Here is a 40,657-nt window from a genome sequence, read left to right on the forward strand (position 1 = left end):
GACGTGCCGATCGGTACGCCGGTGGCGGGTCGGTCCGACGATGCGCTCGACGAGTTGGTGGGGTTCTTCGTCAACACGGTGGTGTTGCGGACGGACACGGGTGGGGATCCGTCGTTCCGGGAGTTGCTGGGCCGGGTGCGGGAGGCCGACCTGGCGGCGTACGGGTATCAGGATCTGCCGTTCGAGCGTCTGGTGGAGGTGCTCAACCCGGTGCGGTCCCTGGCGCGGCATCCCCTCTTCCAGGTCATGCTGATCCTGCACAGCGCCACACCCGTCAGCTTCGACCTCGACGGTTTCGAGATCGAACCAATCCACGTCGAGGCCGCCACCGCCAAGTTCGACCTGTCCTTCAGCCTCACCGAGCAGCGTGACGCCGAGCTGAACCCGGCCGGCGTCCACGGCCTCGTGGAGTACGCCACCGACCTGTTCGACCGCGCGACCGTCGAGACCGTCGCGGCCCGGCTGGCCCGGCTGCTCGACGCCGTCGTCGCCCAGCCCGAGACCCGCATCAGCGCCATCGACCTGCTGGGCGCCGAGGGGCGGGACGAGCTGCTGGTCAGCGGCAGCGGCGCCACCCGGCCGGTACCCGACGGCACCCTGCCCTCGCTGTTCCGCGCCCAGGTCGCCCGTGAGCCCGACCGGATCGCCCTCGTGCACGGCGACACGACGCTCACCTACGCCGAACTCGACCGCCGCTCCGACCGGCTGGCCGCCGCGCTCGTCGCCCGCGGAATGGCCCCCGAGGCCCGGGTGGCGGTGCTGATGAGCCGTTCGTGGCAGTACCCCGTGGCCGTACTGGGCGTGTTGAAGGCCGGCGGAAGCTACCTGCCGCTGGACCCCCGGAACCCGTCCGCGCGGCTGCGCCGCATGATCGCCGAGACCGGTGCGGTGGCGCTCATCACCGACCGTGAACACCTGATCGACGAGCCGCCGCTGCACCCGCAGACGCTCCTGGCCGACGAGTCCGGTCCGGACGCCCACGACGGACCGCCGGTCGAGGTCCGGCCCGGGCAGCTCGCCTACGTGCTCTACACCTCAGGTTCCACCGGCACCCCGAAGGGCGTCGCGGTCACCCACCGCAGCGTTGTCGACCTGGTCGCCGACAGGTGGTGGCAGCACGGACCCGACGACCGGGTCCTCATGCACTCGCCGTACGTCTTCGACGCCTCGACCTACGAGCTGTGGGGACCGCTGCTGACCGGCGGCCGGGTCGTCGTGGCCGACGGCGACGGCATGGACCTGGCCGCGCTGGCGGACACGATCGTGCGGCACGGTGTCACCCGGCTGCTCATGGCCGAAGGCCTGTTCCGCCTGCTCGCCACCGAGCACACCAATGCGCTGGCCGGCGTGTGCGATGTCTACGTCGGCGGCGACACGATGTCGCCGGCCATCGCCTCGCGCGTGCTCGCCGCCCACCCCGGTCTGCGGCTGACCAACAGTTACGGTCCGACCGAGACCACGCTCGCCGTCGTGCACCACGAGCTGACCCGGCCGCTGCCCGCCGAGCGTCCGGTGCCGATCGGCCGCGCGATGGACAACACCCGGCTGTACGTGCTGGACGACCGGCTCGCGCCCGCGCTGCCCGGTACGCCGGGTGAGCTCTACGTGGCCGGTGAGGGGCTCGCCCGCGGCTACCTGGGCCGCGCCGGGCTGACCGCTGAACGCTTCGTCGCCGACCCCTTCGCCATCGAAGGTGCCGTCGGCGCCAGGATGTACCGCACCGGCGACACCGTGCGGCAACGGTCCGACGGCGAGCTGGAGTTCCTCGGCCGCACCGACGACCAGGTGAAGGTGCGCGGGTTCCGGATCGAGCTGGGCGAGGTGGAGGCGGCCCTCGCCGCCTGCCCGGGCGTCGGGCAGTCCGCCGTGCTGGTCCGCGAGGACCGGCCGGGTGAGCGGGCGCTGGTGGGCTACGTGGCGCCGGCCCGCGGAGCCGGGGCCACGACGATGCCCGACGTCGCCGTCATCCGCGACCGGATCGCCGAGGCGCTGCCGGACTACATGGTTCCGGCGGTACTGATCGCGGTACCCCGGATCCCGCTCAACACCAACGGCAAGGCCGACCGGGCGGCGCTGCCGGCCCCCACGGTGATGCCGACCGCCGAGGGCCGCAAGCCACAGACTCAGACCGAAGAGGTGCTGACGGCCATCGTCGCAACGCTGCTGCAACAGCCAACGGTGTGGCCGAACGATAATTTCTTCGCCATCGGCGGCGACAGCATCGTCGCCATCCAACTGGTGAGCCGGGCCCGCGCCGCCGGCATCGTGATCACCCCACGGGACGTGTTCCGACACCAGACCGTCGCCGACCTCGCCCGGGTCGCGCGTGTCGACGAGAACCCCGCGGGGACCGGTCCGGCCGCGGCCGACGGTGTCGGCGAGGTGCCCGAGACACCGGTGATGGGTTGGCTGCGCGAACTCGGTGGACCGATCGCCGGGTTCAACCAGTCCGTCCTCCTGGCGGTGCCCCCTGGGCTCGGGCTGCAGAGACTGACGGTGGCGGTGCAGGCTCTGGCGGATCACCACGACCTGCTCCGCGCCCGGCTGCTGCGCGACGGTCCGGCCTGGCGCCTGGCTGTGCCGCCGGTCGGCGCGGTGCGGGTGGACGACTGGGTGCGCCGCGTCACCGTCCAAGCTGTCGAAGGCTCGGTCTTCCGCAACCTGGTGGCCGCCGAGGGCGAGCGCGCCCGGTGCCGCCTCGATCCCGACGCGGGGGTGATGGCGCAGTTCGTCTGGTTCGACCCGGGCCCGGATCGGCCCGGTCGGCTGTTGCTCGTCATGCACCACCTGGTGGTCGACGGGGTCTCCTGGCGCATTCTCGTGCCGGACCTGGCGGCGGCCTGGGAGGCCGTCGCCGCCGACCGACCGGTGCGGCTGGAACCGGTCGCCACCTCCTTCCGCCGCTGGGCGCAGACCCTCACCGAGCACGCCCACCGCCCCGAGCGGCTCGCCGAGCTGGAGTTGTGGAGCGGGGTGACGCAACGACCCGACCCCCTCGCTGTGGCCTACCCGCTCGACCCGGCCCGCCATCGGGCGGGCGGCGTGCGGTCGGTGACGGTGCCGGTGCCCGGTGACCTCACCGCGGACCTGCTGACCGGTGTGCCCGCGGCCTATCACGCCCGGATCGACGACGTCCTGCTCACCGCGCTGGGGATCGCGGTCGCCCGGTGGCGGAACGGCATGGTTCCCGACGCCGACGACGAGACCTCGGTGGTCGTCGCGGTCGAGGGACACGGCCGCGAGGCGGTGGACCCGGAGCTCGACGTGAGCCGCACGGTCGGCTGGTTCACCTCGCTGCACCCCGTGCGGATCGATCCTGGAGCACTGGCGCCGAACGCGGTCGAGACGGCCGGTCCCGACCTTGGCGAAGCCCTCAAGCGGGTCAAGGAGCAACTGCGCGCGTTCCCCGACAAGGGCATCGGCTACGGGCTCCTGCGGTACCTCAACCCGGAGACCTCGGCCCGGCTCGCGGCCGCATCGCCGCCGGTCGCGTTCAACTACCTCGGCCGGTTGCGCACCGGCGGCGACGGCGGACCGGAGGCGACCGGCTGGACCGGCGTGGCCGGCGGGCCCTACGTCGCGGCGACCGACCCGGACCAGCCGGTGGCGTACCCGCTCGCAGTCAGCGCGGCGACCTACGACGGCGCGGACGGCCCGAGGCTGAGCACCACCTGGGCGTGGCCGGACGGGCTCTTCGACGAGGAGCGGGTGCGGGCGCTGGCCGAGCTCTGGGTCACCGTGCTCGACGCGATCGCCACGCACGCACTCCGCCCCGGCAGCGGCGGCTCGACGCCGTCGGACCACCCCCTCGTCCAGCTCAGCCAGGAGGAGCTGGACGAGCTCGAAGCCGAATGGGGCGCCTGACGCCACCACCGTCCGCACGGACGCTACGAAGAGGAGTGCCGCCATGACCGACAGCGAGCCGTGGAAGCCGCTGGAGATCAGCCCGTCCGACATCGGAGCCCAGCCGGGTGCCGACGGCCTGCTCGCCTGGCTGTCCGCCCAGGACATCGGGGGTCTGCTGGTCGAGCACAAGGCGCTGGTGTTCCGCGGATTCGGGGTCGCCCCGGCGACGCTGAACCCGGTGATCGACATGCTGCTGCCCAACCGGTTGGCCTACGTGCACGGCAACTCGCCGCGCACCAAGGTCGGTGACAACCTGTACACCTCGACGGACTATCCGCCGGAGTTCACCATCTCCATGCACAACGAGATGTCGTACGCCGCGCGCTGGCCCGCCCGGCTCATCTTCTTCTGCCAGCAGGCGCCCACCAGCGGCGGCGCCACCCCGGTCGTCGACGGCCGGCTCTGGCTGGACGCCATCCGCCCCGAGGTGCGCGAGGCGTTCGCCGGCGGGGTCCGCTACGTCCAGAACCTGCACGGCGGCCTCGGGCTCGGCAAGAGCTGGCAGGCCACCTTCGAGACCGACGACCGGGACGAAGTCGAGGCGTTCCTCAAGGACACCGACGCCGAGTGGGAGTGGCGGGCCGACGACACGCTCTGGATCAGCCAGGTCCGTCCGGCCACCATCCGCCACCCCGTCAGCGGCCTCGAGGTCTGGTTCAACCAGGCCGACCAGTGGCACGTCGCGGGTCTCGGTGAGGAGGCCGCCGACCTGATGGAGCTGCTGAGCGAGGACGAGGCGCCCCAGTCGGCCCAGTTCGCCGACGGCAGTCCGATCCCCGCCGAGTGGATCGTCCACATCCAGCAGGCCGGTCTGAAGCACGCGGTCGACGTCGACTGGCGCGAGGGCGACCTCATGGTCATCGACAACGTGCTCGTCGGGCACGGTCGCCGGCCGTACGCGGGCCAGCGCCGCGTGCTCGTCGCTATGTCGGACTGAGCCGCCCTCCCACCGCCGCCACCCATCGACCGGAAGGCACACCACCGCGATGCAGTCAGGGATCTCGGAGATTCTGCCGTTGTCGCCGTTGCAGGAAGGCCTGCTGTTCCACAGCGTGTACGACGACGGGACCGACGTCTACACGGTGCAGATGGCCCTCGACCTGGCCGGCGAGCTCGACGCCGAGCGCCTGCGGACGGCGGCGGAGGCGCTGCTGGACCGGCATCCCCACCTGCGCGCCGCGTTCCGTTACCAGCGGGCGGACCGCATGCTCGCGGTGGTACCCAGGAAGGCGGCGCTGCCGTGGGTCGTACGCGACCTCGGTGGACTGACGGAGGTCGAGGCCGACGAGGAGTTGCGGCGGCTGGCCGACGACGAGCGGGCGCACCGGTTCGACCTCGGTGCACCGCCGCTCATGCGATTCGTGCTCGCCGCCCGCGGCGTCGGGCGGCACCGGCTGGTCGTCACGATCCACCACATTCTGCTCGACGGCTGGTCGATGCCCTTGCTGCTGCGGGAGCTGTTCGCGCTCTACGGTTCGCGCGGCGACCTGGCTGTGCTGCCGCCCGCCACGCCGTACCGGGAGTATCTGAGCTGGCTCGCGGGTCGCGACCGGGACGCCGCGGCGCAGGCATGGCGGACGGCGTTCGCCGGGGTCGACGAACCGACCCGCCTGGCGCCGACGGACCCGGGCCGGCGCAGCGCGATGCCGGAGCGGCTGGTGCGGCCGCTGCCGGCCGACCTGAGCAGCGCCCTGCGGGAGCGGGCCGCGGCGGCCGGGCTGACGGTGGGGACCGTGCTCCAGACCGCGTGGGCCACGGTGCTCGGGGGGCTCACGGGGCGCACCGACGTGGTCTTCGGCGCCATCGTGGCGAGCCGGCCCGCGGAGCTGCCGGGCAGCGAGACGATGATCGGCCTGCTGCTGGACACCGTCCCGGTCCGGGTCCGGCTGGACCCGGCGCGGGCCTGGACGCAGATCGCCGCGCGGCTGCAGGACGAGCAGGCGGGCCTGCGCGAGCACCAGCACCTCGGGCTGGCGCGCATCCAACAGGTCGTCGGCGGGGAACTGTTCGACACCGCGTTCGTCTACGAGAACTACCCGGTCTCCGACCGCGGCGCGGAGGTCGCTCCCGGCCTCCGGGTGGTCGGGCTGCACGGGCGCGACGCCACGCACTACCCGCTCACCCTGGTCGCCGCCAACGCCGGCGACGACCTCGTTCTGCGGGTGGACCACCGGGCGGACCTGATCGGCGTGGACGTCGCGGAGAAAGTCCTCGACCGGCTGACGCGCGCACTGACGGCGATGGCCGCCGACCCGGACCTGATCCTCGCCCGCATCGACACCCTCGAACCGGCCGAACGGGAGCGGATCCTGACCGGCTGGAACGACACCGCGCACCCGCTGCCGCCGGCCACCCTGCCGGCGCTGTTCGAGGCCCAGGTCTCGCGCAGCCCGGAGCACCCGGCGCTGGTGTTCGAGGGCGAGACCCTCACGTACGCGCAGTTCAACGAGCGGGCGAACCGCCTGGCGCACCTGCTCGTCGCGCGCGGCGTCGGGCCGGAGCGCACCGTCGCGGTCGCCGTGCCGCGCAGCGCCGACCTGCTCGTCGCGCTGTACGCCGTGCACAAGGCCGGTGGCGCCTACGTGCCGCTGGACACCGGCTATCCGGCCGAGCGGCTGGCGTTCATGCTCGCCGACGCCGCACCGGTGTGCGTGCTCACCGTCGGGTCCGTCGCCGGTGAGCTGCCGGGCGGCACGCCTACGGTCGTGCTGGACGACCCGGCGCTGCACGAGCACCTCGCCGCCCAGCCCGCCACCGACCCGGTCACGGCGCTGCTGCCCGGTCACGCGGCGTACGTCATCTACACCTCCGGCTCGACCGGGCGGCCCAAGGGCGTCGTGGTCGCGCACGAGGCCGTCGCGAACCGCCTGCGGTGGGGTCAGGACCGCTATCCCCTCACCGCCGAGGACCGGGTGATGCAGAAGACCCCGGTCAGCTTCGACGTGTCGGTCTGGGAGTTGTTCTGGCCGCTCCAGGCCGGCGCCACCCTGGTGATCGCGCGACCGGACGGTCACCGCGACGCGGCCTACCTGGCCGAGCTCATCGACCGGGAACGGGTCACCACCGTCCACTTCGTGCCGGTCCTGCTCGACGTCTTCCTCCGCGAACCGGCCGCCGCCCGGCTCGGCACGCTGCGCCGGGTGCTGTGCAGCGGCGAGGCCCTGTCCGCCGAGGTCGCCGAGCGGTTCCACCGCACCGTCGATGCCGAGCTGCACAATCTCTACGGGCCCACCGAGGCCGCTGTGGAGATCATCGCCTGCGAGGTCCCGGCGGAGGCGACCGGCCAGGCCGTGCCGATCGGCCGCCCGGTGTGGAACAGCCGGATCTACGTGCTCGACGCCGCGCTGCGGCCGGTGCCGCCGGGGGTGACCGGCGAGCTGTACCTGGCCGGCGCGCAGCTGGGCCGCGGATACCTGCGCCGGCACGGTCTCACCGCCGACCGGTTCGTCGCCGATCCGTTCGCCGGTGGCGGCGCACGGATGTACCGCACCGGCGACCTCGTGTCCTGGCGTGCCGACGGCATCCTGGACTATCTCGGTCGCGCCGACGGCCAGGTGAAGGTGCGCGGCCAGCGGGTCGAACTCGGCGAGATCGAGGCGGCGCTCGCCGCGTGCCCGGGAGTGGCCCGCGCGGTGGTGCTGTTCCGCGTCGACCGCTCCGGCGGCCAACGGCTGGTCGCCTACGTGGTTCCCGACGGCCCGGCCCCGGCCCTCGCGGGCCTCCAGGACCGCCTGCGGCGGCGGCTACCGGAGTACATGGTGCCGACGGCGCTGGTGACGCTGGACGAGTTCCCGCTCAACCCGAGCGGCAAGCTGGACCGGCGGGCCCTGCCCGCGCCGGCGTCCGGTCCCGCCACGACCGGCGCGCCGCGTACGCCCGAGGAGGCGGTGATCTGCGAGGCAGTCGCGGCCGTCGTCGGCGTCCCGCAGGCCGGCCCGGACGACAACTTCTTCGACCTCGGCGGCGACAGCATCCTCGCCATCGCGCTCGTGGCCCGGCTGCGTAAGGCCGGCGTGCGGCTGACTCCGCGCGACATCTTCCAGAACCCCACCGCGGCCGCGCTGGCGACGGTTGCCGCCGAGCAGACGCAACCGGCTGCGGAGCCCGCCGACGACGGTACGGGCGACGCGCCGCTGACCCCGATCATGCACGCGTTCCGCGAGCGTGGCGGGCCGTTCGAGCGGCTGGCCCAGTCGATGCTGCTGCGCGTGCCGGCCGGCCTGGACGCCGACCGGCTCACCGCCGTCCTGCGCGCGGTGCTCGACCACCATCCCGTGCTGCGCGCCCGGCTCGCCGACGGTCAAGACGGCAGGCCGGTGCTGCGGATCGGGCCGCCCGGCAGCGTCGACGCCGCCGGGCTGCTGCGCCGGGTCGACGTCGCGGCCCTCGGCGACGCGGACGCCGTCGCGCTCCTGGCCGGACAGGCCGCGACCGCCAAGGGTGAGCTGGACCCGGCGCACGGGCGGATGGTCCGGGCGGTCTGGTTCGACGCCGGCCCCGACCGGCCCGGCCGGCTGCTGCTGGTGCTGCACCACCTCGTCGTCGACGGGGTCTCCTGGCGGGTGCTGCTGCCCGACCTGGCACAGGCGTGGACCGCGGTCGCGGCGGGGGAGCCGGTCGTCCTGCCGCCCGGCGGCACCTCGTTCCGGCGCTGGGCCACCGCGCTGCGGGCCGCCTCGGCCGATCCGGCGCGGGCGGCCGAGGCCGAGTGGTGGGCGGCGATGCTCCGCGAACCGGAGCCGCTGATCGGCGGCCGGCCGCTGGATGTCACGCGCGACACCGCGCAGACGTTGCGCACCCTCAACCTGGAGCTGCCACCGGCGGTGGCCGGGCCGCTGCTCAGCTCGGTGCCGGCCGCCCTTCACGCCCGGGTCAACGACGTGCTGCTGGCGGCCCTCGCCCTCGCGGTCACGCAGTGGCGCCGCTCCCGCGGCCAGGACAGCCACGCCGGCGTGCTGGTCGACCTGGAGGGGCACGGACGCGGTGAGCTGTTGCCCGGGGCCGACCTGTCCCGGACGGTCGGCTGGTTCACCTCGCTGTACCCCGTCCGCCTCACCGGCGCCCCGGCCGACGCGACCGGCCGGTGGGCACCGCAGGCGCTGGACCGTACGGTGGCCGCGGTCAAGGACCTGCTGGCCGGGCTGCCCGACGACGGCCTCGGCTACGGCATTCTGCGTTACGGCGGCGCGGCCGCCGGCGCGCGGCTCGCCGGTTCGCCGCGCCCGCAGATCGGCTTCAACTACCTCGGCCGTATCGGCTCCGGCTCCACGGACGGCGGCGGGGAATGGCAGCCCGACCCGGCGCTCGCCGCGCTCGGCACCGACCGGGGCGGCGAGCTGCCCCCTGCCCACGCGATCGAGCTGAACCTCTTCGCCCAGGACGGGTCGGACGGCCCGCGGCTGATCACCTCGTTGACCTGGCCGCAGACGCTGCTCGGCGAGGCGGACGTCCGTGAGCTGGGCGAACTCTGGCAGCGTGCGGCCCGCGCGTTGGTGGACCGGGCGGCCGCGCCGGGCGTCGGCGTCGCCGCCCGCGCCGCGTCGGACTTCCCGCTCGTCACGCTGGGTGCCGACGAGATCGCCCTGCTGCTCGGCCAGCACCCGGGCGCCGCCGACCTGCTGCCGCTGGCGCCGCTGCAGAAGGGGTTGCTGTTCCACACGCTCTTCGACGAGAACGCGCCTGACGTCTACATGGTGCAGACGGTCCTGGACATCACCGGGCCGCTGGACAGCGCCGCCCTGCGCGCCGCCGCCGGCGTGGTGCTGCGCCGCCATGACAACCTGCGGGCGGCTTTCTGCCATGAGGGTCTGCGCGAGCCCGTGCAGGTGATCCTCGCCGAGGTGGACACACCCTGGCGCGAGGTCGACCTGACGGGCCTGCCCGAAGCGGAGATCGCGGCCGAGGCCGACCGGCTCACCCGGGAGGACCGGCGGACCCGCTTCGACCTGGGGCGGGCGCCACTGCTGCGGTTCACCCTGCTGCGCACCGGCCCGCAGCAGCACCGGTTCATCGTCAGCACCCACCACATCCTGGTCGACGGCTGGTCCCGCCCCATCCTGATGGAGGAACTCTTCCTGCTGTACCGGCATGGCGACGGGCGGCGGTTGGCGCCGGCCGGCCGCTACCGGGACTTCCTCGCCTGGCTCGCCCGTCACGAGCGCACCGAGGCCGAAGCCCGCTGGCGGGAGGCCCTCGACGGCCTCGACGGGCCGACCCTGCTCGCCCCCGCCGACCGGGCCCGTCGGCCACTGCGCCCGGAGTCGACCTCGATCGAGATGCCCGAGGCGGAGACCGAGGCGCTGGCGTCGGTCGCCCGCGGGCTCGGCGTCACCGTCAACACCGTCGTGCAGAGCGCCTGGGCGCTGCTGCTGCGCTCGGCCACCGGCCGCGACGACGTCTGCTTCGGCGCCACCGTGGCCGGACGCCCGCCGGAGGTCCCCGGCGTCGAGCGGATGGTGGGCCTGTTCATCAACACCGTGCCGGTCCGGATCCGGCCGCACGCCGCGGACACCCTCGGCGATCTGGCGCGGCGGGTGCAGGCGGAGCAGTCGGCGCTGATGGCGCACCAGCACCTCAGCCTCGCCGACATCCAGCAGATGGTCGGAGCCGAGGAGCTCTTCGACACCGCGGTGGCGTTCGAGAGCTATCCGGCCCTGCCGACGGCACCCGACATCGCGGACACCGGACTGCGGATCGAGGCGGTGCCCGGCCGTACCGTCTCGCACTATCCGCTCAGCCTCACCGCCGTACCGGGCACCCGGCTGCACCTGCGGATGAACTACCGGCCCGACCTCTTCACGCCGGAGGCCGTCGACGGGCTGCTGGACCGGCTGGTGCGGGTGCTGTCCCGCTTCGCCGGCGATCCCGCCGCCCGGGTCGCCGCCATCGAGCCGCTGCTCGCCGTCGAACGCCGCCGCATGCTCGACGCCGGCGCCGGGCCGTCGCGCGTGGACAGCCCGGGCCGTACCCTGCCCGGCCTGCTGCTCGCCCAGGCCCACCGCACCCCGAACGCCATCGCGCTCGTCGACGCGACCGAGGCCGTGACCTACGACGCGCTACGCCGCCGGGCGAACCGGCTGGCACGGGTACTCGTCGCCCGTGGCGCCGAACCGGAGCGGATCGTCGCGCTCGCCGTACCCCGTGGCACCGACCTCGTGGTGGCGCTGCACGCGATCACCCAGAGCGGCGCCGCGTACCTGCCCCTGGACACGGACTACCCGGCGGAGCGGGTCGCGTTCATGGCCGCCGACGCCGTGCCGGTCGTGCTCCTCACGACGCGGGAGGTCGCCGCCCGCTGGCGGCTGGCCGACGTGCCCGTCGTCGCCGTCGACGATCCCGCCGTCGCGGCCGAGGTGGACGCCGCGGACGACGACGACCTGACCGACGCCGACCGCAGCGCCACGCTGCTCGACCGGCACCCCGCATACGTGATCTACACGTCCGGCTCGACGGGTCGGCCCAAGGGCGTCGTCGTGGAACACCGGATGCTGGCCGACTACCTCGGGCACGCGACCGCCGCCTACCCGTCGGCCGCCGGGGTGGCGCTGATGCACTCGTCGGTGTCGTTCGACATGTCGGTGACCGCACTGCACACCCCGCTGGTGACGGGCGGTTGCGTCCGCCTGGCCGCCATCGAGGACGCGGTCCCGGATCGCGCGCACCCCACTCGGCCCTCCGGCTGGACGCTGTTCAAGGGCACCCCGAGCCACCTGACGCTGATGCGGTCCGCAGCGGTCGACCTGGCGCCGACGCAGGAGCTGCTGCTGGCCGGCGAACCGCTGACCGGCGCTCAGCTCGACGACTGGCGGCAGCAGCACCCGGACGTCGCGGTCCTCAACGTCTACGGCCCGACCGAGACCACCGTCAGCGCCACCGAGCACCGCATCCCGGCCGGTGCGCCGGTCCCGGCGGGCGCCGTGCCGATCGGTCGCCCGCTGCCGAACACCCGCTGCTACGTCCTCGACAGCGGCCTTCGGCTGCTGCCCGCCGGCGCCGCCGGTGAGCTCTATCTCGCCGGAGACCGGGTCGCACGCGGATACCTGCGCCGCGCCGCCCTGTCGTCGGCACGGTTCGTCGCCGACCCGTTCGGACCGGCCGGCTCCCGGATGTACCGCACCGGCGACCTGGTCCGGTGGAACGCCGACGGCACGCTCGACTTCGTCGGCCGCGTCGACGACCAGGTGAAGGTGCGCGGCTTCCGGATCGAGCCGGGCGAGATCGAGGCCACGCTGAGCCGCCATCCCCGCATCGCCCGCGCCGCCGTGATCGTGCGCGAGGACCTGCCGGGCGACCGGCGCCTGGTGGCGTACGTGGTGGGGCGCGACGGGCACCGGCCGGTGGCCGCCGAGGTCCGCCGGTTCGTCGGTGAGAGCCTTCCCGAGTACATGGTGCCGCAGACCGTGGTCGCCCTGGACGAGCTGCCGCTGACCCCCAACGGCAAGGTGGACCGGCGGGCCCTGCCGGTGCCGGTCGTGGGCGGGCTGGCCGAGGCGCGCCCGCCGCGCAACCCGCAGGAGGAGATCCTCTGCGGTCTGTTCGCCGAGGTGCTCGGCGTCGGCCGGGTCGGCGTGGACGAGAACTTCTTCGAGCTGGGCGGGCACTCGCTGTCGGCGACCCGGCTGGTCGGCCGGGTCCGGGCCACGTTCGGCGCGGAGCTGCCGATCCGGGCGCTGTTCGAGACGCCGACGGCCGCGGGCGTGGCCCGCCGGCTCGCCGAGTCGGCGGGGCGAGGCCGGGCGCCGGTCGTGGCCGTGCCGCGCACGGGCACCGTGCCGTTGTCCTTCGCGCAGCGCCGGCTGTGGTTCCTCAACGAGCTGGAGAGCGCGAGCCCGCTGTACAGCATCCCGATGGTGCTGCGGCTACGCGGCGAGCTCGACCGCGACGCCCTGCTCGCCGCGCTGCGCGACGTGGTCGTGCGGCACGAGAGTCTCCGCACCCTCTTCCCGGAGGCCGACGGCGAGCCGCGGCAGCTCATCCTCGACCCGGCACGGGCGGCGGGGATGGTGGCGCTTCCGCTGGCCGAGCCGGGGCCCGGCGGCGTGGCGGCCGAGGTGCAGGCCCTGATCCGGCGCGGGTTCCGGCTCGCCGAGGAGCTGCCCCTGCGGGCGGTGCTGTTGGCCACGGGCCCGGGCGAGCACGTGCTCGTCGCGGTGCTGCACCACATCGCCGGCGACGGCTGGTCGATGCGGCCGCTGGCCCGCGACCTCGCCCTCGCCTACACCGCGCGGCGCGACGACCGGGTCGCCGACCTGCCGGCGCTCCCTGTCCAGTACGCCGACTACGCGGCCTGGCAGCGGGAGTGGCTCGGCGACGAGGACGATCCGGACAGCCCGATCGCCCGGCAGCGCGACTACTGGACCACCGTCCTCGCCGGGCTCCCCGAGGAACTGGACCTGCCGGTCGACCGGCGCCGTCCGGCCGTGTCGTCGTACCAGGGCGGCAAGATCCGATTCACCCTCGACGCGGAGCTGCACAAGCAGCTCGGCGTCCTGGCCCGGCGGAACAAGGCCAGCCTCTTCATGGTGTTGCAGGCGGGCCTCGCCGCGCTGCTGACCCGGCTCGGCGCGGGCACCGACATCCCGGTCGGCAGCCCGATCGCCGGGCGGACCGACAGCACCCTGGACGACCTCGTCGGCTTCTTCATCAACACCCTGGTGCTGCGCACGAGCACGGCCGGCAACCCGAGCGCGCAGGAACTGATCGCCCGCGTCCGGGAGACCGACCTGGCCGCGTACGAGCACCAGGACCTGCCCTTCGAACGGCTCGTCGAGGTGCTCAACCCGGCACGCTCCCTCTCCCGGCACCCGTTGTTCCAGGTCATGCTGTCGTTGCAGAACACCCCGGAGGCGAGCATCCAGTTGCCCGGGCTGAGCGTCAGCGCGGTGGCCGGAGCTGCCGACGTGGCGAAGTTCGACCTGTCGTTCGCGATGGGGGAGCGGCGGGGCGCCGGCGGGCAGGCCGAGGGGATCGAGGGCGTCGTGGAGTACAGCGCCGACCTCTTCGACGCCTCCACCGTGGACACCATGCTCCAGCGGTACGTCCGGGTGCTGCGCGCGTTCGTCACCGACCCGGCCGCCCGGATCGGCGCGCTGGACGTGCTCACCGCACCGGAGCGGGACCTGCTCACCGCCGCGGCCGAAGCGGTGCGTGAGCGGACGTCGACCCTCGACGGCCTCGTCACCGCGCAGGCCAGCCGCACGCCCGACGCGGTCGCCGTGGTGTACGGCGACACCGAGGTGACCTACGCCGAGCTGGTGCGGCGGGCGAACCGGCTGGCGCACGCGCTTGCCGACCGCGGCGCCGGGCCGGAGAAGACCGTCGCCGTCGCCGTGCCCCGCTCGGTCGACCTGGTGGTCGCCATCCTCGCCACGCTGAAGACCGGCGCCGCGTACCTGCCGCTGGACACCGAGCACCCGCCGGAGCGGATCGCCTACCTGCTCTCCGACGCGGATCCCGTTCTGCTGGTCACCGCCGCCGACGTCGCCGACCGGTGGCCCCGGATCGCGGACCGTGCGGTCCTGGTCCTCGACCGTGCGGATCTGACCCGGCTGCCCACCGGCGAACCCCCGGTGGAGCGGCACCCCGCCAACCCGGCGTACGTGATCTACACGTCCGGTTCGACCGGCCGCCCCAAGGGCGTCGTCGTCGAGCACCGCACTGTCGTGCCGATCATCGAGGCGTCCGTGCGGGCGTTCGGCGCGGGTCCCGGCCGGACCGTGCTCCAGCACGCCTCGGCCGGATTCGACAACTCCGTCTGGGAGACGTTCATCGCCCTCGGGTCCGGTGCCACCCTGTGCCTCGGCCCGGCCCAGGCGATGGTCTCCGGCGAGGACCTGGCGGAGCTCATCCAGCGTCACGGCGTCGACCTGGCCGTCCTGGTGCCGTCGGTGCTGGCGTTGGTCGACCGGGACCGGGTGCCGGGCCTGCACACGCTGCTCGTCGGCGGCGAGGCCATCCCGCCCGCGCTCGCGCAGCGGTGGGCCGGCGGCCGGAGGATGTTCAACACCTACGGGCCGACCGAGGCGTCGATCCACTGCACGCTGGGCCGGCTGACGCCGGCGAACGCGGGCGGCACGCCGATCGGCAGGCCCAACGACGGCGTCACCGTGCGCCTGCTCGATGCCTGCCTCCAGCCGGTGCCCGCGGGGGTCGTCGGTGAGATGTACGTCAGCGGCGTCGGGGTCGCCCGTGGCTACCACCGGCGGCCCGGTCTGACCGCGGGTCGGTTCGTCGCCGACCCCTACGGTCCGCCCGGCGCCCGCATGTACCGCACCGGGGACCTGGCGCGACGCGACGCCGAGGGTGACCTCTTCTTCGCCGGCCGCGCCGACGACCAGGTCAAGGTCCGCGGTGTGCGGATCGAGCTGGGCGAGATCGAGACCGTGCTGGCCGCGCACCCGGCGGTGGACCGGGCCGCCGTCGCCGTGCACGCCGATCGTCTCGTCGGCTACGCGGTCCCGGCAGCCGGCGCCACGCTGCCGTCGCCGGCCGAGCTTCGCCGGCACCTGCGGCGCACGCTGCCGGAGCAGCTCGTCCCCGCGGCGTTCCTGGGGCTGGACGCGTTGCCGCTCAACGCGAACGGCAAGCTCGACCGCAAGGCCCTGCCCGTACCCGAGCTGCCGTCCGCACCGGCCGGGCGGGGCCCGTCCGATCCGCGTGAGGACCTGCTCTGCACGCTGTTCGCCGAGGTGCTGGGTGTGGCCCGGGTCGGCGTCGACGACAACTTCTTCGAGTTGGGCGGTCACTCCCTGGCGGCGACCCGGCTGGTGAGCCGGATCCGCTCGGCCTTCGGCGAGGAGATGCCGGTCCGCCAGGTCTTCGAGACCCCCACGGTGGCGGCGCTGGCCCGCAGGCTGACCGGTGGGGCGCCTGCCCGCCCGCCCCTGGAGGTGGTGGCGCGGCCGGAGCGGATCCCGCTGTCCTACGCCCAGCGTCGGCTCTGGCTGATCAACCAGTTGGAGGGGCCGAGCGCCACCTACAACGTGCCGATGGTGCTGCGGCTGCGCGGCGACCTCGACGCCGACGCGCTGCGGCAGGCGTTCGCCGACGTGGCGGGCCGGCACGAGAGCCTGCGAACGGTCTTCCGTGCGATCGATCAGGAGCCGTTCCAGGTGGTCCTGCCCGTCACGGCGGCCGTCCCCGCCCTTCCGGTGCTGCATCCCGCGCCGGGCGACGCCGACCGTTGCGTCCGCGAACAGCTCGACCGCGCCTTCGACCTGGCGGCGGAGCCGCCGGTGCGCGCCGCTCTGGTGGCCCTCGGCCCGCTCGAGCACCTGCTCGTCGTGACCTGTCACCACATCGCCACCGACGGCTGGTCGGCCGGGCCGCTCGCGCGTGACCTGGCCGAGGCCTACGCCGCCCGGCGCACCGGGAATGCCCCCGGATGGCAGCCGTTGCCGGTGCAGTACGCCGACTACACGCTCTGGCAGCACCGGTGGCTGGGCAGCGAGAGCGACCCGGACAGCCCGATCGCCCAGCAGCTGGCGTACTGGACCAAGACCCTGGCCGCGCTGCCCGAGGAGCTGACGCTGCCCTTCGACCACCCGCGGCCCGCGGCGCTGTCCCACCGCGGCGGCACCGTCCCGCTCGTCCTCGACGCCGGGCTGCACGCCCGGGTGACCGCCGTGGCGCGGTCGACGGGGACGAGTGTGTTCATGGTGGTGCAGGCGGCGCTGGCGGCGTTGCTGACCCGGTTGGGTGCGGGGTCGGACGTGCCGATCGGTACGCCGGTGGCGGGTCGGTCCGACGATGCGCTCGACGAGTTGGTGGGGTTCTTCGTCAACACGGTGGTGTTGCGGACGGACACGGGTGGGGATCCGTCGTTCCGGGAGTTGCTGGGCCGGGTGCGGGAGGCCGACCTGGCGGCGTACGGGTATCAGGATCTGCCGTTCGAGCGTCTGGTGGAGGTGCTCAATCCGGTGCGGTCCCTGGCGCGGCATCCCCTCTTCCAGGTCATGCTGTCGCTGCAACCGGCGACCGCACCCGCCGCCGTCACGCCCAACCTCGACTCCGCCGGCCTCAAAGCCGACAGCGATCAGCTCGACACCGCGACCGGCCCCACGTCGGCGAAGTTCGACCTGTCGGTGCGGCTGACCGAGAGCTCCGGCGCCGACGGCCAGCCCGCCGGGATGACCGGCACCCTCGCCTACGCCGAGGACCTGTTCGAACGCGGCACCGCACAGACGATCGCTGCGCGGTTCGTACGCCTGCTCGACGCCGTCCTGCGGGAACCCGATCAGCGGATCGGCGCGGTGGACCTGCTCGACGCCGACGAGCGCCGAGCGCTGCTCGCCGAGTGGCAGCACCCCGCCAGCCCGGCACCGGACGTCCTCGTGCCCGACCTGGTCCAGGCGCAGGCCGCCCGCACGCCCGACGCGCCGGCGGTCGAGTTCGGCACCGAGGTGGTCGCCTACGCCGAACTCAACGCCCGCGCCAACCGCCTCGCCCGCCTGCTGCGCGACCACGGGGCCGGACCGGAGCAGCTCGTCGCGCTCGCCGTGCCGCGCTCGGTCGACATGGTCGTCGCCGTGCTGGCGGTGCTCAAGAGCGGTGCGGCCTACCTGCCGATCGATCCGGACTATCCGGCCGAGCGCGTCGCACTGATGCTCACCGACGCCACGCCGGCCGTGCTGGTCACCACGTCAGCGGTCGCGGGGCAGCTGCCCGCCGCCGCCCGCCGGATCGTGCTCGACGAGACGGGCGTGCGTGCCGACCTCGCCGCCCGGGCGGACAGCGACCTGACCGACGCCGACCGCACGACGCCGCTGACCGCCGACCATCCCGCCTACGTCATCTACACCTCCGGGTCGACCGGCCGCCCCAAGGGCGTGGTGCTGACCCACCGAGGCATTCCCAATCTGGTCCTGACCCGCAAGGTCGCGTACGACCTCGGTCCCGGCGCGCGGTTGCTCCAGTTCGCATCCCTGAGCTTCGACTCCGCGCTGTCGGAGCTGTGCGCGCCGCTGGTCTCCGGCGCGTGCATCGTGCTGGGGCTCGCCGACCGGCTCGTGCAGTTGGCCAACCTTCCGAAGCTGATCGCCGAGCGGCAGGTCAGCCACGTGACGCTGCCGCCCGCGGTGCTCAGCAGGCTCCCCGTCGGCAGCCTGCCGTCGGTGCGCACGCTGGCTGTCGTGGGTGAGGCACCGCCGGCCGATCTGGCGGCCGGCTGGGCGACCGGACGGCGGATGTTCAACGCGTACGGACCCACCGAGGCGACGGTCTGCGCGACGATGACCGCACCCCTCGAGGCGCGCGTGGGCGTGCCGCCGATCGGGCGGCCGTTGCCCAACACCCGGGCGTACGTCCTCGACGCCCATCTGAACCCGGTTCCGGCCGGGGTCCCGGGGGAGCTGTACCTCTCCGGCGTCAACCTTGCCCGGGGCTACCTCGGACAGAGCGGGCTCACCGCGGACCGGTTCGTCGCCGATCCCTTCGGTGGGCCGGGCGAGCGGATGTACCGCACCGGCGACCTGGTCCGCCGGCGCGCCGACGGCCAGCTCGACTTCCTCGGCCGGGCCGACCACCAGGTGAAGCTGCGCGGCTTCCGGATCGAGCTGGGCGAGATCGAGGCGGCACTGGCCGCCGCGCCGGGCGTGGCGCAGGCGCTCGTGCTGGTGCGGGCGGGTGCTTCCGGCGACCGGCGCCTGGTCGCCTACGTCGTCGCCCGCCCGGGCACCGACCCGGGTGAGCCGGAGCTGCGTGCCCACCTGGCCGGAATGCTGCCCGACTACATGGTCCCGTCGGCCTTCGTGCGCATGCCCGAACTACCGCTGACCGTCAACGGCAAGGTCGACCGGGCCGCCCTGCCCGCGCCCCGCGACCCCTCCGGCGCCCGGCGCGAGCCCGCCGACGGTCGCGAGGCGCAGCTCTGCGCGCTCGTCGCCGGCGTGCTGGGGCTGGACCGGGTCGGCGTGGATGACAACTTCTTCGCGATCGGCGGCGACAGCATCGTCGCCATCCAGCTGGTCAGCCGGGCGCGCGCCACCGGACTGCTGTTCACCCCGCGCGACATCTTCCGGCACCAGACCGTCGCCGCCCTCGCCGCTGTCGTCACCGAGGCCGACGCGCCGGACGCGGCAGCCGAGGACGGCACCGGCACGGTGCCGCCGACGCCGATCGTGTCGTGGCTGCGCGGGCTCACCGGCCCCATCGAGGGCCTGAACCAGTCGAGGCTGCTGCGGGTCCCGGGCGGTATCGGGCTGGACCGCCTCACCCGCGCGGTGCAGGCCGTCGTGGACAACCACGACGCGCTGCGGATGCGCCTGCACCGGCGCCCGAACGCCTGGGAACTGTCGGTCGGGCCGCGCGGCAGCGTGGCCGCCGCCGACCGGGTGCGCCGGGTCGACGTGGCGGGCCTGGACGCGGCGGCCCTGCGCGAGGCGCTCGGCACCCACGGCGAGGCGGCCCGCCGCCGGCTCGACCCGGACGCCGGCGCGGTCGCCGAGGTCGTCTGGTTCGACGCCGGGCCGCAGACGCCGGGCCGGCTGCTGATCGTTGCGCACCACCTCGTCGTCGACCGGGTCTCCTGGAGCGTCCTGCTGCCGGACCTGGCTGCGGCGTGGGAGTCGGCGACCGGTGCCGAGCCCGTCGTGCTCCCGCCGGTGCCCACCTCGCTGCGCCGCTGGGCGTTGGCGCTGCGCGAGGCGGCGCACGATCCGCGGCGGGTGGCCGAATTGCCGCTGTGGTCGCGGATGCTGGCCCGTCCGGAGCCGCCGCTCGGTGCCCGGGCGCTCGATCCCGGCCGCGACGTGCGCGGCACGGCGCAGGCCGTCACCGCCGAGCTGCCGGCCGAGGTCACCGCTGCGTTGCTGACGTCCGTCCCGGCCGCGTTCCACGCGCAGCCGAACGAGGTCCTGCTGACCGGGCTCGCCCTGGCCGTGGCCCGGTGGCGGCAACGGCGCGGCACCGTCGCATCGGCGGTGCTCGTCGACGTCGAGGGCCACGGCCGCGAGGACGCGGGTGCGGGTCTGGACGTGACCCGCACCGTGGGCTGGTTCACCACCATGTACCCGGTCGCGGTGGACCTTGGCGGCATCGACCCGGATGGTGCGTCCGACGCCGGCACGCTCCTCAAGCGCGTCAAGGAGACCCTGCGTGCGCTGCCGGACAACGGCCTGGGCTACGGGTTGCTGCGCCACCTCAACCCGGACACCACCGCGGTGCTCGCCCCGCTCGCCGGGCCGCAGATCGGCTTCAACTACCTCGGCCGTTCCGGCGGTGCCGCGTCCGTCGGCACCGGCACCGGCTGGTCGCCGGCCCCCGCCGACGAACTCCGGCTGCCCGGCAGCGATCCCGGCCTGGCCGTCTCGCACGTACTGGACATCAGCGCCATCACCCGCGACGAGGCCGGCGGTCCCCGGCTGCTCACCCGCTGGAGTTGGCCGGCGGGCATGTTCGACGCCGCCGAGGTGCGGGAGCTGACCGAGCTGTGGCACGCGGCGCTCACCGCGTTGGTGGAGTGCGCCGGCCGGCCCGGCGGCGGTGGGCACACCCCATCGGACTTCCCGCTCGTCGACCTCACCCAGCAGGACCTCGACGCGCTGCAGGAAGACCCGGCCGGGCTGGTCGACGTGCTGCCGCTCGCGCCGCTGCAGGAGGGCCTGCTCTTCCACCTCCACCACCGCGGCGACGGGCCGGACCCGTACCTGGTGCAGCTCGCCGTGGACTGCGAGGGTGACCTCGACCCGGCGGCGCTGCGGGCGGCCGGTGCGGCGTTGCTGGAGCGCCACCCGAACCTGCGCGCCGGATTCCGGTACCTGATCGATGGCGCCGCGGTGCAGTACGTGCGCGAGCGTGTCGAGCTGCCGTGGACCGAGGTCGACGTCGCGTCCCTGCCCGAGGGGGAGCGCGAGGCCGCGCTGGACCGGCTGGCGGCCGCCGAACGCGCGGCCGGTTTCGACCCGGACCGTCCGCCGCTGCTGCGCCTGCTGCTCGCCCGGACCGCCGACCGGCGGTACCGACTGGTCCTCACCAACCACCACATCCTCTTCGACGGCTGGTCGGCGCCGCTGCTGCTGCGCGACCTGGTCGGGCTCTACGCCGTTGGAGGGTCTGCCGCCGGTCTGCCGCCGGCCGTGGACTTCCGCCGCTACCTGCGCTGGCTCGCCGGGCAGGACCGGGCCGGCACCGAGGCGGCCTGGCGTCAGGCGCTGTCCGGCGTCACCGAGGCGACCCGGCTCAGCCGGCCCGATCCCGGCGTGGCCGACCGGCTGCCCGAGCGGCTCCTCGCCGACCTGCCGGCCGACGTCGCCACGGCGGTGCAACGCCGGGCCGCCGCGACCGGGGTGACCCTCAACACCGTGCTCCAGACCGCCTGGGCGGTCGTGCTCGGCGGGCTGACCGGCCGCCGGGAGGTCGTGTTCGGCGCCACCGTGTCCGGCCGGCCGCCGGAGCTGCCCGGCATCGAGAGGATGGTCGGTCTGTTCATCAACACCGTGCCGGTCCGGGTGCGTCTCGACCCGGGCGTGCCGTGGCCGCACGCGCTGCGGCGGGTGCAGGACGAACAGTCGGAACTGACCCCGCACCAGTACCTCGGCCTGGCGCACATCCAGCGGCTGGTCGGCATCGGTGACCTGTTCGACACGGCGTTCGTGTTCGAGAACTACCCGATCGACGCCGCGGGGGAGGACGCCACGGGCACCCCGGAGGGCCTCCGGGTCACCCGGGTCGACGGCCGTGACTCCGCGCACTACCCGGTGGTCGTGGCCGCCTCACCGGCCCGTGGCGGGCTGCGGCTGCGGCTGGACTACCGGTGCGACCTGTTCTCTGCGGAGACCGCCAGAGAGCTGCTGGGACGGCTCGAGCGAGTACTGGCGGCCACCGCGGCCGACTGGGACCAGCCGGTGGGCCGTCTCGGCCTGCTCGACGAGACCGAACGGCACACCCTGCTGGTCGAGTGGAACGCCACGCGACAGCCGGTCGGCGACGGCCCGCAGACGATCACCGATGCCTTCGCGCGGGTGGCGGCACAGCGGCCGGACGCGCCCGCGCTGAAGCTGGGCGGGCACGCCCTGACCTACCGGGAACTCGACGCGGCCGCCACCCGGCTGGCTCGCCGCCTCGTCAACCTGGGCCTGCGGCCGGACCAGCGGGTGGGGCTGCTGTTCGAGCGCTCGGTCGAGCTGGTGGTCGCCGCGCTCGCGGTCGGGCGGGCGGGCGGTGCGTACGTCCCGCTCGACCCGAAACACCCCGCCGCCCGGCAGCGCCTGATCCTGGGCGAGACCGCGGCGCCGTTCCTGCTCACCGGTGCCGACCGCACCGACGACTGGCTCGCCGGGCTGAACGGACGGGTGACGGTCGTCCCGGTGGCGCTCGACGATCTCGCCGACACCGGCCTCACGTCCGGTCCCGACGCCCTGCCGCCGGTCGCGCCGGACCAGGTCGCCTACGTCATGTACACGTCCGGTTCGACGGGGCTGCCGAAGGGGGCTGCGGTCACCCACCGCGACGTCGTCGAGCTGGCGACCGACCGGTGCTGGCGTGCCGGCAGCCAGGAACGCGTGCTGTTCCACTCACCGCACGCCTGGGACGCCTCGACGCTGGAATGGTGGGTGCCGCTGCTCAACGGCGGCGAGGTCGTCGTCGCGCCGCCACAGGCGTTGGACACCGCGGTGCTGCGCGACCTGATCGTCGGCGAGCGGATCACCGGCCTGTGGCTGTCGGCCGGGCTGTTCCGGCTGCTTGCCGAGGAGGATCCGGCCTGCTTCGCGGGTCTGCGCGAGGTCCGCACCGGTGGCGACGTGGTCTCCGCCGACGCGGTACGCGCGGTGCTCGCGGCGTGCCCGCAGACCGTGGTGACCAACGGCTACGGGCCGACCGAGGCGACGGTCTTCGCGGTGCACCACGCGATGCGCCAGGGCGACCCGGTGGGCGACACCGTGCCGATCGGCCGGCTGCTGGACAACATGCGCGGGTACGTCCTCGACGCGTTCGTCCGCCCGGTGCCGGTCGGCGTCGCGGGAGAGCTGTACCTCGCCGGATCCGGTCTGGCACAGGGCTACGAGCGGGATCCGGCCACGACGGCGCGCTGGTTCCCGGCTGATCCTTTCGGGCCGCCCGGCACCCGGATGTACCGGACCGGCGACCTGGTCCGGTGGCGGTCGGACGGGCGACTCGAGTTCGTCGGCCGGGTCGACGACCAGGTGAAGATCCGCGGCTTCCGGATCGAGACCGGCGAGATCGAGACCGCACTGACCGGCCACCCCGCGATCGGGCAGGCCGCCGTCCTGGCCCAGGAGTACCGGCCGGGCGACCGGCGGCTGGTGGCCTACCTGGTGGCGGCGCCCGGCGCCACGGTGCCGGAGTCACCGGTGCTCGTGGAGCACCTGCGCGGGTCGCTGCCCGACTACATGGTGCCCTCGGCGTTCGTGACGCTGCAGCGGTTGCCGCTGACCAGCAACGCCAAGCTGGACCGCGCCGCGTTGCCGTTGCCGTCGGTCGGTGGCGGGGCGGGCCGGTCACCGCGTACCCCACGCGAGGTGCTGCTGTGCGCGGTCTTCGCGGAGGTCCTCGGCATCGAACGGGTGCGGCTGGACGACGACTTCTTCGCGCTGGGCGGCAACTCGTTGCTCGCCGCCGCGCTGCTGACCCGGCTGCGAACGGTCTTCGGCGCGGGGCTGAGCATCCAGGCGCTGTTCGCCGGGCCCACCCCGGCGCGGGTCGCCGAGGCGCTGGACGACTCGGCGGCCGGCACGGCCGACAGCTTCGCCGTGCTGCTCCCGCTGCGGGCCGCGGGTGACCGGCCGCCGCTGTTCTGCGTGCACGCCGGTGGTGGCCTGAGCTGGCGCTACTACGGGCTGTTGCGTCACCTACCGCCCGGTCAGCCGGTGTACGGGCTCCAAGCCCGCGCCTACAGCACTGCCGGGTACCAACCGGCCGACGTGGCGGAGATGGCCGCCGACTACGTGGCGCAGCTGCGGGCGGTCCAGCCGCACGGGCCCTACCACCTCGTCGGCTGGTCCTTCGGCGGCCTGGTGGCACACGCCATGGCGACGGCGTTGCAGGCGACGGGGGAGCGGGTCGAGCTGCTCGCGCTGCTGGACGCGTTCCCGGCACGCGACGGGGACGACATCGTCGTGCCCGCTGCCGAAGATGTCCTACCGGTGCTGCTGGAGGCCGCAGACGTCACACTCGACTCCACCGGGACGGAAGGGCTGACCGTGGCCCGGGCCGCCGAGGAACTCCGGGAGCGCGGTGGGCCGCTGGGCGACCTGCTCGCCGACCGGGTCGAGACCGTACTCGAGACGTTCCGCACCGGCTTGCGCCTTCGCCGGTCGTACCGACCAGACGTCTTCGACGGCGATCTGCACCTGTTCGTCGCGGACGGGACCGACCCGGGCACGGCGGTGGACCGGTGGAAACCGTTCGTCACCGGCCGGATGACCGGCCACCCGCTGCCGTTCGCGCACAGCGACCTGCTGCGTCCGGAAGCTCTCGCCGTCGTCGTCGAGAGGCTCGGCGACCGGCTTCCACACCGTACGAGAAGGGATGTGACCGATGCAGGAGCTTCATGACCTGGGTACGACCGCGCCGTTGGGCGAGGTCCCGCGATTCATGCACGCGGCGCTGATCCGCCGCGGTCGGTACGGCCAGCCGGCGAAGGCGTTCGAGATCGAGGTCGTCGAGGTGCCGCCGGTCGGCCCGAAGCAGGTCCTGGTCTCGGTCATGGCGGCCGGCATCAACTACAACGGCGTGTGGGCGGCGCTCGGCGCACCCGCCGACGTGATCGCCCTTCGCCAGAAGAAGGGCGACCCGCACGACTTCCACATCGCCGGCACCGAGGGTTCCGGTGTGGTCTACGCCGTCGGCTCCGAGGTCACCCAGTTCCGCGTGGGCGACCATGTCATCTTCGGCGGCCTGCAATGGAACGAGTCCGCGCCCGACATCCGTCTCGGGGTGGATCCGACCGCGTCGCGCTCCCAGGTCGCCTGGGGCTACGAGAGCAACTTCGGGGCCTTCTCGCAGTACTGCCTGGTCGACGAGTACCAGTGTTATGCCAAGCCGCCCGCTCTCACCTGGGAGGGCGCCGGCGCGATGATCGGCTGTGCGGCGACCGCCTACCGACAGCTGTTCGGGTGGCACCCGCACACGGTGCAGCCCGGTGACCCGGTGCTGGTGTGGGGTGGCGCGGGCGGTCTGGGGTCGATGGCCATCCAGTTGGTGAGCCAGTTCGGTGGCCGGCCGGTCGCTGTGGTGTCCAGCGAGGCCAAGGCCGAGCACTGCCGGCGGCTGGGCGCGGTCGGGGTGATCGACCGGTCCGAGTTCGACCACTGGGGCCGGATGCCCGACCAGGACACGCCAGAGTACGCGAGGTGGATGGCCGGTGTGCGGGCCTTCGGACGCAAGTTCTGGGAGGTGCTCGGTGAGCGCCGCAATCCGCGGATCGTCTTCGAGCACCCGGGCCGCGACACGCTGCCGACGTCGGTGTACCTGTGCGACAACGCGGGCATGGTGGTGACCTGCGCCGGAACGAGTGGCTACAACGGGGACCTGGATCTGCGGTTCCTCTGGATGCACCAGAAGCGGTTGCAGGGCTCGCACGCGGCGAACGTCCGCGAGACGGCGGCGATGGTCCAGTTGGCCGGCGCCGGCCGGCTGGATCCGTGCGTGACGGTGGCCGAGCCGATCAGCGAGATCGGTTCGCTGCACCAGGCCCTGTACGAGAATCGGCACGAGCCGGGGAACATGGCCGTGCTGATCGGTGCGTCGGCACCTGGGCAGACAGGCTGAACAGCGCGACGCGGGACGGGCCGTGGCGGGCCGTCCCGCGTTCGCGTCGGCGAGGCGGGCGGCCATCAGCCCGGTCATGGCTTCGACGCGGTTGAGGTGGCCGGCGTCGACCCACCAGGCCCAGCGTGTGGGCGCGGCCAGATCGTGGTGGCGGGCGGTTGTCCGGGCCCCTCAGTAGGGCCGGGCCAAGCGCAGGCAGGCGAGTGCCTCGGCGAGTTCGGACGGGGTGTCCCCCGGTTCGGGCAGCGCGCTGCTGTAGACGGTGGCGGCGTACTTCTCGCCGCCGTCCGCGCAGATGCAGGCGATGTCGCGCAGCTCTGGATCGCTGAGGGTCGCGACCACGGCGCCGAGCACTGCGGCGCCGCCGGAGCCGCCGAGCGCGAGCCCGGTGCGTTCCCGGAGGATGCGGCACGCCCAGGCTCCGTCCAGGTCGCCGACCCTCACCTGCCTGTCCCAGTCCGCCGGGGCCAGGAACGACGACCGTACGCCGGAGCCGAAGCCGGCGAGTTTGAACGGTCGTGGGGCCGGGCCACCACCGGTCGCCGCCGAGCCGACGGCGTCCACGGCGATCACCCGGGTGCCCGGGTGCTGCTCGCGCAGGTATCGCGACACCCCGGCGAGCGTGCCGCCGGTGGAGACCGCGACGGACGCCGCGTCCAGCCCGCCGCTCAGATCACCGACCAGCTCGGGCGCCGTCCAACGGTAGTGCACGTCGGGGTTGGCGGGGCTGTGGTACTGGTCGGTCCAGACCGCCGACGGGTCCGCCCGGAGGATGTCCTGCACCTTGCTCAACCGGGCCCGCACGGCGTTGCCGCCACTGACGTCACCGATCTGTACGACGTCAGCGCCGTACGCGGCGATCCGGCGCACACTCTCCGGCGGCGCGGTGGCGTCCACGACGAGGGTGCACCGGTAGCCCCGCGCCGCGCACAGCCCGGCCAGGGCCACGCCGAGGTTGCCCGAGGAGGACTCGACGACTCGCTGCCCGGGGCTGAGGCGCCCGGTCGTCTCCAGCGTGCTGAGCAGCCCGTGCGCGGTACGGGCCTTGATCGAGCCGAACTGGTTGCCAGCTTCGATCTTCAGCCAGATGCGGCGCACCCGGCCACGCACCGGAACCTCGATGGAAACCAGCGGGGTACCACCGACCGAGCATTCTTCGTCGAAGCTGACCGGAAAATGCGAGACGACCATTTCACCGCCGTTACGGAATGCGTAGCCTGCAATGACTCCCCGCCATGTCGGAAGCGCCGGCACTCGGCGGACAGAGGTCGCCCGAGAATGCAGATCGGCGCGGCAGATCCTGGTCAGGCCACGTGGAGTGGACAATTCGGAGTCCACGCCGAAGAAGCACATGGTCACAACCTGCGACCATGCTTCGGTGGAGCCCCCGTTGGTCAATTCATGACGTGGGGGCGAGCCTAGCAAGACATAGTCGTCTGTCGCTAGCTTTGAGCGCGGCTTTGCCTTCGCGTCACGCAGACGCGAAGGCAAAGCCGGCCGGGACCACGGGGGCTATGCGTCCCGGCGGCGGAGCACGATCCAGGCGCCGAAGATCGCGACGGCCACCCAGGCGGCCATGAGGCCCAGGCCGACCCACGGGCCGAGCGAGTCCGCCGCGGGCTTGCTCTGCGTGATCAGGATGCCCGCCCGGTCGGGCATGTACTTCGCCACCGGCTCGACCTGCTCGAACGAGGCGACGAACGGCGAGACCAGGAAGAACATCGGCATCAGCACGCCCATCGCCAGCACCGCGTTGCGGAGCATGAACGTCACCGCCATCGAGAACAGCGCCAGCAGCGCGAGGTAGAGCCCGGCGCCGACGATCGCTCGGGCGACACCCGGATCGCCGAGCGACGCCGCGTTGGGCATCAGCGCCTGGGTGACGAAGAACGTCACCACGCTGGTGAACATACCCACGACGAGCATCACCGCGGTCGCCGCGGCCAGCTTGCAGGCCAGGAAGAGCCCGCGCTGCGGCACCGCGGCCAGCGAGGTGCGGATCATGCCGCTGGAGTACTCGCCGCTCACCACGATCACACCGAACGCGATCACCGCCAGCTGGCCGAAGTTCACGCCGAAGTACGCCAGCGCCGTAGCGTCGAAGTCCGGGCTCAGGCTCTCGCCCTCGCCGTAGAAGCTGCTGACCGCCGCACTGATCCCGAGCACCACGACAAACGTGGCCGCCAGGGTCCAGGCGTGGCTGCGCATGGAGCGAACCTTCGTCCACTCCGACCTGAGAACCGCCTGCGCGGACATCCTCACCTACCCTCGTCCCGGCTACTGCCGGCCAACTGCCGGGCCCGCTCGGCCAGCCGGCCGACGGGGGGCGCGGCGGAGAACTCCACCGCGTTCGCGGTCATCCGCATGAACGCCTCCTCCAGCGACGGCCGCTGCGGGCTGAGCTCCAGCAGCGGGATGGCGTCGTCGGCGGCCAGCTGTCCGACCCGCGCGGTGTGCTGCTCGTCGGTCTCGATCAGGCCGTCGGGATGCGCGACGACCTCCATGCCCTCTGCGCGCATCAACGACACGAGCCGGTCCTGCGCGGCGGAGCGGATCCGCACCACGCCCCGGGCGTTGACCTTGATGAATTCCGCCATGGTGGTGTCGGCCAGCAGCTTGCCGCGGCCGATGACAATGAGGTGGTCGGCGGTGATCGCCATCTCGCTCATCAGGTGGCTGGAGACGAAGACCGTGCGACCCTCATGGGCCAGGCCCTTCATCAGGTTGCGGATCCAGAGGATGCCCTCGGGGTCCAGGCCGTTCACCGGCTCGTCGAACATCAGGATCGGCGGGTCGCCGAGCAGCGCCACCGCGATGCCCAGACGCTGCGACATGCCGAGTGAGAACCCAGCGATGCGGCGTCCGGCCACATCGGTCAGGCCCACGATGGCCAGCACCTCATCGACCCGATGCCGGGAAATACGGTTGGTCTGCGCGATGGCGAGCAGGTGATCGTAGGCTGTCCGGGCGTCCTGCGCGTCCTTCGCGTTGAGCAGCGCACCCACGTGCCGCAGCGGCTCGGCGAGGTCGACGTAGCGCTTGCCGTCGATGCGGATGTCGCCATGACTGGGCCGGTCCAGCCCGAGGACCATCCGCATGGTGGTGGACTTCCCGGCGCCGTTGGGCCCGAGGAAACCAGTCACGTGGCCCGGGGTGACGTCGAAGGTGAGCCGGTCGACGGCCACGGTCTTGCCGTACCTCTTGCTCAGCTCACGTACCTCGATCATGTGCCTTGCCTCTCGTAGACATACCCACCATGGTCGCGAAGCGGCCCGCCGTGCGGCTCCCCCCAGGGCGGGAGATAGCTCCCGCCACGGGGTGGTTTTCGCAGGCCGGCGCCCCGGCCGGAGATGACATGATGGAGGCGTGCCCGCATTCGTGACACCGCTGTTCACGCCGATCACCTACGCCCGGTGGCTGCACATGCTGATCGCCGCCGTCTTCGCCGCCGCCTGCACGGCCGTCATTCCGGGGCTGGAGGGTTCGGCGCTGCGGACCGCCGCGTTGCTGCTGGTGGTGCCGGTCCCGGTGCTGCTGGTGGCCGGCCTGCTGCCGCGGGTGCGTGACGCGGAGCGGGCGCAGGCGCGGCTGCTGCTGTTCGGCGGCGACGCGGCCGTGCTGCCCGGCGGCGAGCCGTCGTGGTCCGCGCGTGGCCGGACCGTCGCATGGCTGCTGCTGCGCCTCGAGGTGGGGGTGGCCGTCGCCTATTTCACCGCCGCGATGCTGGAATCCGCGGTGGTGCTGCTCTCCGCCCCGCTTGGCGCCACCGAAGTGGTGCTCTTCGGGGTCTCCCTGCCGGCCGGCCGGTCGCCGCTCTGGCTGGCGCTGGTGCCGCTGCTGGCGATCGCGACGGTCTGGCCGGTGGCGCTCTCCGGCAGGCTGCTGGCAGCGGGTGCGCGGTGGCTGCTGGGCCCGTCGCCCACCGAGCGGGTGGCCGCCGCCGAGGCGCGGGCCGAGCGGCTGCTGGAGCAGAACCTGGTCGCGCGTGAGCTGCACGACGCGATCGGGCACGCGCTGGCCACCATTGTGCTCCAGGCGATGGCGGCACGTGAGGTCCGCGAACGCGACAGCGCCTTCGTCGGCGAGGCACTCGGCGCGATCGAGCGGACCGGCCGCAGCGCGATGGAGGACCTCGAGCGGGTGCTGACGCTTGTACGCGGTGACCCGGCCGCCGCCGCTCCCGCTCCCACGCTGGCCGAGCTGGGCACGCTCGTGAACGGCGCCCGCACCACCGGTGCGCGGGTCGACGCCACCGTGAACGGTCCGGTCGGCGTGCTGTCCACGGTGATCTCCCGCGAGGCGTACCGCATCGTGCAGGAGGGCCTCACCAACGCGCTGCGACACGGCGGTGCGGTGCCGGTCTCGGTATCCGTGGAGATCGCTGCCGACCGGCTGGACCTGTGCGTCGACAGCCCGCTGGGCCACCCCGGCTCGCCGCCGGCGGCCCGTCGGGCGAACGGCGCCGGGCCGCGCTCCGGTGGGCTGCGCGGCATCCGCGAGCGGGTCGTGCTGCTCGGTGGCGAGGTGCTCGCCGCCGGGCCCGTCGGCCAGCGCTGGCGGGTGCACATCCGGCTGCCTCACGCGCCGCGGGACGAGGTGGCGGCGACGACGCACTAGACTGTCGTCCCGTGGGCACCGACGTCCTTCTTGTCGACGACGAGGAGCTGGTCCGCGCCGGGTTGCGGGTCCTCATCGAGGCCAATGACGATCTGCGCGTGGTCGGCGAGGCCGCCGACGGCAACGAGGTCGTGGCGGCCGTCAAGGCGACGCGGCCGCACGTGGTGCTGCTCGACGTGCGCATGCCGGTGATGGACGGTATCCAGGCCACGGCCGAGGTGCGGCGAGCATTCGTCTCGCCGCCGCGCATCCTCATGCTCACCACGCTGGAGCAGGACGCATATGTGCACGCCGCGCTACGGGCGGGGGCACACGGCCTGCTGCTCAAACGGGCGTCGGCGAGCGAGATCGCCCACGCGATCCGGCTGGCGGCCGGCGGCTCCTCGCGGGTGGTCCCCGCAACCTACCTCCCGCCGGCTGAGCAGTCCGATCCCGCGCCCGGCGGTAACCTGACGGCGGTCGCCGCGTTGACCGCCCGCGAGCGCGAGGTGCTGCGTCTCATGGCGCAGGGGTTGTCAAACACCGAGATCGCCGCAAGACTCGTGCTGGGTCGGCAGACCGTGAAGACACATGTCAGCAGTGTGCTGGCGAAGCTCCAGGTCCGGGATCGCACCCAGGCCGTGATCGCCGCCTATGAGGCCGGGCTGGCGCCCAGGCGCTGATCGCACCAGATGCGTCACGGACCCACACGGTTCACGGAGGACGGTGTGGTGCCGCGCAGCGCCCGCCGCAGCCAACGCGGGGGAGTCCATGTCAGACAGTGCCGTACGATCACCCGGCAATGCGTGGCTGCGCCGTTACCGTCCGGTGTCGTCGCCACGGCTGCGGCTGGTCTGCCTTCCCTATGCCGGTGGCAGCGCGGCGGCCTACCGCGAGTGGGCCGCGCTGCTGCCGCACGACGTCGAGCTGCTCGCGGTGCAGTATCCCGGTCGTCAGGACCGGCTCGCCGAGCCGTGCGTCGACGACCTGCAGCGCATGGCGGATTTGGTCACCGGCGCACTGCAGGGCGAGTTCGGCTGTGACGTGGCCGTGTTCGGGCACAGCATGGGCGCCGCGATCGCCTACGAGGTCGCGCTCCGCCTGGAGATCCTGCACGGCGTGCAGGTGGCGCACGTGTTCGTGTCGGCGAACGCCGCGCCGAACCGGAGGCCCACCCGGCAGCTGCACCGCGCGCCCGACGACGAGCTCGTCGCGGAGATGAGCCGGCTCGGCGCGGCGGACGTGTGGCTGCTCGCCGACGAGGACATCCGCGAGCTGGTGCTTCCGGCGTTCCGCAGTGACCTGAGGTTGATAGAGACGTACCGGCACCGCCCGGGTGCGCTGCTCAGCGCGCCGATGACCGTCTACGCCGGTGCCGCCGACGCCGATGTCGAGGTGGACGAGGTTGCCGCCTGGTGTGAGTTCGCCGCCGGTCCGAGCGAGCTGCGGGTCTTCCCTGGCGGGCATTTTTTCCTGCATGAGGACACTGAGGATCTGGTGCGCGACGTCGTGGCGCGGCTGCGCCCGTCGGGCGCGGTGTAGGGCGATGTAAGCGATATTCGTTGCGCCAAAAGGGTTCCGGTCGGTACGGACAGCCGTTATAGTTCGACGCAGGCAATCGAAAGACTCAGATGCATCGATAAGGCCCGAGGCCCGGTGTTGTGGTGCTGCATGAAGCGGGCAGCCGAGATTCGCCCGGGCCACACCAATAGCAGGTCTTACGGGGGAGTTGTTCCTGCATGGTCATGTCGGAAGAGGCGTTGACGCGTGTCCGCCGCTATTACGAATTGGTCGACAAACGCGACGTCGCGGGCATGGTAGCGCTGTTTACGCCCGACGCAGTCTATGACCGACCTGGATACGACACGTTCAAGGGCCGTGCGGCACTCGACGAGTTCTACCGCGCGGATCGGGTGATCGCCGACGGGCGGCACACCTTGCGCGCGACGGTCTGCGACGGCACCACCATTGCGGTTCAGGGTGACTTCGAAGGCGTGCTCAAGTCGGGGGAAAACGTGCGGCTGAGGTTCGCCGACTTCTTCGAAGTCGCGCCGGACGGCTTGTTCAGCCGGCGCGACACGTACTTCTTCGCCCCCATGGTGTGATGCGCATGTCCCGTCGCGCGGATCAGTTGGACCCCGCCGGAACTGGAGCACGCACCGAGACGACGACCGACTGGAGCCGTTTCGGCGTCGCGACGTCGGAGCTGCTGAGCCCATCTGCGAGAGCCGCCCGGCTGCGGGATTCCCCGTTCGGGCAGGCGTTCACCGAGCACATGGTGACAATCCGCTGGACCGCCGACCGCGGCTGGCACCAAGCGTCCCTGCGCCCGTACGGCAGCCTGCCGCTGGACCCGGCGATGGTCGGGCTGCACTACGGCCAGGTCGTCTTCGAAGGACTCAAGGCATACCAGTCACCCGGCGGCCAGACATCGGTGTTCCGGATGGCTGACCACGCCTGTCGCCTGCGGCGCTCGGCGCGCCGGTTCAGCATGCCCGAGCTGCCGGAGTCGCTCTTCGCGGAGTCCATCGAGGAACTGGTGCGGGTCGACCGGGCCTGGGTGCCTGCCGCCGAGGGCCGGAGTCTCTACCTGCGCCCCATCCTGTATGCGGAAGACCCGCACCTCGGGCTGCGGCCGGCCACCACCTACCGCTACCTGCTGATGGCCTTCGTGACGGAGAACTTCTTCGGCGCCGCGAAGGACGGCGTGTCCGTGTGGGTCACCGACACCTACACCCGGGCCGTCCTCGGCGGCACCGGTGAGGCGAAGTGTGCGGGCAACTACGCCTCCGGTTACCTCGCACAGCAGGAGGCCACCGACCACGAGTGCCAGCAGGTCCTGTATCTGGACGCCAACGAGCGGCGCTGGGTCGAGGAGATGGGCGGCATGAACGTCTTCGTCGTCCGTGGCAGCGGCGCCGCCGCCGAAATCGTCACGCCGTCGCTCACCGGCACGATCCTGCCGGGCGTCACCCGCGACTCGCTCCTCACCCTCGCCCGCGACGCCGGGCTGCGCGCCACCGAGAGGCCCCTGGCCCTGGAGGAATGGCGTGACGGTGCCGCGCGCGGCGAGATCACGGAGGCCTTTGCCTGCGGCACCGCCGCCGGTGTGACACGCATCCGTCGCATCGTCACCGCTGACGGCGCGTGGAACGCAGGGTCCGCCGCAGACGCCCCGATCACCGAACGGTTGCGTGTCGCCCTGACGGCCGCGCAACGAGGCGACGGCCCGGACCCCCGCGGCTGGCGGCACCCCGTGCGCTGACGGTCGGTCCGCCGCCGCGACGCACCGCGACCTGACAGCTTCTTCCGCTGCACGTGACCCGTTGCGTGCCGCCTGACCCCTGACCGACGTACCCATGGGAGGAAACCGTGACGAACCCCTTCGACGACCCCGACGGCCGTTTCTACGTGTTGGTCAACGACGAAGGCCAGCACTCGCTCTGGCCCCACTTCGCCGAGGTGCCGGCGGGGTGGACGGTCGCACACGGCGAAGACAGCCGTGACGCCTGCCTCGCCTACGTCGAGGAGAACTGGACCGATCTGCGGCCGAAGAGCCTCATCGAGCAGATGGGCGGCTGACCGACCGGGCCGCGCCCATCCGCGCGGCGAAGGAGATCACAAGGGGTGCGACATGACGGTAACGTGGTCGGCGGTCGACGGGGCGCGGATCCTGGATCTCACCAGACTGCTTCCGGGCGCCTTCGCCACCATGCTGCTCGCGGATCTGGGTGCCGACGTCATCAAGGTGGAGTCGCCCGACGGGGGCGACCCGAGCCGGCGGGTCGACGCCGAAGGATTCGCCGCCATCAACCGCAACAAGCGGTCGCTTGCGCTCGATCTGCGCACCGCCGACGGTGTGGCCGCGTTCCTTCGGCTCGTGGCGACGGCCGACGCGGTGGTGGAGAGCTTTCGGCCGGGCGTACTCGACCGGATGGGCCTGGGCTACGAGCGCCTTCGCACCGTCAATCCCGGCATCGTGCTCTGTTCGCTGTCCGGCTTCGGACAGGACGGCCCGTACGCGCACCGGCCCGGCCACGACCTCAACTTCCTGGCCCTGGCCGGCTTCTTCGCCGTGCCGCACCGGGCAGGTGAGCGGGTGGACCGGGTCGGCACCCGGGTCGCCGACCTGACCGCCGCGATGTACGCCGCCCTCGCCCTCGCCGTCGCCCTGCCCGGTGCCCGAGCCACCCGCTGCGGCCAGCACATCGACGTCGCCGCGCACGAGGCCGCGTCGGCCTGGACGGCGCCCATGCTGCTGCCGTTGCGGCGCCTCGCGACACCGGCCGACAGCCCGCTGGTGATGGGCGACTACGACCTGTTCGAGACCGCCGACGGGAAGCGGCTGTCGTTGGTGCTGTTCGAGGACCGGTTCTGGCTCACCTTCCGCACGGCACTGGCACCCGAGTTTCCCGAACTCGGGACGGACGCCTACGACTCCCGCCGCGAGCGCACCCGGCACAAGGTCGCCGTGCACGCATTGCTCACCAGGGTCGTGGCGGCCCGGACGCTGGACTGGTGGAACGAACGGCTGTCGACTGTGGACGTGCCGTGGGCGCCGGTGCTCGACGACGCCGCAGCGTTCCAGGCCGACCCGCACGTACGGGCGCGCGGGCTCGTCGGCGAGGCCTCCGGCCCCGGCGGCACGACAGTGCCGCAGGTGCGGTTCCCCGTGCGGTTCGGCGCCGGCCTGGACACGTTCCGCCGCCGCGCGCCAGAACTCGGCGAGCACACCGACGACGTGCTCGCCGAGGTCCAGACCCCGGACGCCGGCGGAACCGCCGCGACATGACCAACCCGGGCATCCACTCCCTGCTTCAGGAACGCCCGGCCGCCCGCTCGCGCGTGCGGCCCGGCACCCTGCGCCGGGTCGTGCGCTACGCCGGCCCCTACCGGCGGGACCTGCTGATCCTGCTGCTGCTGGTTTCGCTGGACGCGATCGCCGTCGTGCTGGATCCGTTGCTGCTCAAGCTCATCATCGACCGCGGCATCCTGCCCCACGATGTGGGCGTGGTGCTCGGGCTCGCCGCGCTGGTCGCGGCCACCGCACTGGTCAACGGCGTCGTCAATCTCGCCCAACACTGGTTCTCCGCGCGTATCGGCCAGGGCGTCGTGTGCGACCTGCGGATCCAGGTCTTCGAGCACCTGCAGCGCATGTCGGTCGCCTTCTACACGCACAACCACACCGGCACCCTGCTCAGTCGGCTCGGCGCCGACGTGAACGGCGCGCAGCGCGCGCTCACCACCACCCTGTCGTCCGTCGTCTCCAGCGTCATCAGCATGGCGGCAGTGCTCGTCACGATGGCCTACCTCTCCTGGCAGCTGACCCTCATCATCGCGATCCTGCTGCCGACGTTCATCTACCTGCCAGCCCGCATCGTCGGCCGTCGCATGCAACATGTGACCCGGCGGCAGATGGAGGCCGACGCGGCACTCGGCGGCTTCATGGCAGAGCGGTTCAACGTGGCCGGTGCCGTGCTGTCCAAGCTATACGGCCGGCGGACCGACGACGCGGGCCGGTTCGCCGCCAACGCCAGGGACCTGCGCGACGCCGGTGTCGTCGTCTTCATGTACGGCCGGGTCTTCGCCGTCACACTGACCGTGCTCGCCGCCGTCACCACCGCGTTGGTGTACGGCTTGGGCGGCTACCAGGTGATCGACGGCGCGATCCAGCTGGGCGCGCTCGTGGCGCTCGCCGCGCTGCTCACCCGCCTCTACCGCCCGCTGGTCGGGCTCTCCAACGTGCACGCCGACGTGATGACCGCGCTGGTCAGCTTCGACCGGGTCTTCGAGGTGCTCGACCTCGCGCCACACGTCGCCGAGCGGCCGGACGCCGTGACACTGACCGACGCCGCCGGCCGGGTCGAGTTCCGCGACGTCTCCTTCGCCTACCCGGACGGCGCCGAGGGCAACCTGTCCGCGGCGACGGCGAGCGGCCCGGCCGAGGCGCCCAACCCGGTCGTGGTCCGTGACGTGTCGTTCCGAGCCGAGCCCGGCCAGATGATCGCCCTGGTCGGGCCGTCCGGCGCCGGGAAGAGCAGCCTGCTGAACCTGTTGCCCCGGCTGTACGACGTGCGGTCCGGCAGCGTCAGCGTCGACGGCCACGACGTCCGCGACCTGACGCTCGCCTCGCTCAGCGCGGCCATCGGCGTGGTCACTCAGGACTCCCACCTGTTCCACGACACCATCCGCGCCAACCTGGAGTACGCCCGGCCGGGCGTGACGGACGCCGAGATGCACGTCGCGCTGGAGGCGGCCCAGTTGACCGATCTGATGCGGCGCCTGCCCGACGGGCTCGACACCGTCGTCGGTGACCGCGGATACCGGCTCTCCGGCGGCGAGAAGCAGCGGCTCGCCCTGGCCCGGCTGCTCGTCAAGGCACCGCCCATCGTCATCCTCGACGAGGCGACCGCACACCTGGACTCCGAGTCCGAGCTGGCCGTCCAGCGCGCGTTGCAGCATGTCATGGCCGTTCGCACCTGCCTCGTCATCGCGCACCGGCTGTCCACCGTGCGCAGCGCCGACCAGATTCTCGTTCTCGAGCGCGGCCGGGTCGTCGAACAAGGCCGCCACGACGAGTTGCTGCGCCACGGCGGGCTCTACGCCCAACTCTGCGCCGTCCAGTTCGACGATGCGGTGCAACCGGCCGACACCACGGGGAGAGACGTTGTCGAGCACACCAAGCGTTGACCTGCTCGTACCGCCCCCGGGTGGTGCACCGATCGCCATCGTCGGCCTGGCCTGCCGGCTGCCGGGGGCACCCGACCCGGCCGCGTTCTGGGCCCTGCTGCGCGACGACCGGCACGCCGTCACCGAGGTGCCTCCGGGGCGCTGGCAGCCCTCCGGCCCGGACGACCCGACCCGCTGGGGCTGCTTCCTGCCCGACGTCGACGGGTTCGACGCCGGATTCTTCGGGATCTCGCCGCGCGAAGCACGCATGATGGACCCTCAGCAGCGCCTCCTGCTCGAATTGGCCTGGGAGGGCATCGAGGACACCGGCGTGCCCGCCGACCAACTGACCGGCCGCCCGGTCGGAGTCTTCATCGGTGCGATGGCCGACGACTACGCCAAACTGGTGTACGGTCACGGACCGGGCGACGACGCGCCGCACGTCCTGACCGGCCTGCACCGCAGCGTCCTGGCCAACCGCATCTCCTACCGGCTCGGCTTCTCCGGCCCCAGCCTGACCGTCGATGCCGGGCAGTCCTCCTCCCTGCTCGCCGTGCACATCGCGGCCGAGAGCCTGCGCTCTGGCGAGTGTGAGATCGCCCTGGCGGGTGGGGTCAACCTGAACCTCCTCGCCGACACCGCCCGATACACCGCCGACTTCGGCGCGCTCTCACCCGACGGGCGGTGCTACACCTTCGACGAGCGGGCCAACGGCTATGTCCGGGGCGAGGGCGCCGCACTGGTGGTTCTCAAACCGCTCGACCGGGCCGTCGCCGACGGCGACCGCGTCTACTGCGTCATCCGGGGCGGCGCGACCAACCACGACGGCGGCGGCGACCGGCTCACCGCACCGAGCCAGGCCGGCCAGGAGCAGGTGCTACGCCGCGCCTACGAGCGCGCTGGGGTCCCGCCGGAACAGGTCGGCTATGTCGAACTGCACGGCACCGGCACCCCCGTCGGCGACCCGGTCGAGGCCGCCGCGCTGGGCGCCGTCCTGGGCCGGGCCCGCCCGGCAGGTGATCCGCTGATCGTGGGCTCGGTGAAGACCAACATCGGCCATCTCGAGGGCGCCGCCGGCATCGCCGGTCTACTGAAGGTAGTGCTGGCGCTGCGGCACCGGGAACTGCCGGCCAGCCTCAACTTTCGTTCCGCCGGCCCCGCGATCCCGCTCGGCGAACTGGGGCTGCGGGTCAGCACGGAACTGGGTCCCTGGCCCGGTGCCGGTGGGCCACTGCTCGCCGGGGTCAGCGCGTTCGGCATGGGCGGCACCAACTGTCATCTGGTCCTCGCCGAGGCGCCCCGGGGCACCGACGTTGCCCCGGTGACCGGTGTCGGCCCGGTGACCGGCGTCGGCCCGGTGCCCGTGCTGGTCTCGGGCCGGTCCGCGGCGGCGGTGCGAGCCCAGGCGCTTCGGCTGGCCGACTGGTGGGAGGGGCCGGGCCGGGCCACCCCGGTGCCCGCGGTGGCGCGGGCCCTGGCGGCCTCCCGGGCCGGCCTGGAGCACCGGGCGGTGGTGGTCGGCGCCGATCGCGAGTCGATCGTCGCGGATCTGCGCTCGGTAACCGTCGAGGCTTCCGGGACCGCGCCGGGCGGGGTCGTACTCGTCTTCCCCGGCCAGGGCTGGCAGTGGGCTGGCATGGCCCGCGAGCTGATCGGGGCGTCGCCGGTCTTCGCCGACCGGCTTGCCGCGTGCGACCGTGCGCTGTCCGGCCTCGTCGACTGGTCCGTCATCGACGTCCTCGGGAGCGAGGACGACTCCTGGCTGTCGCAGGTGGACGTGCTGCAACCGCTGCTGTGGTCGGTCATGGTCTCCCTCGGGGCGGTGTGGCAGTCCTCGGGTGTCCCCGTGGCGGGCGTGGTCGGCCACTCCCAGGGCGAGGTCGCGGCGGCCTGCGTCGCCGGTGGGCTGTCGCTGGAGGACGGCGCCCGGATCGTCGTGGTCCGCTCGCGCCTGATCCGCGAGTTGGCCGGCACGGGTGGAATGCTGTCGGTCGGTCTGAGCCGGGCCGACGTCGAGCCGGAACTCCCCGACGGCGTGGAGGCAGCGGTCGTCAACAGTGCGTCCTCCACCGTGGTCGCCGGCCCGGTGCCGGTGCTGGAGGCGCTCGCTGCCCGGTGGACCGCCCGTGGGGTACGAGCGCGGCTGATTCCGGTCGACTACGCCTCCCACTCCGCCGCCGTGGACACCGTCGCCGACCGGTTGGTCGCGGAGCTGGACGGGCTGACGCCCCGGTCGTCGCGGGTTCCGCTGGTGTCCACCGCGACCGGCGAGGTGCTCGACACCGCCGGCATGGATGGCCGCTACTGGCTGCGCAACCTCCGTCACACCGTGCGGTTCGACCTCGCCATGCAGACCCTCGTCGGTCTCGGCGCCCGGGTCTTCGTCGAGGTCAGTGCCCATCCTGTGCTCGAACTCGCCATGTCCGAGTGCGTCGAGGCCGCAGGTGTACCGGGCGTCGTCGTCGCCTCGCAACGCCGCGACCGCCCGCAGTACGAGACTCTGCTCCAGGCGCTCGGCCAGGTCTGGGCCGTCGGCGTGCCGGTGGACTGGACAACCGTTCTCGGGTCCGATCGCACCCACGTCGACCTGCCCACGTACGCCTTCCAGCGCACTCGGCACTGGTTCACCGCAGAACCCACCAGCGACGGGACGGCCGACGGCGACGCCGAGATCACCGCGCAGACGAGTGACCTGGGTGAACTGACCCGCACCGTCGCCGCCCGCGTGCTCGGCCACGAACGACCCGACGACATCGACGTGGAGCGGCCGTTCAAGGACCTCGGCTTCGACTCCAGCCTCTCCCTCGAACTCTGCAGACGCCTCGGCGCGGCCGTCGGAGCCGCCCTGCCCGTATCGGTGGTCTTCAACCATCCCACCGTCACGGCGCTCGTCGCCTACCTCACCGACCGGATCGGCGGAACACCGGCGGCTGCCCCCGCTACCCCGACTGTCCTGCCGTCCCTCGAGCCCTTGGCGGTTGTGGGTATGGCGTGTCGTTTTCCCGGTGGGGTGGATTCGCCTGAGGACTTGTGGCGGGTCGTCATCGAGGGTCGCGATGTCGTTGGGGACTTTCCGGTCGACCGTGGTTGGACCGTTGACGGTTCATTCGCTCGGGTGGGTGGTTTTCTCGACGCCGCCGCGGACTTCGACGCCGAGTTGTTCGGAATTTCGCCGCGCGAAGCTCTGGCGATGGATCCGCAGCAACGGCTTCTGTTGGAAGTCTCCTGGGAGGCGCTGGAGCGGTCTGGTATAGCCCCTGACTCCTTGCGAGGCTCGCAGACGGGCGTGTTCGTCGGTGTGATGGGTCAGGAGTACGGGCCTCGGCTGGGCGAGGCCGATGCCCAGGTGGAGGGCTATGGGCTGACCGGTGGTGCGGCCAGTGTTGCCTCTGGTCGTATCGCTTATGTGTTGGGTCTTGAGGGGCCGGCGGTGTCGGTGGATACGGCGTGTTCGTCGTCTCTGGTGGCGTTGCATTTCGCGGGTCAGGGTCTGCGGGCGGGGGAGTGTGACCTGGCGTTGGTGGGTGGGGTGACGGTGATGGCGTCGCCGGGTTTGTTTGTGGAGTTTGATCGGCAGGGTGGGTTGGCGGGGGACGGTCGTTGTAAGGCGTTTTCGGCTGCTGCTGACGGTACGGGTTGGTCTGAGGGTGTCGGCGTTTTGGTGGTGCAGCGGTTAGCGGATGCGGTGCGTGATGGTCGGCGGGTGTTGGGTGTGGTGCGGGGTTCGGCGGTGAATCAGGATGGGGCGTCGAATGGTTTG

The 40,657-nt window shown here is 72.9% G+C and carries 16 protein-coding genes (1 of these 16 cut by a window edge); 13 read left to right on the forward strand and 3 right to left on the reverse strand.

The features are described 5' to 3' along the window. The 4 genes in view from ACGF5G_RS23265 to ccrA are tightly spaced (at most 49 nt apart) and all read left to right on the forward strand, a layout consistent with a single transcriptional unit that may run on beyond the window. Window positions 1-3,864 carry the end of an amino acid adenylation domain-containing protein gene (locus ACGF5G_RS23265; protein ID WP_393266006.1) on the forward strand. Its footprint begins 10,302 nt before the window's first position, so only the last 3,864 of its 14,166 coding nucleotides appear in the window; its start codon lies beyond the left edge, outside the window; the stop codon is at window positions 3,862-3,864. Between the two features lie 43 nt (window positions 3,865-3,907). Further along, window positions 3,908-4,843 carry a TauD/TfdA family dioxygenase gene (locus ACGF5G_RS23270; protein WP_393266009.1) on the forward strand — a complete coding sequence of 312 codons (936 nt, stop codon included), beginning with the start codon at window positions 3,908-3,910 and terminating at the stop codon, window positions 4,841-4,843. Between the two features lie 49 nt (window positions 4,844-4,892). Further along, window positions 4,893-24,416 (forward strand): non-ribosomal peptide synthase/polyketide synthase, encoded by a 19,524-nt coding sequence (locus tag ACGF5G_RS23275; protein WP_393266012.1) that lies wholly within the window; start codon window positions 4,893-4,895, stop codon window positions 24,414-24,416. Beyond that, on the forward strand, window positions 24,400-25,632 hold the full coding sequence (gene ccrA / locus ACGF5G_RS23280) for a crotonyl-CoA carboxylase/reductase (RefSeq protein ID WP_393266015.1): 1,233 nt from the start codon (window positions 24,400-24,402) through the stop codon (window positions 25,630-25,632). The genes ACGF5G_RS23275 and ccrA overlap by 17 nt, the downstream gene beginning before the upstream one ends. A gap of 171 nt (window positions 25,633-25,803) precedes the next feature. Here the strand turns inward: ccrA and ACGF5G_RS23285 are convergent, their stop codons facing one another. From ACGF5G_RS23285 to ACGF5G_RS23295, 3 genes are all read right to left on the reverse strand, one after another. Beyond that, entirely contained in the window at window positions 25,804-26,823 is a 1,020-nt protein-coding gene (locus ACGF5G_RS23285; RefSeq protein WP_393266018.1) for a cysteine synthase family protein, read from the reverse strand. A gap of 321 nt (window positions 26,824-27,144) precedes the next feature. Further along, the gene (locus ACGF5G_RS23290; protein ID WP_393266020.1) at window positions 27,145-27,840 is read right to left on the reverse strand and encodes an ABC transporter permease; all 696 of its coding nucleotides are present in this window, start codon (window positions 27,838-27,840) and stop codon (window positions 27,145-27,147) included. Between the two features lie 50 nt (window positions 27,841-27,890). Next, window positions 27,891-28,859 (reverse strand): ATP-binding cassette domain-containing protein, encoded by a 969-nt coding sequence (locus ACGF5G_RS23295; RefSeq protein ID WP_393266022.1) that lies wholly within the window; start codon window positions 28,857-28,859, stop codon window positions 27,891-27,893. Window positions 28,860-28,998: 139 nt separating this feature from the next. Between ACGF5G_RS23295 and ACGF5G_RS23300 the strand changes: the two genes are divergently transcribed. The 9 genes from ACGF5G_RS23300 to ACGF5G_RS23340 form a co-directional block, all read left to right on the forward strand. Next, window positions 28,999-30,249 (forward strand): sensor histidine kinase, encoded by a 1,251-nt coding sequence (locus ACGF5G_RS23300; protein ID WP_393266024.1) that lies wholly within the window; start codon window positions 28,999-29,001, stop codon window positions 30,247-30,249. Between the two features lie 11 nt (window positions 30,250-30,260). Further along, window positions 30,261-30,911, forward strand: coding sequence for a response regulator (locus ACGF5G_RS23305; RefSeq protein WP_393266027.1), 651 nt, complete (start codon window positions 30,261-30,263; stop codon window positions 30,909-30,911). A gap of 145 nt (window positions 30,912-31,056) precedes the next feature. Further along, window positions 31,057-31,770 carry a thioesterase II family protein gene (locus ACGF5G_RS23310; RefSeq protein ID WP_393266029.1) on the forward strand — a complete coding sequence of 238 codons (714 nt, stop codon included), beginning with the start codon at window positions 31,057-31,059 and terminating at the stop codon, window positions 31,768-31,770. Between the two features lie 197 nt (window positions 31,771-31,967). Continuing rightward, complete coding sequence (locus tag ACGF5G_RS23315; RefSeq protein WP_393266032.1) at window positions 31,968-32,333, forward strand: nuclear transport factor 2 family protein; 366 nt, start codon at window positions 31,968-31,970, stop codon at window positions 32,331-32,333. A 5-nt stretch (window positions 32,334-32,338) separates the two neighbouring features. After that, window positions 32,339-33,493 carry a branched-chain amino acid aminotransferase gene (locus tag ACGF5G_RS23320; RefSeq protein WP_393266035.1) on the forward strand — a complete coding sequence of 385 codons (1,155 nt, stop codon included), beginning with the start codon at window positions 32,339-32,341 and terminating at the stop codon, window positions 33,491-33,493. Window positions 33,494-33,600: 107 nt separating this feature from the next. After that, the gene (locus tag ACGF5G_RS23325) at window positions 33,601-33,810 is read left to right on the forward strand and encodes an MbtH family protein (RefSeq protein WP_350684171.1); all 210 of its coding nucleotides are present in this window, start codon (window positions 33,601-33,603) and stop codon (window positions 33,808-33,810) included. A 52-nt stretch (window positions 33,811-33,862) separates the two neighbouring features. Further along, window positions 33,863-35,020 carry a CaiB/BaiF CoA transferase family protein gene (locus ACGF5G_RS23330; protein ID WP_393266037.1) on the forward strand — a complete coding sequence of 386 codons (1,158 nt, stop codon included), beginning with the start codon at window positions 33,863-33,865 and terminating at the stop codon, window positions 35,018-35,020. Beyond that, window positions 35,017-36,918, forward strand: a complete 1,902-nt coding sequence (locus ACGF5G_RS23335; RefSeq protein WP_393266040.1) for an ABC transporter ATP-binding protein — start codon at window positions 35,017-35,019, stop codon at window positions 36,916-36,918. Before ACGF5G_RS23330 ends, ACGF5G_RS23335 begins: the two co-directional genes overlap by 4 nt. After that, window positions 36,896-40,657, forward strand: a 3,762-nt coding sequence (locus ACGF5G_RS23340; RefSeq protein ID WP_393266042.1) for a type I polyketide synthase, incomplete at its 3' end; no start/stop codon positions are given. The genes ACGF5G_RS23335 and ACGF5G_RS23340, both read left to right, overlap by 23 nt.

It is taken from the genome of Micromonospora sp. NPDC047730, from assembly GCF_043204765.1.
In the GTDB taxonomy this organism is placed as follows: domain Bacteria; phylum Actinomycetota; class Actinomycetes; order Mycobacteriales; family Micromonosporaceae; genus Micromonospora.

Coding starts and splice junctions, on each gene's coding strand:
- ACGF5G_RS23330 (WP_393266037.1), top strand. CDS start 33,863: ATGACGGTAACGTGGTCGGCGGTCGACGGGGCGCGGATCCTGGATCTC.
- ACGF5G_RS23315 (WP_393266032.1), top strand. CDS start 31,968: ATGGTCATGTCGGAAGAGGCGTTGACGCGTGTCCGCCGCTATTACGAA.
- ACGF5G_RS23275 (WP_393266012.1), top strand. CDS start 4,893: ATGCAGTCAGGGATCTCGGAGATTCTGCCGTTGTCGCCGTTGCAGGAA.
- ACGF5G_RS23285 (WP_393266018.1), bottom strand. CDS start 26,823: ATGGTCGTCTCGCATTTTCCGGTCAGCTTCGACGAAGAATGCTCGGTC.
- ACGF5G_RS23270 (WP_393266009.1), top strand. CDS start 3,908: ATGACCGACAGCGAGCCGTGGAAGCCGCTGGAGATCAGCCCGTCCGAC.
- ACGF5G_RS23290 (WP_393266020.1), bottom strand. CDS start 27,840: ATGCGCAGCCACGCCTGGACCCTGGCGGCCACGTTTGTCGTGGTGCTC.
- ACGF5G_RS23295 (WP_393266022.1), bottom strand. CDS start 28,859: ATGATCGAGGTACGTGAGCTGAGCAAGAGGTACGGCAAGACCGTGGCC.
- ACGF5G_RS23320 (WP_393266035.1), top strand. CDS start 32,339: ATGTCCCGTCGCGCGGATCAGTTGGACCCCGCCGGAACTGGAGCACGC.
- ccrA (WP_393266015.1), top strand. CDS start 24,400: ATGCAGGAGCTTCATGACCTGGGTACGACCGCGCCGTTGGGCGAGGTC.
- ACGF5G_RS23335 (WP_393266040.1), top strand. CDS start 35,017: ATGACCAACCCGGGCATCCACTCCCTGCTTCAGGAACGCCCGGCCGCC.